Source organism: Xanthomonas sp. SS (genome assembly GCF_014236835.1).
GTDB lineage: Bacteria > Pseudomonadota > Gammaproteobacteria > Xanthomonadales > Xanthomonadaceae > Xanthomonas_A.
Window position 1 is genome coordinate 4780858 of sequence record NZ_CP051190.1, and the last position, 57671, is coordinate 4838528.

Annotated in this window: 49 protein-coding genes, 1 pseudogene and 2 riboswitches (2 of these 52 only partly in view); of the genes and pseudogenes, 28 read left to right on the forward strand and 22 right to left on the reverse strand. The window is 68.7% G+C overall.

All coding sequences use genetic code 11. The features are described 5' to 3' along the window. The 16 genes from HEP74_RS20260 to metE form a co-directional block, all read left to right on the forward strand. Window positions 1–38: the final stretch of an ATP-binding protein gene (locus tag HEP74_RS20260; protein WP_185814387.1), read on the forward strand. The gene continues 2071 nt to the left of window position 1, outside the view; the window shows 38 of its 2109 coding nt (coding positions 2072–2109); its start codon lies off the left edge, out of view; its stop codon occupies window positions 36–38. Then, window positions 35–406, forward strand: coding sequence for a hypothetical protein (locus tag HEP74_RS20265; RefSeq protein WP_185814388.1), 372 nt, complete (start codon window positions 35–37; stop codon window positions 404–406). Before HEP74_RS20260 ends, HEP74_RS20265 begins: the two co-directional genes overlap by 4 nt. Further along, on the forward strand, window positions 403–2712 hold the full coding sequence (locus HEP74_RS20270) for an eCIS core domain-containing protein (RefSeq protein WP_185814389.1): 2310 nt from the start codon (window positions 403–405) through the stop codon (window positions 2710–2712). Before HEP74_RS20265 ends, HEP74_RS20270 begins: the two co-directional genes overlap by 4 nt. Continuing rightward, window positions 2709–3167, forward strand: a complete 459-nt coding sequence (locus HEP74_RS20275; RefSeq protein WP_185814390.1) for a hypothetical protein — start codon at window positions 2709–2711, stop codon at window positions 3165–3167. The genes HEP74_RS20270 and HEP74_RS20275 overlap by 4 nt, the downstream gene beginning before the upstream one ends. Window positions 3168–3228: 61 nt before the next feature. Continuing rightward, window positions 3229–4380, forward strand: coding sequence for an eCIS core domain-containing protein (locus tag HEP74_RS20280; protein ID WP_185814391.1), 1152 nt, complete (start codon window positions 3229–3231; stop codon window positions 4378–4380). 18 nt (window positions 4381–4398) lie between these two features. Continuing rightward, a complete protein-coding gene (locus HEP74_RS20285; RefSeq protein WP_185814392.1) occupies window positions 4399–5049 on the forward strand; it encodes a hypothetical protein in 651 nt (216 codons plus the stop codon). 13 nt (window positions 5050–5062) lie between these two features. Then, window positions 5063–5386, forward strand: coding sequence for a LysM domain-containing protein (locus tag HEP74_RS20290; RefSeq protein ID WP_185814393.1), 324 nt, complete (start codon window positions 5063–5065; stop codon window positions 5384–5386). Beyond that, window positions 5383–6516, forward strand: a complete 1134-nt coding sequence (locus HEP74_RS20295) for a hypothetical protein (protein WP_221893142.1) — start codon at window positions 5383–5385, stop codon at window positions 6514–6516. Before HEP74_RS20290 ends, HEP74_RS20295 begins: the two co-directional genes overlap by 4 nt. Beyond that, window positions 6513–7049, forward strand: coding sequence for a phage baseplate assembly protein V (locus tag HEP74_RS20300; protein WP_185814394.1), 537 nt, complete (start codon window positions 6513–6515; stop codon window positions 7047–7049). Before HEP74_RS20295 ends, HEP74_RS20300 begins: the two co-directional genes overlap by 4 nt. A gap of 84 nt (window positions 7050–7133) precedes the next feature. After that, window positions 7134–7493, forward strand: a complete 360-nt coding sequence (locus tag HEP74_RS20305) for a hypothetical protein (RefSeq protein WP_185814395.1) — start codon at window positions 7134–7136, stop codon at window positions 7491–7493. A gap of 24 nt (window positions 7494–7517) precedes the next feature. Further along, entirely contained in the window at window positions 7518–7874 is a 357-nt protein-coding gene (locus HEP74_RS20310) for a GPW/gp25 family protein (protein ID WP_185814396.1), read from the forward strand. 17 nt (window positions 7875–7891) lie between these two features. Continuing rightward, window positions 7892–10393, forward strand: coding sequence for a putative baseplate assembly protein (locus HEP74_RS20315; RefSeq protein WP_185814397.1), 2502 nt, complete (start codon window positions 7892–7894; stop codon window positions 10391–10393). Between the two features lie 132 nt (window positions 10394–10525). Beyond that, window positions 10526–13627 carry a putative baseplate assembly protein gene (locus HEP74_RS20320; RefSeq protein WP_185814398.1) on the forward strand — a complete coding sequence of 1034 codons (3102 nt, stop codon included), beginning with the start codon at window positions 10526–10528 and terminating at the stop codon, window positions 13625–13627. Continuing rightward, on the forward strand, window positions 13624–15870 hold the full coding sequence (locus HEP74_RS20325) for a hypothetical protein (RefSeq protein WP_255427814.1): 2247 nt from the start codon (window positions 13624–13626) through the stop codon (window positions 15868–15870). Before HEP74_RS20320 ends, HEP74_RS20325 begins: the two co-directional genes overlap by 4 nt. Window positions 15871–15888: 18 nt before the next feature. After that, complete coding sequence (locus tag HEP74_RS20330; RefSeq protein ID WP_185814399.1) at window positions 15889–17442, forward strand: DUF6519 domain-containing protein; 1554 nt, start codon at window positions 15889–15891, stop codon at window positions 17440–17442. A 53-nt stretch (window positions 17443–17495) separates the two neighbouring features. Further along, window positions 17496–17749: riboswitch (cobalamin riboswitch) on the forward strand. A gap of 213 nt (window positions 17750–17962) precedes the next feature. After that, the gene (metE, locus tag HEP74_RS20335; protein ID WP_185814400.1) at window positions 17963–20254 is read left to right on the forward strand and encodes a 5-methyltetrahydropteroyltriglutamate--homocysteine S-methyltransferase; all 2292 of its coding nucleotides are present in this window, start codon (window positions 17963–17965) and stop codon (window positions 20252–20254) included. Between the two features lie 214 nt (window positions 20255–20468). On the opposite strand, the gene HEP74_RS20340 is transcribed toward metE, so the two are convergent. After that, on the reverse strand, window positions 20469–21626 hold the full coding sequence (locus HEP74_RS20340) for a S1C family serine protease (RefSeq protein ID WP_185814401.1): 1158 nt from the start codon (window positions 21624–21626) through the stop codon (window positions 20469–20471). Window positions 21627–21888: 262 nt separating this feature from the next. On the opposite strand from HEP74_RS20340, the gene HEP74_RS20345 reads away from it, so the two are divergent. Further along, window positions 21889–23850, forward strand: coding sequence for a choice-of-anchor X domain-containing protein (locus HEP74_RS20345; RefSeq protein ID WP_185814402.1), 1962 nt, complete (start codon window positions 21889–21891; stop codon window positions 23848–23850). 261 nt (window positions 23851–24111) lie between these two features. Here the strand turns inward: HEP74_RS20345 and purU are convergent, their stop codons facing one another. The 5 genes and pseudogenes from purU to HEP74_RS20370 form a co-directional block, all read right to left on the reverse strand. Beyond that, the gene (gene purU / locus HEP74_RS20350) at window positions 24112–24963 is read right to left on the reverse strand and encodes a formyltetrahydrofolate deformylase (protein WP_185814403.1); all 852 of its coding nucleotides are present in this window, start codon (window positions 24961–24963) and stop codon (window positions 24112–24114) included. Window positions 24964–25413: 450 nt separating this feature from the next. Then, complete coding sequence (locus HEP74_RS20355; RefSeq protein ID WP_185816739.1) at window positions 25414–25824, reverse strand: XVIPCD domain-containing protein; 411 nt, start codon at window positions 25822–25824, stop codon at window positions 25414–25416. A 171-nt stretch (window positions 25825–25995) separates the two neighbouring features. Then, the gene (locus HEP74_RS20360; protein ID WP_185814404.1) at window positions 25996–26871 is read right to left on the reverse strand and encodes an NAD(P)-dependent oxidoreductase; all 876 of its coding nucleotides are present in this window, start codon (window positions 26869–26871) and stop codon (window positions 25996–25998) included. A gap of 61 nt (window positions 26872–26932) precedes the next feature. Then, window positions 26933–28030, reverse strand: coding sequence for an NADH:flavin oxidoreductase/NADH oxidase (locus tag HEP74_RS20365; RefSeq protein ID WP_185814405.1), 1098 nt, complete (start codon window positions 28028–28030; stop codon window positions 26933–26935). A gap of 503 nt (window positions 28031–28533) precedes the next feature. Continuing rightward, window positions 28534–28677, reverse strand: a pseudogene (locus tag HEP74_RS20370) (transposase); the annotation flags it as partial. A 245-nt stretch (window positions 28678–28922) separates the two neighbouring features. Here HEP74_RS20370 and HEP74_RS20375 point away from each other — a divergent pair. Next, a complete protein-coding gene (locus tag HEP74_RS20375; protein ID WP_185814406.1) occupies window positions 28923–30134 on the forward strand; it encodes a hypothetical protein in 1212 nt (403 codons plus the stop codon). Window positions 30135–30230: 96 nt separating this feature from the next. On the opposite strand, the gene HEP74_RS20380 is transcribed toward HEP74_RS20375, so the two are convergent. Further along, window positions 30231–31100 carry an SIR2 family NAD-dependent protein deacylase gene (locus tag HEP74_RS20380; RefSeq protein ID WP_524540755.1) on the reverse strand — a complete coding sequence of 290 codons (870 nt, stop codon included), beginning with the start codon at window positions 31098–31100 and terminating at the stop codon, window positions 30231–30233. 325 nt (window positions 31101–31425) lie between these two features. Between HEP74_RS20380 and HEP74_RS20385 the strand changes: the two genes are divergently transcribed. Continuing rightward, window positions 31426–32175 (forward strand): response regulator transcription factor, encoded by a 750-nt coding sequence (locus tag HEP74_RS20385; RefSeq protein WP_185814407.1) that lies wholly within the window; start codon window positions 31426–31428, stop codon window positions 32173–32175. On the opposite strand, the gene HEP74_RS20390 is transcribed toward HEP74_RS20385, so the two are convergent. After that, a complete protein-coding gene (locus tag HEP74_RS20390; RefSeq protein WP_185814408.1) occupies window positions 32156–33535 on the reverse strand; it encodes a sensor histidine kinase in 1380 nt (459 codons plus the stop codon). The two genes, HEP74_RS20385 and HEP74_RS20390, sit on opposite strands and share 20 nt — an antisense overlap. A 146-nt stretch (window positions 33536–33681) precedes the next feature. Here HEP74_RS20390 and HEP74_RS20395 point away from each other — a divergent pair, with 146 nt between their 5' ends. Next, window positions 33682–36018: a YadA family autotransporter adhesin gene (locus tag HEP74_RS20395; RefSeq protein ID WP_255427815.1), complete on the forward strand. Its 2337-nt coding sequence runs from the start codon at window positions 33682–33684 to the stop codon at window positions 36016–36018. A gap of 57 nt (window positions 36019–36075) precedes the next feature. Next, entirely contained in the window at window positions 36076–38034 is a 1959-nt protein-coding gene (locus HEP74_RS20400) for a S8 family serine peptidase (protein WP_185814409.1), read from the forward strand. 91 nt (window positions 38035–38125) lie between these two features. On the opposite strand, the gene HEP74_RS20405 is transcribed toward HEP74_RS20400, so the two are convergent. Next, window positions 38126–39379, reverse strand: coding sequence for an MFS transporter (locus HEP74_RS20405; RefSeq protein WP_185814410.1), 1254 nt, complete (start codon window positions 39377–39379; stop codon window positions 38126–38128). A 97-nt stretch (window positions 39380–39476) separates the two neighbouring features. Here HEP74_RS20405 and HEP74_RS20410 point away from each other — a divergent pair, with 97 nt between their 5' ends. Further along, window positions 39477–40382 carry a LysR family transcriptional regulator gene (locus tag HEP74_RS20410; protein ID WP_185814411.1) on the forward strand — a complete coding sequence of 302 codons (906 nt, stop codon included), beginning with the start codon at window positions 39477–39479 and terminating at the stop codon, window positions 40380–40382. Between the two features lie 109 nt (window positions 40383–40491). Here HEP74_RS20410 and HEP74_RS20415 read toward each other — a convergent pair whose 3' ends face one another. From HEP74_RS20415 to HEP74_RS20445, 7 genes are all read right to left on the reverse strand, one after another. Then, complete coding sequence (locus tag HEP74_RS20415) at window positions 40492–41160, reverse strand: VOC family protein (protein ID WP_185814412.1); 669 nt, start codon at window positions 41158–41160, stop codon at window positions 40492–40494. A 187-nt stretch (window positions 41161–41347) separates the two neighbouring features. Then, the gene (locus tag HEP74_RS20420) at window positions 41348–41680 is read right to left on the reverse strand and encodes a thioredoxin family protein (RefSeq protein ID WP_185814413.1); all 333 of its coding nucleotides are present in this window, start codon (window positions 41678–41680) and stop codon (window positions 41348–41350) included. A 92-nt stretch (window positions 41681–41772) separates the two neighbouring features. Next, window positions 41773–42342: a flavodoxin gene (locus tag HEP74_RS20425; protein ID WP_185814414.1), complete on the reverse strand. Its 570-nt coding sequence runs from the start codon at window positions 42340–42342 to the stop codon at window positions 41773–41775. Between the two features lie 222 nt (window positions 42343–42564). Then, window positions 42565–43605 (reverse strand): ribonucleotide-diphosphate reductase subunit beta, encoded by a 1041-nt coding sequence (locus tag HEP74_RS20430; RefSeq protein WP_185814415.1) that lies wholly within the window; start codon window positions 43603–43605, stop codon window positions 42565–42567. 126 nt (window positions 43606–43731) lie between these two features. After that, window positions 43732–46149 carry a ribonucleoside-diphosphate reductase subunit alpha gene (locus tag HEP74_RS20435; protein WP_185814416.1) on the reverse strand — a complete coding sequence of 806 codons (2418 nt, stop codon included), beginning with the start codon at window positions 46147–46149 and terminating at the stop codon, window positions 43732–43734. Window positions 46150–46329: 180 nt separating this feature from the next. After that, a riboswitch (cobalamin riboswitch) is annotated at window positions 46330–46552 on the reverse strand. Between the two features lie 329 nt (window positions 46553–46881). Next, window positions 46882–47172, reverse strand: coding sequence for an EF-hand domain-containing protein (locus HEP74_RS20440; RefSeq protein ID WP_185814417.1), 291 nt, complete (start codon window positions 47170–47172; stop codon window positions 46882–46884). A 105-nt stretch (window positions 47173–47277) separates the two neighbouring features. Continuing rightward, on the reverse strand, window positions 47278–47817 hold the full coding sequence (locus tag HEP74_RS20445; RefSeq protein WP_255427816.1) for a hypothetical protein: 540 nt from the start codon (window positions 47815–47817) through the stop codon (window positions 47278–47280). Window positions 47818–47996: 179 nt separating this feature from the next. On the opposite strand from HEP74_RS20445, the gene ompR reads away from it, so the two are divergent. The 3 genes from ompR to HEP74_RS20460 all read left to right on the forward strand — a co-directional run bounded on the left by ompR (window position 47997) and on the right by HEP74_RS20460 (window position 51035). Continuing rightward, on the forward strand, window positions 47997–48719 hold the full coding sequence (gene ompR / locus HEP74_RS20450) for an osmolarity response regulator transcription factor OmpR (RefSeq protein ID WP_185814418.1): 723 nt from the start codon (window positions 47997–47999) through the stop codon (window positions 48717–48719). Next, window positions 48716–49984, forward strand: coding sequence for an ATP-binding protein (locus HEP74_RS20455; RefSeq protein WP_185814419.1), 1269 nt, complete (start codon window positions 48716–48718; stop codon window positions 49982–49984). The genes ompR and HEP74_RS20455 overlap by 4 nt, the downstream gene beginning before the upstream one ends. A gap of 142 nt (window positions 49985–50126) precedes the next feature. Then, complete coding sequence (locus tag HEP74_RS20460) at window positions 50127–51035, forward strand: alpha/beta hydrolase (protein WP_185814420.1); 909 nt, start codon at window positions 50127–50129, stop codon at window positions 51033–51035. A 33-nt stretch (window positions 51036–51068) separates the two neighbouring features. Here HEP74_RS20460 and HEP74_RS20465 read toward each other — a convergent pair whose 3' ends face one another. Beyond that, the gene (locus HEP74_RS20465; RefSeq protein ID WP_185814421.1) at window positions 51069–51839 is read right to left on the reverse strand and encodes an SIR2 family NAD-dependent protein deacylase; all 771 of its coding nucleotides are present in this window, start codon (window positions 51837–51839) and stop codon (window positions 51069–51071) included. Between the two features lie 188 nt (window positions 51840–52027). On the opposite strand from HEP74_RS20465, the gene HEP74_RS20470 reads away from it, so the two are divergent. Further along, a complete protein-coding gene (locus HEP74_RS20470; RefSeq protein ID WP_185814422.1) occupies window positions 52028–52450 on the forward strand; it encodes a hypothetical protein in 423 nt (140 codons plus the stop codon). A gap of 390 nt (window positions 52451–52840) precedes the next feature. Here the strand turns inward: HEP74_RS20470 and HEP74_RS20475 are convergent, their stop codons facing one another. From HEP74_RS20475 to HEP74_RS20485, 3 genes are all read right to left on the reverse strand, one after another. Further along, window positions 52841–53155 (reverse strand): carboxyltransferase domain-containing protein, encoded by a 315-nt coding sequence (locus tag HEP74_RS20475; RefSeq protein WP_185814423.1) that lies wholly within the window; start codon window positions 53153–53155, stop codon window positions 52841–52843. A 10-nt stretch (window positions 53156–53165) separates the two neighbouring features. Continuing rightward, window positions 53166–53597: an organic hydroperoxide resistance protein gene (locus HEP74_RS20480; RefSeq protein ID WP_145703847.1), complete on the reverse strand. Its 432-nt coding sequence runs from the start codon at window positions 53595–53597 to the stop codon at window positions 53166–53168. Window positions 53598–53708: 111 nt separating this feature from the next. Next, window positions 53709–54176 (reverse strand): MarR family winged helix-turn-helix transcriptional regulator, encoded by a 468-nt coding sequence (locus HEP74_RS20485; protein WP_185814424.1) that lies wholly within the window; start codon window positions 54174–54176, stop codon window positions 53709–53711. 212 nt (window positions 54177–54388) lie between these two features. On the opposite strand from HEP74_RS20485, the gene HEP74_RS20490 reads away from it, so the two are divergent. Next, complete coding sequence (locus tag HEP74_RS20490) at window positions 54389–55411, forward strand: IS5 family transposase (RefSeq protein ID WP_185814425.1); 1023 nt, start codon at window positions 54389–54391, stop codon at window positions 55409–55411. A 315-nt stretch (window positions 55412–55726) separates the two neighbouring features. Here HEP74_RS20490 and zapE read toward each other — a convergent pair whose 3' ends face one another. Together zapE and HEP74_RS20500 are read right to left on the reverse strand one after the other, a co-directional pair. Next, window positions 55727–56824, reverse strand: a complete 1098-nt coding sequence (gene zapE, locus HEP74_RS20495) for a cell division protein ZapE (RefSeq protein WP_185816743.1) — start codon at window positions 56822–56824, stop codon at window positions 55727–55729. Window positions 56825–56885: 61 nt separating this feature from the next. Then, window positions 56886–57551, reverse strand: a complete 666-nt coding sequence (locus HEP74_RS20500) for an alpha/beta hydrolase (RefSeq protein WP_185814426.1) — start codon at window positions 57549–57551, stop codon at window positions 56886–56888. An 84-nt stretch (window positions 57552–57635) separates the two neighbouring features. Here HEP74_RS20500 and HEP74_RS20505 point away from each other — a divergent pair, with 84 nt between their 5' ends. Beyond that, window positions 57636–57671: the beginning of an EamA family transporter gene (locus HEP74_RS20505; RefSeq protein ID WP_185814427.1), read on the forward strand. Its footprint extends 828 nt past the window's final position; 36 of the gene's 864 nt are visible here — the first part of the coding sequence; it begins with the start codon at window positions 57636–57638; the stop codon falls past the right edge of the window.

The following is a 57671-nucleotide window of genomic DNA, read 5'->3' on the forward strand; positions in this document are numbered from 1 at the left end:
AATTGGACAAGCCGGTGAACGAGGTGGAGTTCAGATGAGCGCATTCACGCCAGCGGATCGCTCCAATGCGCGCGCAGCATCGGATGTCGCAGCGACACCTGCCCCTACGACGGCCGCAGAATCGTCGCGGCTATCGATCGAACACTTATGCATCGATGGGCTCGAACTTGCGCCGCAGCAACGCCTGGCACTGCAGGATTCGTTGCAGCAGGAACTTGCCAGATTGCTCGATGCGTATCCGCTGATGCTCGGCGCTGGAACATCGCGACGTCTCGATGCGCCCCCTCTACCGACCAACGCCCTCAGCGGGGGAAGTGCTCTAGGCATCGGCATTGCGCGCAGCCTGTTCGACGCGCTGCGACGGCACGGCGGTAGTCATGCCGCCGATGGCCAGGGTCACCGATGAACGCGCGCGCCCTGCCACAGAAGCCGACGAACGCAGCCAGATCCATCGACCCGGGCAGCCCCGCGCGCGAAGCCGAGGCGGATCGCGTCGCCGATCGCATCGTCCGCGGCAACGGCGACCGCTTCGAACCCAGCATCGCGCCAGCGACCTCGTCGATGCAGGCTCAGGTTCCGCAGAGCGTGCCTGCCGTTGCCAGGTCGGTATTGGCTTCCTCGGGACAGCCGCTGCTCGCAGGCACCCGCGAACGCCTGGAATCGCGTTTCGGCAGCGACTTCAGCCACGTGCGTATCCACGCCGATGCGCATGCGGCGGCGTCTGCGCATGCTCTGAAAGCGCAGGCCTACACGGTCGGAAACCATATCGTCTTCGGGGCCGGCCGCTATACCCCCGCATTCGATGCCGGCCATCACCTGCTGGCACACGAGTTGACACATGTCCTGCAGCAAGGAGCCGCGCCCCCGCACAATCGCGGCCGACTGGGAATCAACCAGGCTTCAGTTGGCCTGTATCGCAAGGAACTTCCAGAGGCAGACGCGGAGGAGAAGAAGCAAGAAGGGGCCGATGATCCTGCTAAGGACAAGACCGTAGCCAAGCCATCCTTCACCGACGGCCTGGACTACGACGCCATCGCCAAGGAGCTTCACGACGCAATGGCAGGCCTGGGCACCGACGAGGAAGCGGTGTACTACGCGCTCAACCGACTGCATCGCGATCCGAAAGCGATCGAGACACTCGCCAGCCGCTACAAATCCACCTACAAGGCCGATCTCATCGACGATATTCGCGACGAGTTCAGCGGCAGCGAGCTCGAGTACGCGTTGCAGCTATTGAATGCCGGCAATTCCGGCAGCGAACAAGCCATCACCGGGCTACCGAGTAGCGATAAGGAATGGATTGCCGCCGTTCAGCGCCTGAACGCTGCATTCGAAGGCATAGGGACCGACGAAGAGGCGGTATTCGCGGTCCTCACTCCATTTGGCAGGATGCTCGAGAAGATCACCGTCCTCAAAGTCATCTACAAACAGGTGGTCCATCGCGAACTTCGCGACGACATCGTCGACGAGATGAGCGGTTCCGAACGCGATTACGCGCTATGGCTGACAGGCGAGCAACCGATCCACCGCGAGGAAAGCAAGGCTACAGCTGCGGCCCAGTCCATTCTCGCCTACATCAAGAGCGAAGCAGCCAAGCGCTCCAAGACACCGCCATCGATTGATCCCAACAGCGATTTCGTCAAAGTACTCAAATCCAGATATCTAGCGGACTATTTCAAGGATCCGAGCGCCAAGTCCGGACAGCAGGTCGTCGACCAGGGCATCGGGCGGCAAATGGAAGGGCAAGAGGACGGATTGGGCGGCGCCAAGGTTCGGGCGCCCGGCGGCAAATGGCGCCAAGTCCGCAATCAGTGGGAACTGATGGCCATCACATGGCTCAATCAGCAGAAACTGCCGGCGCAACTCAAGCAGATGAAGGGCATGCCCTTGCTCAAGAACCTGCAAGGCCTGCCGGACGAGCTGGGCGCCGCAACCGACATACTTCGCGACGAGAACACCGCAAAACTTCCCTACATCGACATTCCGGCCTTGATAGGCAAGGTCAACCCCGACATCACCGACATCAACGCCGACGTCCGTGGTGGCGGCAAGAACATTTCCCAACTGATGCACTGGGCAACGGGGGTCAAATACGCGGCGCAGAAGCCGGAGGCCCTGCGCGAGCTGTTCCTGGCCTACGAGACCTGGCACCTGGAGGGTTGGGACGTGTTCGGACAGGACTCGCTCAACGACCTCATTGCCGAGAATCAGGGCCGGATGTTGGGTTCGGAACTGCTGAAGGGCAAGGCCGGACAACTGCGAGGCGAATCGGATCTGGTGCCATTCCTCGATCGTACTTTCGCCGAATCCCGCGCATGGGTCGGCACGCTTCTTCGAATGCGGAAAGAAGCGCTTGATGCGTGGATCCTGGACAAGCAGCAAAAGCCAGCGTCGATGCACTGGATGGAAAAGGAACAGATCTGGCCATCGCTCACGGTGTACCAGATGTTGGCCGACGGCACGGCGCAGGACGAGGTGAAGAAGTCCTTCATTGTAGATGCCGCGATCGAAATCTATACATTGGTATTCGAAGCCGACGAATGGGAGAAGGCGCATGGCGAAATCGAACTGACGGCCCTCGAGAAAGCGCTGGTGCGAGGCGACCTCGACAAGGTCCTAGCGGTGATGGCCAAGGCGGAAGTAGGAAAGGCGTCGATCGGCGACCTGATCGAGGCGAAAAGCGCGATCGACGGCCTCAAGGGAGTGAAATGAACGCCAACCCGACCAATGGCATGGACTATCGCTGGGGCCCTGATAAGGGCGGACTTCAGCTCGGGTTGCACGCGGGCGGCGTCCGCATCCAGCTCGGCCATGCATTCGAGTGGTTCTGGGCATTGCGCGCAACGGACGGAGCACCGCACGAGGTGACGTTGCGCCACGTCGACGATCCGCGCTTCCGATGCAGATTGCAGGTTTTCAAGGGTCAGGACCAGGAGCCACTTTGGGAATTCATGCCGGCGATGGCGCCTGGCCGGCAATACAGCGGCGAGCGAGTAGTGGTCCTGGCCGATCCGATAACCGATGCAGGAGATGGTGAGGCGACGTTCGATCCTGCCTGGGGCGCCGGCACGTATCGTCTGCAACTGGTGTTCGGCGGTTCGCCATTTCGCTTTGCGTTGCGAAGCGGCGAAATCGAGATCACCGCTGGCGAAGGGTCGGCATCATGAGCCCTCCTGCCGATCACCCTGGCCGAAACCCCGGCCACTTCTTCGCTTCAGAGATCAGACCATGACCCGCAATCCCAGAACCGGCATCAATGCGGCGAGCGCGGCAGGGCGTGTACCTCCAGTACGTCCACAGGAGTTGTCGCCCGCTGGCGCACAGGCGCTGCCCCAGCGGGTACGCGGAACGATGGAACAGGCATTTGGCGCAGACTTCGCCTCGGTGCGCGTCCATACCGGCACACAGGCGAACGACTTGGCGCACTCGCTCGGCGCCAAGGCGGTCACCAGCGACGAGGACATCGCGTTCTCCGCAGGCCGCTACCAGCCGGACTCCCCGCGCGGACGCAACCTGCTTGCGCATGAACTGGCGCACGTGGTGCAACAGCGTCAGGGAGGAGCATCCGATCGCAGTGAAAGCCGCGCGCGTTCCGCCGTGCAAGCGATCTCCGCGGGGGGCAGTGTGGCACCGCGATCACTCGGGGGCGCCGAATCCGGCGCACTGCACTGCGATCCGGACGACGAACGCAAACCAGCGGAGACCTCACCCTCCGCCACCGCGTTCAAGATGCCACCGTTGCACCTGATACCACCGCTGCAACTGCGGCCGCTGTCGCCACCGGCGACAGCCGCTGGCGCAGGCAGCAGCGACGCCGCCGCATCGTTTCGCATGCCGCCGCTACAACTGACCCCGCCCTTGCAGCTGTCGCCCATGCTTCCTGCGGCTACCGGCACCGGCACCGGTACCGACACCACGGCACCGATGTACGACTGGCGGGCGATGCGATCGTTGTTGCCGCCCGAGCAGAAGGCCGAAGGTCCGCAACCGCTCCCGTCCTATCGCCTGCCCTCCCCTTTCACTCGACCGGCTGCAGACGCTGCCGGCACGAATTCGATCGACTGGCTGGCCATGCGCAAGCCATTCGACATTCGCGGGCTGACCCTCACCCAGCGCGATGGCGACACGATCACGGAGGAAGCCAAGCGCAGCGCCGCGATGCTGGATGCGATGGGCATGGACAAGCGCTTCAAGTTCGGTCCTGTGACCCAGGAGTGGCTGATCAATCTAGGCCTGGGCATGCAGTTGGACCAGGTCAATGCGCGCGACAACCCCAATGCGATGGACCGCATGCAACTCGAATGGAAGAACGCGTATCCCGACGAAAAGAAGACCCCGATCCTCCCAGTTTTCAACCTCGACTGGTTCCGCAAGAAATAGCCCGGGACGCATGCAGCCATGAGCGGATTCTCACGATCACCGAAACTGCTGCGCGGCGGCCTGGTGCTGCTGGACCCGGGCAGCGGCGCGGTGCTGCGCATCATCGGTCTGCAGTACAACCCCGACAGCCTGACCCGCAGCTTGCAGATAAAAGGTGCCGGCGCCGACAGCGGCGACCGCAGCGAGGCCTTGCGGCTGAAAGGTCCGCCGGTGGAGACGATCAAGCTCGAGGCCGAGATCGATGCCACCGATGCGCTGGAGACGGCGAGCGCACCGGCCACCACGCTCGGCCTGCATCCGCAACTGGCTGCGCTCGAAGCGCTGGTGCATCCGCGCAGTGCCGACCTGATCGGCGCCAACGCGATCGCCGCCAGCGGCGCGCTGGACATCGCGCCGGCACTGGCGCCGCTGTCGGTGTTCGTGTTCGGGCCGAACCGGATCGTGCCGGTGCGCATCACCGAACTGAGCATCACCGAGGAGGCGTTCGACGTGGCGCTCAATCCGATCCGCGCCAAGTTGAGCCTGAGCCTGCGCGTGCTCAGCGTCGACGATCTTGGCTTCGACAGCCGCGGCGGCGGGCTGTTCATGAGCTATCTGCAGGCCAAGGAGCGGCTGGCTGGGCGCGCCGCCGCCGGCAATCTGCAGATGCTCGGCATCTCCGGACTCTAGAGGACGACTTGCGATGGCCAATTACGATTTCCCACCGAGCAGCCGCTACTACGCGATCGAGATGGCCGCACTGCGCCGCGACGACGACACTGTGGTGCCGTACCTGCGACGCCGCTTCCTGCCCCAGGTGGAGAGCTTCAGCCTGCTGCACGAGCATCGCGTGGTCGAAGGCGAGCGTCCGGATCACATCGCCGCCGCCGAGCTGGGCGATGCCGAAGCGTTCTGGCGGTTGTGCGATGCCAATGGCGCGATGCATCCGCGCGAGCTGGTCGATGCGATCGGCAAGGTGGTACGGATTGCGCTGCCGCAGGGCATGCCCGGGCCGGCACGCGAATGAGCATGCTCAAGGGCATCCAACTGACGCTGATGATCGGGCCGGCGGTGCCGGCGCCGGCGCCGCGCGCGGTGGTGGATGCGCTGCAGAGCGTCAAGATCACCAGCGGCAAGGACAAAAGCGGGTTCCAGCTGAGCTTCGCGGTGAGCAAGACCTCCACGCTGCTGCACAACCTGCTGCCGGCCGGCTATTTCGATCCGATCACCACGCGGGTGATCGTCGGGGTCACCCTGGGCGGCATGCCGCATGTGCTGATGGATGGCGTGATCACCCGCCACGAATTGAGCCCGAGCAGCGAGCCAGGCCAATCCATGCTCACCGTCACCGGCGAGGACCTCAGTGCGTTGATGGACCTGATCCAGATCAAGTGTCCCTTCCCCAACATGAGCGACACCGTGCAGGCGTATGCGGTACTTGCAAAGTACCTCGCGTTCGGAGTGGCGCCCTTGGTGATTCCGGCATTCATTCCGGAACAGCCGATCATGACCAACAAGAGCGCCTCGCAGACCGGCACCGATCTGGCGCATCTGAAAAAATTGGCCAGCAGCAATGGTTTCGTGTTCTACGTCGAACCCGGTCCGCTGCCTGGCCAGAGCATCGCCTACCTGGGGCCTAACCTGCGCATTCCGGTGCCGCAGCCGGCGCTGAACATCAACATGGATGCGCACACCAATGTGGAGTCATTGAGTTTCACCCTGGACGGGCTGGCCAAGGAGACAATGGTGGTGACGATCCATGACCCGATCAGCGGCAAGGTACCGATCCCTCTGCCGATTCCTTCGATCAGCATTTTCCAGCCGCCACTCGGCGCGCGGCCAACACCTCCACTGAAATTGACATTCTCCAGCGAAGAAGGCGGCGCCTCGGTGCCACATACGCTGAAGCGTATCCTCGGCCGCCTGCTCAGGGGCTCGGCCAACGCGATCACCGCGACCGGCTCGCTCGACGTGATGCGCTACGGCCACGTGCTGCGCTCGAAGATGCTGGTCGGGGTGCGCGGCAGCGGGCGCGCCTACGACGGCCTGTACTACGTGGATACGGTCACCCACAGCATCAAGCGCGGCGAGTTCAAGCAGAATTTCCAGCTCAGCCGCGACGGCCTGATCTCCCTGACGCCGAAGGTACCGGTATGAGCGACGCTGCCGTTTCCGGAACCTACCCGGGCCTCTACCGCGGCACCGTCGCCTTCAACAACGACCCCGAGTTCCGCGGGCGCCTGCTGCTGACCATCGCCGACGTGCTCTCGTTCGTGCCCTCGACCTGGGCCGAGCCGTGCACGCCGCTGTCCGGCCCACCCGGGCCGATGGGCGTGTACATGGTGCCGCCGCCCGGCGCCGGGGTGTGGGTGATGTTCGAGCACGGCGACGTCAACAATCCGGTGTGGCTGGGCTGCCGCTTCGACACGCCGGCCGATCCGCCGATCGACGCCAAGCTGAGCAATCCGCTCGACCCCAGCATCGTGTTCCAGACGCTGCTGAAGAACACCGTGGTGATCAGCGATCTGCCGCCGACCCCGCTCACCGGCGGCATCGTCCTGCGCAGCACCACCGGCGCGATGATCGTGGTCAACGACAGCGGCATCTATCTCAACAACGGCAAGGGCGCGGTGATCTCGATGATCGGCCCGGCAATCAACTTCAACCTGGGGGCAATGACGATCACCTGAGCCGCGCAGGCACACGCCGCGCGGCGAATGCGCCGCACACGCCGACGCGAACACCTCGGCACCCATCCCTCGGAGGAACGCGCAATGCCCGGATTCCTGCTCCACGTCAACGCCGGCATGACCTGCCAGCACGGTACCGGCCAGGCCAAGATCGCGCCGACCCAGGCGCGCGTGCTGGTCAGCGGCCAGCCGGTGGCCACGCAGCCGCCCGGGCCACCGACGATCGGCGTGCTCGGCTGCCTGTTCACCCTGCCCAACGGCAAGCCGCAACCGTGCGCGACGGTGCGCTGGAGCATGCCCAGCGCACGGCTGCTGATCATGGGGCTGCCGGCATTGTTGGCGCCGGCGCCCGGGCCGGCACCGGGCATCTGCCAGAGCGCCGAACAGATTCCCCAAGGTGCGGCGCAAATCGTCGCGATGCAGGCCCGCGTGCGCGCGCTGTAGCGCGCACGCTTCCAGGAGAACGCCATGGATCTCGCCTTCCCGTTCCGTCCCGATGGCCGCGGCCGCAGCGCGCAGGCCGACTATCCGCGGCACGTGCGCGACATGATCGAACAACTGGTGTTCACCTCGCCGGGCGAGCGCGTCAACCGGCCCGAGTTCGGCAGCGGCCTGCTGCAGCTGGTGTTCGCCGCCAACAGCCCGGAGCTGGCAGCCACCGTGCAGTTCACCCTGCAGGCGGCGCTGCAGCGCTGGCTGCAGGACGTGATCGACCTGCACACGCTGCAGGTGACCGCGCAGGACGCCACGGTGACCGTGCAGGTGGGCTACCGCCTGCTGCGCGACGGCACCGAGCAGGACGCCAGCTTCACCCGCGCGCTGTGATCGACGAGGACGCCACGATGAGCATCAGCTGCTGCAACGACACCCGCCGCACCGCGGTGCGCCAGGCGCCCGGCCGGGTCGGCCTGGACTTCGTCGAGGTCTCCGCCGACCAGTGCACGTTGTTCGTCTACTTCCTCGGCAAGCTGCCGCCGGAGTTCGCCAGCGATGGCCCGGCGTTGCCGGCGCATCTGCGTATCGACGGCGGCGAACGCATCCGCGACATCGCCATCGTCGATGTCGATCCGCACATCAGCGACGATCCGGAGCGCGACGACTGGCTCAGCGTGCGCGTGGACCGCGCCGGCGACCATTCCCGCTACACACTGCAGCTGCGCGACGTGGCCGACGCGGACCCGCGCTACGCCAGCTGCACGTTCTCGTTCAAGGCCGGCTGCCCGTCGGACCTGGACTGCGCGCCGCGCCGCGATTGCACACCGCCGGCCGAGGCAGAGCCAGCGCTCAACTACCTGGCCAAGGACTACGCCAGTTTCCGGCGCCTGATCCAGGACCGCCTGGCGCTGGTGGCGCCGGACTGGAACGAAGCGCACGTGCCGGATCTGGGGGTCACCCTCACCGAACTGCTCGCCTACACCGGCGATTACCTGAGCTACTACCAGGATGCGGTGGCCAGCGAGGCCTACCTGGCCACCGCCCGCCAGCGCATCTCGGTGCGCCGCCATGCGCGCCTGGTCGATTACGCGCTGCACGAAGGCTGCAACGCGCGCGCCTGGGTGGTGGCGGAAACCAGTGCCGAACTGAGCCTGGACCCGGCCGCGCTCGGTTTCGTCGCCGGCATCGACGCCGATGCCGCAGTGCCGTCGGTGATCGGCCCGACCGCGCTGCCGGCGCTGGCCGGGCTGGACTGCGAAACGTTCGCGCCGCTGCTCGACCCGGGTATCGACCAGGTGCGGTGGTACCCGGCGCACAACCGCATCGCGTTCTACGACTGGGGCGACGACGGCTGCCAGCTGCCGCGCGGCGCGACCCACGCCACCCTGGTGGATGCCTGGCAGGACGGACAACGCGCGTTGCGGCTGCGTCCCGGCGACGTGCTGATGCTGCGCGAAGTACGCGGCGGCGCTGCCGGGCTCGATGCCGATGCCGATCCCACGCGCTGCTGGCCGGTGCGGCTGACCCGGGTCGAGCCCAGCGAAGATGCGCTGCGGCCGCTGCCCGCTACCGACGGCGCGACGCCGCAACCCACGCCGTTGCTCGAAGTGAGCTGGGACGCCAGCGACGCGCTGCCGTTTGCGCTGTGCCTGTCGCGCCTGGGCCCGGCGCCGGACTGTGCGCGCCTGCGCGGCCTGTCCGTCGCACACGGCAACGTGCTGCTGGTCGATCACGGCGACAGCGCGCTCGACGAAGTGCTGGGCACGGTCGCCGGTATCCAGACCCAGGCCGCCTGCCTGTGCGAAGGCCAGCCCGGCGAGATCGCCGCGCTGGCGCAGCGCTGCGAGTGGCGGCTGGCACGCGTACCGCTCACCCATCGCGAACCGGCGCCGCACGCGCAACCGGCCAGCGCCGCACTGCGCCAGGATCCGCGCCGCGCGCTGCCGCAGCTGTCGCTGCACGACGCTGCCGGCAGCGCCTGGACGCCGGTCTCGGACCTGCTGGACAGCGGTCCCGACGATCCGCATGTGGTGGTGGAGCTGGACAACGCCGGCGTCGCGCGACTGCGCTTCGGCGATGGCGAACTGGGCCGGGCACCCGCGGTCGGGCGCCGCTTCACCGCCCGCTACCGCATCGGCAACGGCCCCGCCGGCAACGTTGGCGCCGGCGCGATCAACCGCGTGCGCCTGCGCGATCAGGAGTTGGAAGGGATCTCGCTGCGCGTGTACAACCCATTGCCAGCCAGCGGTGGCCGCGCGCCCGAATCGCTGGACGACGCGCGCCTGTATGCGCCATCGACATTCCGCAAGACCTTGCAGCGCGCGATCACCGCCGACGACTACGCCCGCCTGGCGCAGGACGATCCGCGCGTGCAGCGCGCCGCCTGCGAACTGGTGTGGACCGGCAGCTGGTACGAAGCCGACGTGGCGCTGGACCCGTTGGGCGCTACCGGCGCCACGCCGGCCTTGCTCGACGACGTGTGCGCGCGGTTGCAGCGGGTCCGCCGCATCGGCCACGACCTGCACGTGCAAGCGGCGACCTACGTGGCGATCGACCTGGCGCTGGAGGTCTGCGCGCTGCCCGGCTACGAACGCGGCGCGGTCAAGGCGGCGCTGCTGGCGCGCTTCGGCGCCGGTGTCGGCAGCGACGGCCGCCTGGGCCTGTTCCATCCGGACCGGCTCAGCTTCGGCCAAGGCCTGCTGCTCAGCGCGATCGTCGCCGAGGCGATGGCCGAAGCGGGCGTGGAGTGCGTGCGCGTGACCCGGCTGCAACGGCTGTTCCTGCCGCCCAACCATGAGCTCGAGAACGGCCGCCTGGTCCTGGCCGCGCATGAGATCGCGCGGCTCGACGGCGACCCGGACCGCCCCGAACACGGCCGCCTGTCGATCGTGCTGCGAGGCGGCCGATGACGCGTCCATATCTGTCTGTCCCACGCCGCGACGCGGCCGCTTGCCCGTTTCCAGGAGATCGCTCCCATGACCAGCCATGACTGCGGATGCGGATGCGGCGCCACGTCCTGCCGCTGCGGCGGGGACGCGCGCGTGGCAGGCGCCGACAACCGCCCCGGCCTGCCGGCGCTGCGCTACCGCACCGGCACCCACGGCCGCTTTCTGGCGGCGATGCGCGCGCGCCTGCCGACGCTGGAGATCGAAGTCCCCGCCGTCGCTGGGCAGCCGCCGCAGCAGTTGCGCCCGTTGCAGGCGCTGACCACGCGCGACCCGGCCGATCCGGCGCTTGCGCTGCTCGATGCCTGGGCCAGCGTCGCCGACGTGCTGACCTTCTACCAGGAGCGCATCGCCAACGAAGGCTATGTGCGCACCGCGACCGAACGACGCTCGCTGGTGGAACTGTCGCGGCTGGTCGGCTATGCGCCGCGGCCGGGCGTGTCCGCCAGCGTGCACCTGTCCTACCGGGTCGACGACAACCAGGCCGACGCGGTTGAGATCGCCGCCGGCAATCGCGCGCAGAGCATCCCCGGCGCCGACGAACTGCCGCAGAGTTTCGAAACCGACGAGCCGCTGCTGGCGCGGCGCGAATGGAACGACCTGCAGGTGCGCCGCGAACGCCCGCAGGCGATCGACGCCGCGACCCTGGGCTTGCTCGACCGGCTGTACGTGCGCGGCGCCGATGCGCCGGTCGCGGCCGGCGACCTGCTGCTGTTCCGCTTCCGCGACAAGACCGACGACATCGCCTGGGTGCGCGTGGCACAGTCGGTGCGCGGCGACTTCGCCAGCGACCGCTGCGCCATCGCGCTGCAGCCGCTGCCGGCGCCGTTGCTGGCGGCACTGCCGCTGCTGATGGAGCTGGTGGCGCAGCTGGGTCCCGCCGCCGAGCACGACAGCGGAACCCAAATCGCCCGCGACAAGGCCCGCCGCCTGCTCAACAGCCTGCGCCTGGGCAGCTATGTGCGGCCGCTGCAGTGGCCGCACCTGATTGCCAGCCCGAACGGCATCGAAGACCCCGAAGCGGCGGCCCTGCTCGACCGCTTCGCCGAGCGGATCAAGCAGCAGGACGACAGCGAGGCGTCCATCGACGACAAGACCGCCACGCCCGACGGATTCGTCGGCGCGCTGCTGCAGCCCCAGCAGTTGCAGCCGCGCAACGCCTTGCAGCTGCGCCGCCAGCTCGGCAACGCCTTCGCCCGCGGCGCGGACCTGCAACCGCAGTTGCTGCTCGACTTCGCCCCCGCGCTGCGCGACGGCTACTACGCCGCGTGGCGCGGCAGCACACCGCCGGCCGCAGCCAGCCGCCTGCACAGCCTGCACGTGCTGCAGCCCGGCGAGGCGCTGTTCGGCGCCAGCGCGCCGCGCGAGCCGCGATCGGAGAAGGACCACGTACTGCCGATGTCGCAATGGCCGGAATGGCCCTATGCGGCCGACGAAGAGAGCTATAACGGCTTCCTCGCGCGTGCGGAAACGCGCCTGCTCCACGACGATCCGGTGCTGGCGCAGACTCCGAGCGACAAGGACAAAGACAAGCACGAAGCGCCGTTCCAGCGCCGCCTGCTCGGCGTGGACAACGTGTTCGTCGGCCCGCGCAGCGCTTACGGGCTCAGCGCCGAGGCGACCGGCATCGAGTTCGCGCAGGATTGGCGCGAGATCGAATACGGCAAGGAAGGGCGGCACGACATCGCCGCGCTGCGCAGGACGCAGCTGTTCCTGCCCAAGGCCGCGCTGCAGCCGGCGGACGCGCCGATCGACGAGGACGTCGCCGGCCAGGAGATCGAACTGGGTCCGCTGCACGCCTCGCTGCCGTCCGGACGCTGGGTGATCTTCGAAGGCGAGCGCGCCGACATCGACGGGGTCGACGGCGTGCGCGCCAGCGAACTGCTGATGATCGCCGGGCTCGTCCACGGCTACGACCGCTCGCTGCCCGGCGACCGCCCGCACACCACCTTGCGCCTGGCCACGCCCTGCGCCTACCGCTATCGCCGCGGCACGCTGCGCATCCACGGCAACGTGGTCGCCGCCAGCCACGGCGAGAGCCGCCGCGAAGTGCTCGGCAGCGGCGACGGCCGGGCCGCGCTGCAACACTTCGCACTGCACCAGGCACCGCTGACCTGGCGCCCGGCGCCGACCGCCGCCGGTGCCGGCAGCACGCTGAAGGTGCTGGTCAACGACGTCGAATGGCGCGAAGCCGACAGCCTGGCCGGACTCGGCGCGCAGGCGCGCGTCTTCGTCACCCGCAACGACGACGACGACCGCACCACGGTGATCTTCGGCAACGGCCGCGATGGCGCGCGCCTGCCCAGCGGCATGGAGAACGTCCGCGCCGAATACCGCAGCGGCCTGGGCCGCGGCGGCAACGTCCAGGCCGGGCAGATCGCGCTGATGGTCACACGTCCGCTCGGGGTCAAGGAGGTGGTCAATCCGCTGCGCGCCTCCGGCGGCGCCGACCGCGAGAGCCTGGCGCTGATCCGCGAGAACGCGCCGCGCTCGGTGGTCGCGCTCGACCGCCTGGTCTCGGTCGGCGACTACGCCGATTTCGTGCGCATGTTCGCAGGCATCGCCAAGGCCGACGCGGTACGCCTCAGCGACGGCGCGCGCGAATGCGTGCACGTCACCATCGCCGGCGTCGACGACATGCCGATCGATCCGGCATCGGATCTGTACCGGAATCTGCTGCAGGCGCTGCGCATGCTCGGCGATCCCGGGCTTGCCCTGCAGGTATCGCCGCGCGAACGCATCGCGCTGATGCTGCAGGCGCGTGTGCGCCTGCTCGACGGCCATCGCTGGGAGCCGGTCGCCGCAGCGTTGCGCGCGGCGCTGCTGCAGCGCTTCGGCTTCGAGGCGCGCGCGCTGGGCCAGGCGGCGCTGCTGTGCGAGGTCATCGCCACGATGCAGGCTGTGCGCGGCGTCGCCTGGGTCGATGTCGACCATTTCGGCGGTGTGCCCGAACGCAGCGAGGACCCGGCCACCGGCGCACGCACGCTGGCGACCCAGGACTTCATCACCGACACCGTGCACCGGATCGTCGGTTTGGCCGACCACGACACCAGTGTCCCCGGCAGCGCGCCGGGCGGTCCAGCCGAGCGCGTCGCAGCCGCTCGCGCCGCCTATCTGCACGGGCATTTGCGCCCGGCGCAACTGGCCATCTTCGCGCCCGCGGTGGCCGACACCCTGATCCTCAACCAGATCCCGTGAGCACTGCCATGGACCTTGCCAGCAACGATCCCAACGACCGCCGCGACCGTCTCTACGCGCTGCTGCCGTCGATCCATCGCATCCGCGACGCCGAACTCGGCTATCCGCTGCAGGCGCTGCTGCGGGTGATCGGCGAACAGGTCGAGCGGGTCGAGGACGATATCGCGCAGCTGTACCGCAACTGGTTCATCGAGACCGCCGACGATTGGGCCGTGCCGTACCTGGCCGAGCTGCTCGGCTACGCTTCGGCCAGCGTGCCCGGCACCCGCGACGATCCGGCGCTGCGGCGCGTGCTGATCCCGCGCCGCGACGTCGCCCACCTGATCCGCAGCCGCCGCCGCAAGGGCACCGTGGCGCTGCTGGAGACGCTGGCCCGCGACGTGGCCGGCTGGCCGGCGCATGCGGTGGAAGGCTTCCGCACCCTCGACCGCGCGCAGCACCTGGACCACCGCCACCTGCAGCGGCTCGGCACCGCGCCGCTCCGCGACGCCGGCGCACTGGAGCGGATCGGCACGCCGTTCGACCGTTTCGCGCACAGCGTGGACTTGCGCCGCGCCAGCTCGGCGCGCGGCGCCGGCTGCCACAACATCCCCGACGTGGCGGTGTTCGTGTGGCGCATGCGCAGCTACCCGGTGACGCGCACGCCGGCCAGCTGCATCGAACAGGTCGGCGCGCACTGCTTCACCTTCAGCGTGCTCGGCCAGGACGCGCCGCTGTACCGGCGTGCGCACGCCGCGGCGGACGCCGCCGAGCCGGCGCTGCCGACGCCGCTGGGCCGCCGCGAACTGGCCGCGCGGCTGGACCAGGAGTACGGCCCCGCCGGCAGCCTGGCGATCTGGGCCGAGCAATGGGCCGGGCACGACCCCAGCCAGCCGCTGCCGGCCTCGGTGCTGCGCGTGGCCGACCTGGGCGACTGGCGCTACACGCCGGCGCGCGGCCAAGTCGCGGTGGACCCGCAACGCGGCCGGCTGATGTTCCCACCAGGGCAGTTGCCGAAGAAGGGCGTGCGCGTCAGCTATCACTACGGCTTCGCGGCCGACCTTGGCGGCGGCGAATATGCGCGGACGCAACTGCGCGCGAGCGCCGAGGAAGTCGCCTTCGATGCGCAACCGGCGCCTAGCGCCGAGGCCACCGTGGTGTACCGCGTCGGCGAAGCCACCGCGCTGCCGCGCATCGGCGATGCGTTGCGCCGTTGGCAACAGGACGCCCCGCGGCATGCCGCGATCGAGCTGTGCCACAGCGGCGTCTGGGTCGAGCCGCTGCATATCCGTCTGCAACCGCAGCAGACGCTGAGCCTGCGCGCGGCCGACGGCACCCGTCCGGTGATCCGCCTGATCGACTGGCAGACCGACCTGCCGGACGCGCTGACCGTCGAGGTCGATGCCGGCAGCCGTTTCGTGCTGGACGGGGTGATGGTCAGCGGCCGTCCGCTGCACATCACCTCCCCGCGCGATCCCGGCCTGCACGCCGCGGCCGCGGCTCAGGTGCCGGACTGCGCCGCCGAGGTGATCATCCGCCACTGCACGCTTGTCCCCGGCTGGAGCCTGGAGTGTGATTGCGCCCCGCAGCGCCCGGCCGAGCCCAGCCTGGAACTGCACCGGCTCAAGGCGCGGGTGCGGATCGAACGCAGCATCGTTGGCGCGATCCAGGTGCAGCAGGACGAGGTCGGCAGCGATCCGCTGCCGCTGCACATCGGCGACAGCATCGTCGACGCCTGCGCGCCGCAGCGCCAGGCGATCGGCGGCAGCGGCAGCGGCATCGCCCATGCCGAGTTGACCGTGCTGCGCAGCACCGTGTTCGGCCTGGTCGAAGTGCATGCGCTGCGCCTGGCCGAGAACAGCCTGTTCAACGACTGCCTCAACGTCGCCCGCCGCCAGATCGGTTGCCTGCGCTTCTGCCGCGTACCGCGTCACTGCCGTACTCCACGCCGCTATCGCTGCCAGCCCGACCAGGCCATCGCCGCGGTCCGCGACCTGCAGCTGCCACCGGTGCAGGAAGCCGCGCGCGTCGCCGGCGAGCAGCGCCGCCTGACCCCGCACTACGACGCGCGCCGCTACGGCCATCCCGGCTATGCGCGGCTGTCGCGCGACAGCGCCGAGGAACTGCGTCGCGGCGCCGACGACGGCGCCGAACTGGGCGTGTACCACCACCTGTACGCAGCGCAGCGCGAGGCCAACCTGCGCGCGCGCCTGCACGACTCCACCCCGGCCGCGACCTCGGTCGGCCTGTTCTTCGCCGATTGACTCGAAAAGGACGCAACCATGAAAGGCGACTTCTCGCGGGTGAGCTTCGACCCCCGCCATCACTTCAGCCAGGTACTGCTGCAACAAGGCCGCGTGACCCTGGATGCCGATCCCAACGAACAGGGCGCGATCCTGCTGCATTACCTGCGCACGCTCGCCCGCGACCTGTTCGGCGCCTACGGCGGGCCAGTCGATCATCTCGGCTTCGGACTGCAGATCGACGCCAGCGGCGAAGCGCCGGTGCTGCGCATCGATGCCGGCCGCTACTACGTCGACGGCATCCTGTGCGAGAACGAGGGCTGCGACTACGGCAACCAGCCGTACTACCGGCCGCAGCCAAGCGACGAGCAGCACAGCGGCGACGCGCTGAGCGACTGGCTGCAATCGCGCGAACGCGGTGACCAGCGCTACTGGCTCTACCTGGACGTGTGGGAGCGCCACGTCACCGCGATCGAATACCCACACCTGCGCGAGACGGCGCTGGGCGGTCCCGATACCTGCAGCCGCCTGCAGGTGGTATGGCAGGTGCGTGCGCTGGACCTGGCGGCGCTGCCCAAGCGACTGGATGCACGCAGCGCGCGGCTCAAGCAGCGGCTGGAGCACACCCAGGATCCGCACGAACGCGAGCGCCTGGAGCGCGCGCTGGAACGCGCGCAGCGCGCCAGCGAGGCGCTGCAGGAAGAGGGCGGCGATGTCTGCTCCGCACCGCTGGAGGCGCTGGCACGCGACGCGTTGCCGCAGTTGGCCGCACGCGTGGACCCGGGACAGCGGCTGGACGACCCGTGCCTGGCCGCGCCCGATGCGGCCTACCGCGGCGTCGAGAACAACCTGTACCGCGTCGAGATCCACCGCGGCAGCGACAACGGCGCGCAACCGACCTTCAAATGGTCGCGCGACAACGGCAGCGTCGCCAGCGCCTGCCTGTCCGCGCAGGGCGAGCACCTGCAGTTGGCCAGCACGCGCGGTTTCGCTGCCGGGCAGTGGGTGGAATTGAGCGACGAGCGCGACGACCTGCAGGCGCGGCCGGGCGCCCTGTATCTGATCGACGCCATCGACGGCGACGCGCTGCTGCTGGACGGCGCGCTGGCATGGGACACGGACGCCGTGCACCCCAAACTGCGGCGCTGGGACCAGTCGGCCTACGGCGACGTGACACTGGTCGACGGTGCGGTGCCGATCCCCGCGGCCAAGGACGCGCAAGCGCAATGGATCGACCTGGAGGACGGCGTGCAGATCCGCTTCGCCGCCGATGCCGACTATCGCAGCGGCGACTACTGGCTGATCCCCGCGCGCGTGGCTAGCGGCGGCATCGACTGGCCGACCCTGGCCGACGGCAGCGCAACGGCGCAACCGCCGCGCGGCATCGAGCATCACTACGCACCACTGGGCGTGCTCGGCATGCAGGCCACCGGCGGCGGCATCGGCGTCACCCAATCCTGCAGCTGCAGCGTGACCCCGATGAACAGCTGCAGCCTTGGCGGCGAACGCGATGCGCTCCCCCGCGGCGGCGGCGGCAACGGCAACGCCACGCCGGGCAAGAAGACCCCGGCCAAGCCCAAACCGCATGCCTGACCCTGCATCCGCGACGGATCGCCCACCGCGCTTGACCCGTCAGCCCACACCGCCTATCTTGCGCATGCCGAAGGTATCCATCTCTTCATTCGGATGAAGGGATGGATTTAAACGGGAATCCGGTGAAGGCTGGCGCCGCAAGCGCCTGCCCATTCCGGAGCTGCCCCGCAGCGGTGAATGGAAACGACCTCCGTCAATGGCACTGGGCCGGCGCATGCCGGCCTGGGAAGCGACGGACAGTAGGCGCGCAGCCGGCACGGTGCGCTCGTCCATCAGCCCGAATACCGGCCCCGGCCGGAGGACCTGTGCGTCCTCCGATTCGACCTGGCGTCTCCGCGGGGAGGCGGCCGGAAGCCGTGCCGTGGCCCTGCGCCGCGCTGCGCTCTTCCGCCTGCCCGCGTGGCGCCGGTTCGCCCGCGGGGGCGAAGGTCGCTGGCGTGGCGGGCGTCCCGTGCGAACGGGCGCACGGCGCGCGGTTCCTTCGTTCCTCAATGCCTATGAACGCAATGAGGAAACGCAAATGACGATCGTGACCAACCTGGGCTTCCCGCGCATCGGTGCGCGGCGCGAGCTCAAGCGTGCGCTGGAAAGCTACTGGCGCCGCGAAACGGATGAGGCAAGCCTGCAAGACACCGCGCGGCAGCTACGCCAGCAGCATTGGCGGCTGCAGGTCGAGGCCGGGGTGGATCTTCCGCCCAGCAACGACTTCAGCCTGTACGACGCGATGCTCGACACCGCGTTCCTGTTCGATGCGATCCCGCAGCGCTACCGCGCGCTGGCCGATGCCGATCCGCTGGCCGGCTACTTCGCGATGGCGCGCGGCTCGCAGGAGAACGGCCTGGACCTGCACGCGCTGGAAATGACCAAGTGGTTCGACACCAACTACCACTACCTGGTGCCGGAGCTGGCGCGGCGCCAGCACTTCCGCCTGCGCGGCGACAAGCCGCTGGCCGAGTTCCTGGAAGCCAAGGCGCTGGGCATCACCACGCGGCCGGTGCTGATCGGGCCGGTGACCTTCCTGCTGCTGTCCAAGACCGTGGACGGCAGCGACCGCTGGGCGCTGCTGGACAGCCTGCTGCCGGCCTACGCCGACCTGCTGCAGCAACTCGACACGGCCGGCGCCAACTGGGTCCAGATCGACGAGCCGGCCTTGGTGCTGGACCTGGACGAAGCCGCACGCGACGCCTATCGCCGCGCCTATGCCTTCCTGGCGCAAGCGCCGCGGCCGAAGCTGCTGCTGACCACGTATTTCGGCGAGCTGGGCGACAACCTGGAACTGGCCGCGGCGCTGCCGGTGGATGGCCTGCACGTGGATCTGGTGCGCGGCGTGGCACAGTTGGACGCGGTGCTGCAGGCATTGCCGGCCGGGCGCGTGCTGTCGGCGGGGCTGGTCAACGGCCGCAACGTGTGGCGTACGCCGCTGGACACTGCGCTGATCCTGGCGCGCTACGCCGCCGGGCATGTCGGCAGCGAACGGCTGTGGTTGGCGCCGTCGTGCTCGCTGCTGCACGTGCCGGTGGATCTGGAGCAGGAAAAGGCGCTGGACCACGAACTGTCTGCATGGCTGGCCTTCGCCAAACAGAAACTGCAGGAATTGCGCACGCTGGCCGATGCATTGCACGAGCTGCCGCAGGCGCAGGCCGAACTGGCCGCGGCGCGCGAGGCGCTGGAAGCGCGACGCGCGTCCGCGCGGGTGCATCGCCCCGAAGTCGCACGCCGGGTGGCGGCGCTGAGCGAGGACGCCGGGCGCCGGCAGTCGCCGTATCCGCAGCGGCGCGAGGCGCAACAGGCGGCGCTGCGGCTGCCGGCTTACCCGACCACCACCATCGGCTCGTTCCCGCAGACCGCACAGGTGCGGCAGGCACGCGCGCAGCACAAGGCCGGCAAGCTCGGCGATGCCGAGTACGACGCGTTCCTGGCCGCCGAAACCGAACGCTGCGTGCGCGCGCAGGAGCAACTCGGGCTGGACGTGCTGGTGCACGGCGAGTTCGAGCGCAACGACATGGTCGAATACTTCGGCGAGCAGCTCGACGGGTTCGCCTTCACCAAGCATGGCTGGGTGCAGAGCTACGGCTCGCGCTGCGTGAAGCCGCCGATCATCTACGGCGACGTGCAGCGGCCAGCGCCGATGACGCTGCGCTGGACCCAGTACGCGCAGTCGCTGACCGACAAGCCGATGAAAGGCATGCTGACCGGGCCGGTGACGGTGCTGCAGTGGTCGTTCGTGCGCGACGACCAGGAGCGCGCGCAGACCTGCCGGCAGATCGCGCTGGCGCTGCGCGACGAGGTGCGCGATCTGGAAGCGGCCGGCATCGGCGTGATCCAGATCGACGAGCCGGCGATCCGCGAAGGCCTGCCGCTGCGCCGTGCCGACTGGCAGGCGTATCTGGACTGGGCGGTGCAGTGCTTCCGCATCGCCGCGGCCGGGGTGCGCGACGCCACCCAGATCCATACCCACATGTGCTACTCGGAGTTCAACGACATCATCGAGGCGGTGGCGGCGATGGATGCGGACGTGATCTCGATCGAGACCTCGCGCTCGCGGATGGAGCTGCTCGACGCGTTCGTGCGCTTCCGCTATCCGAACGCGATCGGCCCGGGCGTGTACGACATCCACTCGCCGCGCGTGCCCAGCACGCAGGAGATGGTGCAACTGTTGGACAAGGCGCGGGCGGTGCTGGATCCGCAGCAGCTGTGGGTCAATCCGGATTGCGGGTTGAAGACCCGCGGCTGGCCGGAAACGCGCAGCGCGCTGGAAGCGATGGTGGCCGCAGCGCGGCAGCTGCGCGCGCAGCAGGCGCAAGCGGCGTAAGTAGGCGATGAGCCGACGATACCCGGCGTGCTGCACGCCGGGTATCGCAACGGCTGGGTGCACGGCATGCGCGTTCGCGTGCATCGCCGCGCAGTGCCGGGTCCATGCGCCGATGCTGGAAACAGGCCGCCCTGCCCCACTGCGATGCACGTCGCGGGCGACTGCGACGAATACCCGACATGGCAAAGCACACGTAGCTACAAGCGAGCGCGATTCACTCCGTCGTTGGCGCAGCGGCCGCTGGCACTTGCGCCGCCACCGCAGCGGCAGCGCCGCTCGCGAACAACAGACTCAGCTGCTGCATGCGGCGATCGCGCCATATCTGCGCCGGCACGGGAACGCCTGCGCGCAACCCGGCCACCAGCGGTGGCACGTCCTGAGGGCCACCGACAGGCCGGCCGTCGAGCTCCAGCAGCACGTCCATCGGCTTGATCCCGGCCCGCATGGCGACGCTGCCGTCGATCACCTCCACGATCCATGCGCCGCGCGCGGAAGGAAGTCCGGTTGCCAGCGCCACTTCCGCGGTGACCGGCGCGATGCGCACGCCGAGTGTTCTGGGCGCTGCTGCCGCAGCCGCAGTGGCCGCGATCGGCGTGGCAGACGCCGAAGTCGGTGTCGCCGCAGCCACTGCAGCTGCGCGGCCGCTCGGCATCCACGCCACTTCGGCGAACTTGGTGTTGAACCCGCCGAACAGCCTGCGATAGTCGCGACTGGCCTTGCTCGCTTCGGCCTGGGTGTCGTATGCGGTGCAGGTCGTGTCTTCCTCCGGCTGGCCGTGCGCGCGCACGGTCTGCTTGAATTCCTCGGCATACGCCGCGCTCTGCGCATAGACCGCCGTCGGATCGGCGCCGCTCGGCATGGCGAAGATCTGAGTGGCGACGGTGTGCGCCAGGTCGCTGCGATCGGGAATGTCGACCTGGGTCGCGTAGCAGTAGAAATAGCGCGTGATCTGCGCCGACGGCTTGGCGGCGGCATCCCACGGCGGCGGCGTCCAGTCCACGTCGCGCCAGCTGCCCACCTTCATCAGGTACAGGCGCTTGCTCCATATCGCGCGTTGCTGCTCGCGCTGCGCCAGCGCTTCCTCGCGCCCTGGGCCGAGCATGCAGTCCTTGGTTCCCGCCCCGCCGAGGCTGCCCACATGCTGTAGGAAATCACTGGCTAGCTCGTTGCTGCGCCGCAGCCAGCCGCTGGCGTCGTCCTGATAAGCAATCTCGACGACCGGCGAGGCCCAGACCTTTGCCGGCACCCCGCCGGTGTCGGTCACGCTGCAGAACGCGAACGCCGTGCGCGTCGGCACAGGCGCTTGCGCGAGGACCGCGACGGGCGCCAGCCCGGCGAAGAAAACGGAGAAAAGCACCGCATTGCGCAGCATCTGGATATCCCCCTGGCTACTCCAGTATTGCCATCGGCATCGCCATGCCGCCCCAACGCAGACACTAGCCCATTCACGCGGCGGCTGCACTGGATCGCCGCGGCGCATGGCCACGCCGGTGCTGCAGCGCACCGTGGAACTGTCATCTGGGCGGGGTATAACGCAGTCACGTCGCGGCGAGGGGGCGCTGCATCCGCTGCGCAGGCGTGCGATCGTGATCGCCGTACTGCCTGGCTTCGCATTGTTCAAGGAGAGAGCCGCCATGCCGACGCTACCGAAGTTGTCCCTGCTGTCCACGCTGCTGCTGTCGCCATTGCTCGCGCAGGCGGCCGATCTGGTTCCCAAACAGTTGGCCGGCCCTCCCGAGGAATTCGCGCAGATGCGCGCGCCGGCGCCGGCCGAGGCCGCGATCCTGTCCAAGAGCGCGTTGCTGCCGGTGGAATTCGCTTCCGCACGCAGCGGCGAAGCGGCGCAATGGCAGGCGACGCTGCCGGTGGAAAACGGCAAGCTGCGCTTCGTGCTGCTGTCCGGCACGCACGACTGGCAACCGCAGTTGCACGCGCCCGGCGCGGCGAACGCTCGCGCCAGCGCCGCCATCGTGCCGAACGCGGTCGCCACTCGCCTGGGCAGCGGCGACACCGCACTACCGGCCCGCGAGTACCGCGTGGACAGGGCGGCCAACGGCAGCTGGACGCTGACCCTGCGCGCCGACGGCAGCGCCGCGCAACGCGGCTACCTGTTGATGGAAGGCGATGCCCGCACCCAGCTGGCGTCCTATCCCAGCGACCGCCGGCAACTGCACAGCGGCCAGCGCATCGGCCTGACCGCGCTGCTCGGCGGCAGCGACAGCCACGGCGCCACCGCGCTCGCCAGCAATGCCGGACGCATCCGCGACGCGCAATTGCGCGTCACCGCGCCCGACGGCACGGTGACCCAGTGGCCGATGGCCGACGACGGCCGCCATGGCGACGGCGCCGCCGGCGACGGCATCTATGCCGGCGATTTCCCGGCGAAGGCGCCGGGCAGCTATCTCGCGCAGGTGGTGGTGCACGGCGAGGACGCGGCCGGCCAGGCCTTCGTGCGCACCAGCGAACACGTGCTGCCGGTGCTCGATACCAGCTTGCGCATCGCCGCCGACGCGGTGAGCGCCAGCGCACAGGACGGCACCCGCCTGGCGCTGCCGATCCCGGTCAGCGCCAGCGGCCAGGCGCCGGCGCACTATCGCGTGCTCGGCGAACTGTGGGGCACCGGTCGCGATGGCAGCGCGGTGCCGGTGGCCTGGCTCGGCGGCATGCTCGCGCCGCACAACGGACGCCTGCCGCTGAGCGTGGACGAACGCTGGATCGTGCGTGCCGGCGCACGTGCGCCGTTCACGCTGCGCAATCTGCGCATCGAGGACCCGGACCATTTCGTGCCGCTGGCCACGCGCGACACGCTGGCGCTGACCCTGCCGGCACTGCGCCGCAGCAGCGTGGCGCGCGGCGGCGCGATCGACGCCAGCATGCGCATGGGCGAGCGCCCGGCGACGCTGCAGCGCGCGGCGACCGATGCGCAAGCGCAAGCGACCGGATCGCGCCTGGTACTGGTGCACGGCTATTGCTCCGGCGGGGTGTGGCCGGCGGCGCAGTTCAGCAACGCCTCGACCTTCCTGGACGCCAACCAGAACCGCAGCAACGACCAGTTCGCGCAATTGCTGGGACAGTTCGGCAGCCAATGGAATTCGTTCGGCACGGTGGCGCATAGCCAGGGCGGCATGGCCGCGCTGCACCTGTACAGCTACTACTGGAGCGGGCTGGACAATGCCAGCGGCGGGCGCGTCATGCAGTCGGTCGGCACACCCTACCAGGGCACCAACCTGTCCGGCATCCTGGCCACAGTGGGCTCGTGGTTCGGCGTTGGCTGCGGCAGCAACAGCGACATGACCTACGACGGCGCCAAGGCCTGGCTGGCCGGCATCCCGACCTCGGCGCGGGCGCAGGTCAACTACTACACCACCTCTTTCGCCAAGACCAACTGGTACACCAACGACTACTGCAACGCGGCCTCGGACCTGGTGCTGGACGATCCGGAAGACGGCGTGGTCGAGCAGGTCAACGCGCAACTGCCGGGCGGGGTCAACCGCGGCCACACCACCGGCCAGTGCCACACCACCGGCATGCGCGATCCGGCGCAATACCTGGACGCCAGCCGTAACGCGACGATGAACGCCAACGCGGCGCGTTGAGGGGCGGGGATTAGAGATTTGGGATTTGGGATTGGCAAAAGCGGCTGCACCGGGCATGCAGGCTCGGTGCAGCGCCGAGGTCTCCATGCGCCGATGCTGCGGCTGGTGCAATTTCGATTCGATGCCGCTTTTTGTAGGAGCGGCTTCAGCCGCGACAGGCATTATTCGAATTGCGAATCGTGGATTGGAACACGCGAAGCTAAAGCCGCGCTCACGCTCTTGATTTTGCCATTCCCGATTCCCGATTCTCCATTCCCGACCTCACCGAAACACCACAGTGCGATGCCCGTTGAGCAGGATGCGATGCTCGACATGGCGGCGCACCGCGCGGGCCAGGACTTGCGATTCGGTGTCGCTGCCCAGGCGCACCAGGTCGCGCGGGGTCATCGCGTGGTCCACGCGGGCCACGTCCTGTTCGATGATCGGGCCTTCGTCGAGATCGCCGGTGACGTAGTGCGCGGTGGCGCCGATGATCTTGACCCCGCGTGCGTGCGCCTGGTGGTACGGCTGCGCGCCCTTGAAGCTGGGCAGGAAGCTGTGATGGATGTTGATCGCGCGCCCGGCCAGCGCGGCGCACAGCGTCGGCGACAGGATCTGCATGTAGCGCGCCAGCACCACCAGGTCGATGCGTTCGCGCTCCACCAGCGCCAGCAGCTGCGCTTCCTGTTCGGCGCGGTTGTCGGCGCCGACCGGCAGGTGGTGGAACGGCACGTCGTAAGAGCGCGCCAGTGCGGCGAAATCGTCGTGGTTGGACGCCACCGCGGCGATGTCCACGCGCAGTTGCCGGCTGTGCGCGCGGAACAGCAGATCGTTGAGGCAATGGCCCTGCTTGCTGACCAGCACCAGCAGGCGCGCGCGGCGCCGCGCATCGTGCAGCTGCCAGTCCATCGCGTAGTCGGCGGCGAGCGGCGCCAGTTGCACCTTCACCGCCGCGACGATGCCGTCGGCGGGTACATCGAAGTGCACGCGCAGGAAGAAGCGACCGCTCTCCTCGTCGCCGAACTGCTGCGCGTCGAGGATATTGCAGCCGTGCTCGAACAGCAGGCCACTGACGCGATAGACGATGCCGGTACGATCCGGGCAGGACAGGGTCAGGATGTAGTCGGGGCGCATCCGCGCAATGATAGGAGAATTCGGGACTCGGGATGGTGGGCTGCGGATGTTGCCAGGACATTGGCTGTGGGATGCCGCAGCGGCATTGCCAGGAGTCTTACCGTCTGTAGGAGCGGCTTCAGCCGCGACAGGATCTATCGGTAAAGCCGGTCGCGGCTGAAGCCGCTCCTACAGGGAGTTGCGGCAGGCCAGCGAGGTGCACTGTGGGAGGGACTTCAGTCCCGACGCTTTGCCGCGAAGGAAAATGCATCGCTTCGCCGGTCGCGGCTGAAGCCGCTCCTACAGGGAGTTGCGGCAGGCCAACCGGGCGCACTGTGGGAGGGACTTCAGTCCCGACGCTTTACCGCCAAGGAAATGCACCGCTTCGCTCGTCGCGGCTGAAGCCGCTCCTACAAGGTGCGGCATCCGCATGCTGGCGGCAGGCGGCCTCGCCTGCGCGCCGGGCCGCACTCACTCCGGACGCAGGCGCAGCGCCAGGCGTCGGTTGACCTTCTCCAGCCGCGCCAGCGACTCTTCCACGGACATGCCCACCGCCTCGTGGGTGGTGATGTGCGCGCGCAGATGCGCCGGGTCGTCGAGGTCGCCGCGCACCAGGAACACGTTCTCGCCCTGCTCCACTTCGCCCAGTTCGCGGCTCAGCACCACGTGATCGACCTGGTCGAAGCCGTACTCCTTGGCCAGCGGCAGCAGCCGCGCCACCATGCGCTCGCTGATCGCGTCGGGCGCGCGGCCGCAGGCGGCATCCAGCGCGTGCACGCCTTCGCGGATCTGCGCGTACAGCAGGTGGTCCGGATGCTCCGGATGCTCGGGACCGAGCACGGCCTCGCGCGCGACGGCGCGCGGCGGCTGGATGGGCGTCATGGCGCCGGGGTCGGACGAATTCGGGCTCATGGCATCCTCCTATGATGCGCTTGCAGGCCGCCGCACCTTAGCGGCAAGCACGCGGCCAGCTCAAGCGCGGCGACGCAGTCTGCACCAAACCGCGACAAGGCCGCCTGAAGATGGCGGCCGCCGCGCCGCAGCAGCGAACGCTCAGGCCTGGCCGGCGCGGCGTGCGGCGACCTTGGCCAGCGCCGACCAGTCCAGTTCGCCGTCGCCGTGCGCGATCGCGTCGATGAACTGGTCGCGCAGCACCGCCGCCAGCGGCATCGGCACGTGCCGGGTCTCGCCGGCGTTCAAGGCCAGGCGCACGTCCTTCAGCCCCAGCGTGGTCTTGAAGCCGGCCGGGCTGTAGCGCTGCTCGGCGATCATGCCGCCGTAGTTCTGGTACGCCGGTGCGGCGAACAGGGTGTTGACCAGCATGCCCAGGAAATCGGCCGCGTCCACGCCATGCCCGCGCACCAGCGCCGAGGCTTCGGCCATGGTGCCGATCGCGCTGGCCAGGCACAGGTTGGCGGCCAGCTTGACCGCATTGGCCTGCTCCGGCGCTGCGCCGAAATACCAGGTCTTGCGCCCGATCACCTCCAGCAGCGGCTGCACTCGCGCCAGCGCGGCGGTGTCGCCGGCGGCGAGCAGGTTGAGCTGGCCGGCGGCGGCCACGTCGCTGCGGCCCAGCACCGGGATCGCCAGGTAGGCCACGCCGCGCTCGGCATGCAGGGCGCTCAGCTCGCGCGCCAGCGCCACCGAGATCGTGGCCATGTTGACGTGCACGCTGCCGGCCGGCAGCGCATCGAGCGCGCCGCGGTCGAGCAGGGTCTCGCGCACCGCCGCATCATCGGCCAGCATCGAGAACACCACTTGGCCACGCACCGCGTCGGCCGGCTGCGCGGCCAGCTGCGCCCCTGCCTCGAGCAGCGGCTGCGCCGCGGCCGCACTGCGGTTCCACACGGTCAACGCGTGCCCGGCGCGCAGCAGGTTGTGCGCGATGGGCTGGCCCATCGTGCCCAGGCCGAGAAATCCGATGCTCATCGCCAACTCCTTGCACAACTCGTGGTGGATGCCGCGACCTGCGCGGCGCAGCGCGCGCGCATCACGCGTCGAACAGGCCGCGCGCCGAACGCGGTTCGCAGCGCAGGTATTGCGGCGACGGCTTCAGCTTCGCGCCCAGCGCGGCGGCGGCATGCCACGGCCAGCGCGGGTCGTAGAGGATGCCGCGGGCCAGCGCGATCGCGTCGGCCTGGCCCTCGGCGAGGATCGCCTCGGCGTGCTGCGGCTCGGTGATCAGGCCGACCGCGATCACCGGCATGCGCACCGCGCGATGGATCGCCTCGGCCTGCGGCACCTGGTAGCCGGCCGCCAGCGGAATCTGCTGGCGGCGATCGAGGCCGCCGCTGGACACGTGCAGGTAATCGCAGCCCTGCGCCTGCAGCGCCTGCGCCAGGGCGACGCTCTGCGCCACGTCCCAGCCGCCCTCGACCCAGTCGGTGGCGGAAAGGCGCACGCCCACCGCGACCGACGCCGACACCGCCGCACGCACCGCGGCATGCACGCGCAGCAGCAGGCGCATGCGGTTCTCCAGGCTGCCGCCATAGGCGTCTTCGCGCTGGTTGCTCAGCGGCGACAGGAACTGGTGCAGCAGATAGCCGTGCGCGGCATGCAATTCGATCAGCTCGAACCCCAGCCGTTCGGCGCGCTGCGCCGAGGCGACGAAGGCCGCGACGACGGCGTCGATGCCGGCCAGGTCCAGCGCCTGCGGCGGCGTGCCGTGTTCGGCGAAGGCCAGCGCCGACGGCGCCACGGTCTGCCAGCCGTTCGGCTGCCCCGGCGCGATCGCGCCGCCGCCCTCCCACGGCTTGTTCGTGGACGCCTTGCGCCCGGCGTGTGCGAGCTGAATCCCCAGCGGCATCGGCGACCAGCGCCGCACCGAGGCCAGCACCCCGCGCAGCGCCGCTTCGGTGGCGTCGTCCCACAGGCCCAGGTCGGCGTAGCTGATGCGCCCGCGCGGCTCCACAGCGGTGGCTTCCAGGATCAGCAAACCGGCACCGGACTGCGCCAGCTGGCCGAGGTGGATGGTGTGCCAGTCGCTGGCCTGGCCATGCTCGGCCGAGTACTGGCACATCGGCGCGATGACGATGCGATTGGACAACGACAGCGGCCCCAGGGCGAGGGGCGAGAAGAGATGGCTCAAGGTGGCGTTCCGTGGGGACGCCCGCTGCACCGCGGGCAAGCTGCCATTGCACTCCTGCCGGCGCTGCCGATCAACCACCGCCGATGGATCAGTTCGTGCGCGGATTCGGAACGCGCGGCGCCGGAGCCGCCAGGGCGTGTCATCGATTCCCGAGCAGGTCGCGTTGGGTCTGTCAGGTCGCCAGCCGGTGCTGCGTGGCGCAGCGCCTGACTGGCGGTCAGGTCAAGCCGCGCGGTGCCGGCTGGCGGCCTGACAGGCCCAACCCGTAGGGCCACTGTTGCGCGTGCACGCTGCCGTGCCAGCGCTGACGGGAACACGTATGCGCGGGGTGGCGCGAGCTGCTCGGGGATTGATGACACGCCCTAGGCGGCCACGCGCGGCAGCAGGAACTCCAGCGCCTGCGCGCAGGGCTGCGCCAGCTTCAGGCTCAACAGGTCAGTGACAATGCAGGCCAGCCAGGTTTCCGGCAAGTGCTGGTAGTCGCGTGCAGCCAGCGCTGGTGGCTGCTGGTAGACCGCGTTCCATGGCGTGCCGTCATTGGGCAGCAGTCGTCGCGGTGCTCCAGCTCGCGCCATCCAGCGCAATGCATTGAACATCGCCCGCAACGCGTACTTGCGCTGCGCACCCCGCTCCGTCATCAAGCCCAGATAGGCTAACGCCCACTCTTAATCGGAAATTTCGGATGGATACGGGCGCTTGCATTCAACCACGACAGCAGGATCGTCAAGTTGATAACACGCTTTGGGTAATGGAAAGGCAGCGCAAATAGTGGGGCACTGGCGTCGCACCGCATGGCCATCCTCATCTGAACGCCGACAACCCGTGATGCTGTTTGCTATTTTGAAGCCGATCCAGAATACTAATTAACTTCACACAGGGGCATGTAGATGCCATGGCAAAGGCAATGTTTGGTGCGATTAAATATAGTGCGTGCGGGATAGTTCTGGGGATGCTGGTTTATGCGCAGACCGCCCACGCAGCGAGCGAATGCGAGCAAAATTACAACGCATCTCCCGGCTCCAACGGTGGCGTTATTCACCAGAGCTTCGTTGGGCTATACGGCACTGACAAGGTTGCGGCGACAGCCAATCTCGCGGCCATGGCAAAGAGCCAGAAATTTCAGCTCATCCAAGGCCCCTCCGTTTTCGAAGACGGTCTCATCACCATGGTCTTCGCGCAGAAAGCGTCCGCGACCGCGCGCGGCTTTCCTATTGTCATGATAGTGGCGCCCGACACTGATGCAGCAGTCATTTCCTTCGAATTACCCAAGGGCATGACTGCGCCCGATGCGAAAGGCAGCGTCTGTTCGTTCTTTGATGGCGCAAAATTGAATGGACAGCCCGCAAATGCCAGCCGACGCAATGCCGCTCGCAATTCCTCGCTCGCCAAGCCACTACTGGCCGCGCTGAATGGCGGCATGAGCGCAGACGAGGCCGCCAAGGTATCGGTGGCCGCTAGCCGAGAGGCTGCAGTCGTCGACGCTGATAACGACCGCGGTGCGGCGCCAAAAATCGCGGATCGCCGCAAGGTTGTCAGGCCCAAGGCGATATTCAGCCCTGCAGACGCGGATATGAGTCTGCAGTCCGAAGGCAATTCGACCATCAAGGGCTTCACTTGCGGGCGAGTGCCGGTGGTAGGCGGCGCTCAATTCCAGACGACGCCGAATCAGGGGATCATGCTGTTCCCGTACACTCCCTACCTGAAGGAAGCGATCGATCTGATTGATGCCAACCGTAATAAAGGCGGAAAAGTGCGAGTTGAAGTGGATGAGCGTGCTTTTGCATCAGGTCTTGCAGGCAAGACGAACGCCAATGGCGAATTCATGTTCACCCGAATCAAGCCCGGTCGTTACATCGTAATGACGGAATTCCATGGCGGGGCCACCAGTTACCTCACAAAGCCGCAGTCGCAGTACGACGGAAGCACGAACACGATTTACCAATGGACGGATTACGAAAGAGTCGATACTTCGTCCAACGACATCCTGCAGGCCGACGTCACGATCAAACAGGACGGCGAAGTGATTGACGGCGTAGTGGCAAAGCCGAATGGCCGGTTGATTCCTGTGTTAAGTGGCATATGCAAATTGCATCACGCCAAATAGAACCCAGTCACAATCCCCTATGTTCAGGACGCTACCGACCTCGATCGGTTGCCGTCCAGACCGCGGAAGTACAGCGAAAGGATCGGGCCGCAGCCGCTAGGCGGCCGCACGCGGCAGCAGGAACGCCAGCGCCTGCGCGCAGGGCTGCGCCAGCTTCAGGCTCAGCAGGTCGTCGCCGCGGGTGCGACCCAGGTTGACCGCGGCGATCGGCACTCCCGCCTTGGCCGCGGCCTGCACGAAGCGGAAGCCGGAATACACCATCAGCGACGACCCCAGCACCAGCATCGCATCGGCCTGCTGCAGGTGCGAGAAGGCGGCGGCCACGCGCTCGCGCGGCACGTTCTCGCCGAAGAACACCACGTCCGGCTTCAGCACGCCGCCGCATTGCGTGCAGGCCGGCACCGCGAAGGCAGCGAAGTCCACGTCCTCCAGGTCGGCGTCGCCGTCTGGCGCCTGCCCGGCCTGCAGCGTCGCCCAGTGCGGGTTGTGCTGCAGCAACTGTTGCTGGAAGTCCTCGCGCGGCAGGCGCCGCTCGCAGCCCATGCAGCGCACCACGTCCAGGCGCCCGTGCAGGTCGATCACCGCTGCGCTGCCGGCGGCCTGGTGCAGGCGGTCCACGTTCTGGGTCAGCAGCAGTTCGACCTGGCCGCGCGCTTCCAGCTGCGCCAGCGCCGCATGCGTGGCGTTGGGTCGGGCATGGCCGAAGCGCGGCCAGCCGACCAGGCTGCGCGCCCAGTAGCGCTGTCGCGTGGCCAGCTCGCCCATGAACGCCTGGTAGGTGACCGGCTGCGCGCGCTTCCAGTCGCCGGCGGCATCGCGGTAATCGGGAATGCCCGAATCGGTGCTGCAGCCGGCACCGGTCAGCACGAACAGGCGCCGGTGGCGCGCGACGAACGCCTGCAGCGCTGCGTCCGCGGCGGCCGGTGCAGGCATGGGCAGGGCGTGATCCGGCAATGTCTGGTGCATCGTGCGGTGTCCTTGGGCGGTTGCGTTGCTGCGGCGTGGACGTACGCTGCGCCAGCGACGCGATGGATTCAATCTTGGGCTCGCGGCGCGGCAACGCAAGCGCCCGCATGCCAGCGTGCCGGCTTCGCACTGCCGCATCTGCCGCGTGAAGACGGCGCACGCGGCGTGCACGGCGCCGAATCCGCGTGCAGCCCCAGCACGCCGCGCATTGAAAGCGCTGCAGAAACTGGCTACTGTCGAACACCGGCAAGATGCATCGGCTGCGCGCAGCCTCGTTGCCGCACGATGCCTCCGGCAGGAATGCCGCCCATCCCGATTCCGCGTCGTGAGCAGATTTTCCGATCCGATAGGCCAGCCGATCGTCGCCACCGCCACCGCCCCGCTGCGGGTGGCGCTGCTGGAGGACGACGACGTGCTGCGCGACCGGGTCCTGCTGCCCGGGTTGCAGCGGCACGGTTTCGAGGTCACGCCGCTGCGCACTGCGCAGGCGCTGTGGGCGGCGCTGGACGACCACCGCTTCGACCTGATCGTGCTCGATATCGGCCTTCCGGACAGCGACGGCTTCACCTTGACCGAGCAACTGCAGGCGCAGCGCCCGGGGCTGGGCATCATCATCCTGAGCGGGCGCGGCGAGCAGCCGGATCTGGTGCGCGGCCTGACCCAGGGCGCGGACTCCTACCTGATCAAACCGGTGCAGATCGAGATCCTGGCCGCCACGCTGTTCAGCGTGGCGCGGCGCATGTCGCGTCCGCCGTCCTCGGCACCCAACGCGGCCGAGGAATGGCAGTTGCAGGACGACGGCTGGTGCCTGTTCTCGCCCGAGGGACAGGCGGTGCCGTTGACCGGTTCCGAGCGCAAGGTGGTGCAGAGCCTGTGGAGCGCGCGCGGACGGCTGGTCACCCGCGACGCGTTGATCGGCATGCTCGGCGGCAACCTCGGCCTGGAGGTCGACCCGCATCGCCTGGACGCGCTGCTGCACCGGCTGCGGCTCAAGGTACAGGAGCGTACCGGCGTCGCGCTGCCGCTGAAGGCGGTGCGTGGCGAGGGTTACCTGTTCATGCCGCAGGAACGCTGAGCGCCGCCAGCGGCAGGCGCAGCACGAAGCAGGTGCCCGCGCCCGGCGCGCTGCGCACCTCCAGGCTGCCGTGCGCCTCCTGCGCCATTTCGAACGCGACCGCCAGCCCCAACCCGGTGCCTTGACCGGCCGGTTTGGTGGTGAAGAACGGCTCGAACGCCTGCCGCTGCACGTCCGCACTCATGCCCACGCCGGTATCGGCGATCTCGACGCAGGCGCAGGCGCCATCGCGGCGCAGGCAGATCGAGAAACTGCCGCCGTCGGGCATGGCATCGCGCGCATTGGCGGCGAAATTGAGCAAGGTCAGGTCGAGCCGGCTGCGGTCCAGGAACAGCGGCAGCGGTTCCGGCGCCACGTCCAGATGCAGGCGCACGGTCGGCCCGAACAGTTGCCGCAGCATCGGCTGGATGCCGTGCAGCGCCTCGCCGGCGTCGAAGCGCTCGGGCACGCTCACCTCGCGCCGGCTGAAGCTCAGCAGTTTGCGGCTGATCGCCACGCCGCGCTGCGCGGCCAGCGCCACGCCGTCCAGTGCGTCGGCCAGCGCCAGCGCATCGCGCGGCGGATCGAAATCCAGTTCGTGCACGCAGTGGCGCTGCTCGGCATAGCCGAGGATCGCGCTGAGGACGTTGTTGAAGTCGTGCGACACGCCGCTGGCCAGTTGCCCGACCAGCTCGATCTTCTGCAGATGCAGCAACCGCTGTTGCGCCTGCGCGCGCTCGCGCATCTCCACCCGCAGCCGCGCGGCGCTGCGCCGCGCGCGCCACAGGCTCTCGCGCAACGCGGCCACGGTGCGATCGAGCACCAGGGTGATCATCAGGTAGCTCAGCGCCAGCGACGGCAGGTTCTGGAACGGGCTGCGCGTGCCGCGCGGATCGCGCCCCCACGGGCTCTCCATGCCTGCCCAGAAAATCAGCGTGATGCACAGGTACACCACCCACAGCGCGCGCCGCCCGATCACCAGGGCTGCCAGGGTCAACATCATCATCGGGAAGGGATCGAAGGCCTGCACCTGGTAACCGAAGGCCAGGTTGGCGGCCACCGCCGAACACAGCACCACCGCGATGAACGCGGCGGCGGCCTGTTGCAGCAGGCCACGGCGGATCATCCACACCCCGGCCCAGGCGGCCACCGACATCGCCGCGTCGGTGCCCACGTCCACCGCCAGCTGGCCGGCGGTCATCTGGATCTGCGGCGCGGTCAGCAGGTGGTAGAGCTTGTTGAGCGGGATCTCGCAGCCGAGGAACAGGAACAGCACCTGCAGCGCAGGCGCGTTGCGGCGATCGACCGGATCGGCGATGGGGACACGCCGCAGCCATCTCCAATGCCGGCGCCACAGCCGGACCAGCAGATTTTGTGGCATGCGTCCCACCCAGACTCCCATGTCGGTGAGTCTACCGTGAGGTTGAGGTGAATTTACCGGCATTGAAGGCGGCCGGGGATTACCGCCTTAATCGGGGCTAAACCCATTGCCGGGACCATCGTCCCAGCGCTTCCATGGAACCGCTCATGCCCGTTAAGCACACGCTCGTTCGCTCGCGCCGCACACGCCCTTCGTCCACTCTGTCGCACGCTCCTTACAGCCTGCTGACGGTCGCGTTGCTGCTGGCGGCGGCGCCGTTGGCCGCCAGTGCGGCCGATGCGCCCGCGGCCGTCACGCCTGTCGCCCAGCCCGCCACGACCACGGCAGCAGCAAACAGCGGCGATGCGCAGCCCGCCGACGACGCGGATCCCTCCGCGCCGGTGCAGCCCGGCAGCCAGAACACCACGGGTTACTTCATGGCCGAGGGCCTGAACGACGGCAGCGACTTCGCCAGCGCCGCCGGCCTGCGCGCCGTGGCGATGGGCGCACGCGCCGACGCGTCCGGCGCCTTCGCCATCGCCATCGGCCACCACAGCGTGGCCTCCGACGCCGCCGCCATCGCGATGGGCGACGGTGCGGTGGCCAGCGGCACGTCGGCGATCGCGATCGGCGGCAGCTTCTTCGGCAGCACCTACGGCGATTCGGCCGGCGCGCTGAGCACCGGCTTCGGTGCGCTGGCGCTCGGCACCGCCGCTGCCGCGACCGCCTCCAGCGCCAGCGCATTGGGTTGGAACGCCAGCGCCAGCGGCGCCAGCGCCACGGCGATCGGCGCCGCGTCCGCCGCCACCGCCGACTACGCCACCGCCGCCGGCAGCTCCGCGGTCGCCGCGGCCGAACAGGCCAGCGCCTTCGGCTATGCCGCCAACGCCAGCGGCGTCGGCGCGATCGCCAACGGCGGCTACAGCGTGGCCTCGGGCTTCTTCGGGGTGGCCATGGGCTACGGCGCCATGGCCACCGGTGCCGGCAGCATCGCCCTCGGCGACAACGCCTCTTCGTCCGGCCAGCAAAGCGTGGCGATCGGCGCCAGCAACGCCGGCATCCCGGCCCAGTCCAACGGCCTGGGCGCGGTGACCATCGGCGCCGGCAGCTGGGCGCTGTCCGACTACGGCACCGCACTGGGCTTCGACAGCCATGCCGACGCGACCTACAGCCTGGCGCTGGGCGCCCAATCGGTGGCCACCAGCAACAATGCCGCCGCGATCGGCGCGCAGGCCTTCGCCGATGGCGAGGACGCCAGCGCCTTCGGCGCTATCGCCAGCGCCAACGCGGCCGGTGCGACCGCGCTCGGCAGCGGCGCCACCGCGCTGACCGCCGGCAGCGTCGCACTGGGCTACAACAGCGCCGCGACCGGCGCCAACAGCGTGGCGATCGGCGCCGGCGCGGTCGCCGACCGCGACAACACGGTGGCCTTCGGCAGCGATGGCGCGCTGCGCCAGCTGACCTATGTCGCCGCCGGCACCGCCGACACCGATGCGGTCAACGTGCTGCAGCTGCGCAGCATCGCCACCGCGCTCGGCGCCGGCAGCGTGGTCGGCAACGACGGCACGCTCAGCGGCAGCGCCTACCTGATCCAGGGCAAGACCTACGGCAGCGTCGGTTCGGCGCTGTCGGCGCTGGACGGTGCGCTATCGACGCTGGACACCCGCGTCGGCAGCCTCGCGCAGGGCGGCGGCGGTGGCGTGGCCATCGGCAGCGGCAGCAGCGGCGGACCCAGCGTCGGCGCCGGCACCAATGCCGTGGCGGTCGGCGCCGATGCCACCGCCAACGGCCACAACGGCACTGCGATGGGCGCCAATGCCCTCGCCTACGGTCCCAACGACACCGCGCTGGGCGGCAATGCCCGGGTCAATGCCGACGGCAGCACCGCGGTCGGCGCCAACGCCAGCATCAGCGCCAACGCCACCAACGCGGTGGCGGTCGGCGAAAGCGCCACCGTCACCGCCGCCTCCGGCACCGCGCTGGGCCAGGGCGCCTCGGTCTCGGCCGACAACGCCGTGGCGCTGGGCCGCGGCTCTAGCGCCACCCGCGCCAATACGGTCTCGGTGGGCAGCGCCGGCAACGAGCGCCAGATCAGCAACGTGGCGGCCGGCAGCGCCGCCACCGATGCAGCCAATGTCGGCCAGATGCAGGCCGGCGACAGCGCCACGCTGCGCAGCGCCAATGCCTACACCGATAGCCGCATGGCCGGCTGGGACGACAACCTGACCAAGCTGCGCACCGACACCGACCACCGCTTCCAGGACATGGACCGGCGCATCGACCGGATGGGCGCGGTCAGCGCGGCCTATGCCGGCATGGCGACGAACACCTCCGGCCTGGGCGGCGCCAATCGGGTCGGCGTCGGTGTCGGCTCGCAGGGCGGCGAGAACGCGTTGGCGGTGGGCTACCAGCGCGCGATCGGCAACCGCGCCAGCGTCTCGCTCGGCGGCGCCTTCTCCGGCAACGAGAAGAGCGTCTCCGCCGGTGCCGGCTTCAGCTGGTGATGCCACGCTTCGCCGCACTGCCGCCGCCTCCTTCCGACCTTCCGTAGAGATCCAGACATGACCGACATTTCCTCGTTTCCCCGCACCCTGCTGGCGCTGTCGCTGGGTCTGGCGCTGGCCTCCGGCGCGCACGCGCAGTCCGCCCCGCGCTTCTCCGTTCTGGAGACCGCCGCGCCCGGCCAGTCCAAGCTCTACGACGGCCTGATCGTCACCTATCGCGACGGCAGCAGCGAGCGCCGCGATGCGAACGCCGCCGCCGCCAAGCTGAAGCAGATCATGGCCGCGCCGAGCGCCGCCAACATGTGGTCGAGTACCTACCGGCAGAGCGCGCCGGCGCTGAGCCGGGTGCGCCGGCTCGGGATCGGCGCCGATCTGGTCCGGCCCGACCGCCGCCTGAGCCAGTCGCAGCTGGAGACGCTGATGGCCAGCCTCAAGGCCGATCCGACGGTGGCGCACGTGGAGCCGAACCTGCTGCTCAAGCCGGTGCGCAGCACCGCGCAGGCCAGCGCAACGCCCGTCGCCGCGCCCAACGATCCAGGCTACGTGGTGCAGTGGCACCTGCGCACGCCGGACGGTCACCTGGAGACGCTGGCGCCGGACACCACCGGCTACGCCAACCGCGGCGGCATCGACCTGCTGCCGGCCTGGCAGTACGGCACCGGCCAGGGCGTGGTGGTGGCGGTGATCGACACCGGCATCACCGCGCATCCGGATCTGGACACCTCGCTGGCCAGCGCCGGCTACGACTTCATCAGCGACGCGCTGGTGTCGGGCCGGGCCAGCAACGGGCGCGCGGCCGGCGGCTGGGACACCGGCGACTGGACCACCGACGACAAGTACCTGGCGGCCAACGGCGGCTGTGCGCAGCCGGGCGAGCAGAGCGACAGCAGTTGGCATGGCACCCACGTGGCGGGCACCATCGCCATGCGCACCAACAACGGCGTGGGCATGGTCGGCATCGCCCCGGACGCCAGGATCCTGCCGATCCGCGCGCTCGGCCACTGCGGCGGCACCACCGCCGACATCGCCGACGCCATCGTCTGGGCATCGGGCGGCCACATCGACGGCGTGCCGGACAATGCCAACCCGGCCGAGGTCATCAACATGAGCCTGGGCGGCGGCGGATCCTGCGAGCAGGATGCGGTCACCGCCAACGCCATCGCCAGCGCGATCGGGCGCGGCAGCGTGGTGGTGGTCGCCGCCGGCAACAGCAACGCCGACGCCGCCGGATTCAGCCCGGCCAGTTGCCCGGGCGTGATCAACGTGGCCGCCACCGGCATCACCGGCGGCCGTGCCTACTATTCCAACTACGGCAACAGCATCACCCTGTCGGCGCCGGGCGGCGGCGTCTATGCCAACGACGCGTCCAGCGGCTCCGGCTCGGTCCGCACCGGCCTGATCTGGTCCACCCTCAACAACGGCACGCACGGCCCCGATCAATCGATCTATGCCGGCTATGCCGGTACCTCGATGGCGTCGCCGCACGTCGCCGGCGTGGTCGCGCTGGCGATCAGCGCCGCGCTCAACGCCAATCGCCCGGTGCCGTCGCCGACGCAGATGCGCGACATCCTGGCCCAGACCTCCAATCAGTTCCCGGTCAAGCCGGTGCTGCCACTGGGTGTCGGCATCCTCAACGCGGCCAAGGCCGTGGCGCGTGCCGCAGGCGCCGATGGCGGCGGCGAGGAAGGCAAGGCCATCAACGTCGACCGCGGCACGCTGGGCAAGCTGTCCGCCACGGCCGGCCAGGGCCAGTTGTACCGCCTGGACGTGCCGCTCAACGCGCGCAACCTGCAGATCCGCACACTGGGCGGCAGCGGCCAGCTCAAGCTCTACGTGCGTGCCACGCGCGCGCCCAGCGCGGACGGCAGCGATGCCGACTACACCTCGGTGCGCAACGGCACCACGCAGAACGTGCAGACGGCGCTGCCGGCGACCGGCAGCTACTTCATCCGCGCGCTCGGCGGCAACGGCGGCTATGCCAACGTGACCCTGTCGGTGAGCTACTCGGTGCAGTGACACCGATGAAGCCGGGAATGGGGAAACGGGAATCGGAAAACACAGGCAATCGCCTTTGCTTTGTTCTAACCCACTCCCCATTCCCCATCCGCTATTCGCCGCGCGGCGGATGCGGACCGAAGCGGCCGTACGGACGGCTGTCGTCGGCGCCACGGCGCAATACCTGCGCGGCCACCAGGGCGATGCCCAGCAACAACAGGCAGCAGCCTGCCAGCGCGTTCCAGCCGCCGTGCTGCCAGGCCGCGCCGCTGAGCGAACCGATCAGGCTGGCGCCGCTGTAATAGGCGAGCAGGTACAGCGACGCGGCATGGCCCTTGTTGCGCCCGCCGAGGCGGCCGACCCAGGCGCTGGCCGCCGAGTGCGCGATGAAGAAGCCGATGGTCAGCAGCACGATGCCGGCGATGACCACCGCCAGCACGTGCGCGATGGTCAGCGCCACGCCGAGCGCCGCTACCGCGATGCCGGCCAGCACCACCGGGCCGCGGCCGAAGCGGTCCGACGCGGCGCCGGCCACCGACGAGGACACGATGCCGAACACGTAGGCGCTGAAGATCATGCCGAGCTGGCTCTGGCTGAGCCCGAATTCCGGCCCGCCCAGGCGGAAGCCGGCGTAGTTGTAGACGCTGACGAACACGCCCATCGCCAGGAACGGGATCGCGAACAGCCACGGCAGGTAGCGGTCGCGCAGATGCCCGCCCCAGGCCTGCAGATGGAAGCGCAGGTTGATGCCGCGGCGGCGCACGAAATGCCGCGAGGGCGGCAGCAGCAGCACGAAGCCGACCGCGGCCAGCAGGTCGATGGCCGAGACCGCCGCCAGCGCGGTACGCCAGTCGAAATGATCGGTGAACACGCTCATGCCGATGCGCCCGACCATGCCGCCGAACGCGTTGCCGGCCACGTACAGACCGGTGGCCGCGCCGAGCTTGGTCGCCGGCACTTCCTCGGCCAGATACACCATCGCCACCGCCGGCACCCCGCCCAGGGCGACGCCGGACAGCGCGCGCACCACGACCAGCGCGCCCCAGTGCGGCAGGCACGCGGCGACCAAATTCAGCAGCGCCGCCAACGCGATCGACACGAACATCAGCCCGCGCCGGCCCAGATTCTCCGACACCGCGCCGGCGCAGAAGATCGCGATCGCCAGGCCGCCGGTGGCCAGCGACAGCGGCAGCGAACTGGTCGCCGCGTCGACTCCGAATTCGCGCGCGAACGCCGGCAGCAATGGCTGCACGCTGTACAGCAGCGAGAAGGTGGCGAAGCCGGCCAGGAACAGGGCAAGGCGGATGCGCAACAGCCGCGCATTGTCCACGGCCTGCAGCGACGGGCATTGGCTGGAAATAGTCACGGCGACGCGGCAACGAACGAGGGCGGCCAGTATTTGCCTGCGCCGATCCGGTGTCCAATATATGATCCAGGCATTCTCCATATCTTCTGGATATGACATGGAACTGCGCCACCTGCGCTATTTCCTGGCCGTCGCCGAGGCCGGCCACTTCACCCGCGCCGCGGCGCAGCTGGGCATCCAGCAGCCGCCGCTGAGCCAGCAGATCCGCGCGCTGGAACAGGAACTGGGCACGCCGCTGTTCGTGCGCACCCCGCGCGGCGCGGACCTCACCGAGGCCGGCCGCGCGTTCCGGGTCGAGGCCAAACGCGTGCTCGCCGACCTGGCACGCGCCGGCGACGCCGCCCGCCGTGCCGCGCGCGGCGAGAGCGGCGTGCTGCGACTGGGCTTCACCGCCTCGGCCGCGTTCAATCCGATCGTGCCGACGCTGGTGCGCAACTTCCGCCGCGGCTGGCCGGCGGTGGCGCTGGCGCTGGAAGAAACCAACACCGCCGGCCTTCTCGCCGCGCTGGTGCAGGGACGCCTGGATGCGGCCTTCATCCGCTACAGCGTGGTCACGCCGCCCGAGCTGCAGCTGCTGAAGTTTCCCGACGAGCCGATGAAGATCGCGGTGCCGGCCGCGCACCACTTGGCCAAGCGCCGGCGCGCGCCGCTGTCGGCGCTGGCCGTCGAACCGTTCATCCTGTTCCCGCGCAGCTTCGGCACCAGCCTGTACGACGAGATCCTCGAGGCCTGCCGCCAGTCCGGCTTCGAATTGCAGATCAAGCAGGAAGCGCCGCAGATGTCGTCGATCGTGAACCTGGTCGCCGCCGAACTCGGCGTCTCGGTGGTGCCGGCCTCGACCACCCAGGTGCAGTTGCCCGGCGTGCGCTACCTGGACATCGAAGGCCGCGTGCCGATGGCGCGGCTGGCGCTGGCGGCGCTGCCGGCCACCGCGCAGGCGCTGCCGGTGGTACGCCATCTGTGGCAGCTGGCGCAGGCGCATACGGCGGGGAAGCGCGGGTAGCTGCGGATTCCGCTCCACCTGTAGGAGCGGCTTCAGCCGCGACATGACCTGCGGGCAGGAATCTGTCGCGGCTGAAGCCGCTCCTACAGGGAAGCGTAGGCGCACTGCCTCATTGCGACATCACCTGCCATCCGGCCGCATCGCGCAACACCTGCCCGCCGCGCACGCCTTCGACGACCACCCGCACGCCCTGCGCGAACGGCAGCTGGCGTTGCTCGGGAAACCAGCGCCGCTGCGCATCGACCACGATCAACAGGCCTTCGTGATCGCCGAGCGGCGCGAACGCGTCGGATACCTGCACGAACGGCGGCAGCCCCATCCGCTCCTGCGCCGCCGCGGCGACCGCTGGTACTTGCGCGCTGGGCAATCCGATCTCGCTGATGCACAGCAGCTCGGATGCGGAGAACGCGCCGTCGGCGACGGCGTGCGCCGGCAACGGCTTGCGCGCGATCAGTTCCAGTACCGCGCCGTCGGGCCCGGCGAAATACACCGACTGCGATTGCCACGCCGCGTCGAGCGCGAAGCGCGATTCGCCCAGCGGATCGCGCAGCAACGGCACGCGCCGGGACAGCCAGGCGCAGGCGGCCTCGAAGCGGGCCGCAGGGATGTTGAACGCCAGATGCACGCTGCCGACCGCGGCATTGGCGGCCACCAGATCGAGCAGGCTCCAGCCGATGCGCACCTGCGTGGCCGCGACCGGGAGTTGCAGGACGTCGCGATAGAAGGCGGCGCTGGCCGCGGGATCGCTGACGGGCAGGCTCAGTTGGGCGATGCGCATGGTGGCTCCTTGTGCGGGAGCCGCTATTGGACGACCTCAAGCGTGGTTGAGGTCAAGCACGGCGCGCAGCGTATGGGATGTTCACGCGGACGTGCTCCTGTAGGAGCGGCTTCAGCCGCGACAGGACCTCCGGGTAGAACCTGTCGCGGCTGAAGCCGCTCCTACAGAAGAGCCTTGCCGCGAGCGCTCAACCCAGGTGCGCGCGCACCGCTTCGTCGATCTTCGCCGGCGGCACGAAGCCCGGCACCCGCGCCACTTCCTCGCCCTGGCGGAACAGCATCAACGTCGGCGTCTGGCGCAGGCCCTGCGCGCGGAAGAACTCTTCGCCCACGTCTTCCATCTTCACCTTCAGCAAGGTCACGCCCTGCGCGCTGTCGCCCTCGGCGAAGCGCTCCAGCGACTTGTCGAGCATGCGGCAGCCGGGGCAGTTGTCCTTGTTGAAATCGGCCAGCACGCGCGGATGCGCGGCGATGGCGTCGGCGAACTGTTCGGCGGTGGCAACGGTGATGGTGGTGAACATGGAGCGGGACCTTGTCTGATGTCGGAAGAAGCCCGGCGTGGGAAGTTGCGACGCCGGCAATGCCGGAAAAAACGAATGGGCGAAATGCAGCGTCAACCGCTGCCGTGCAGCGGCAACGCCATCGAGGCGAACCCGGACGCGCTGGCGGACGCGGATTCGGCAGCAGCCACCTCGGCCACAGGCGCGGCGCCGGCCGGCAGCGCACGCGCGGCACGCAGCGCCAGCACCTGCGCGCACCAGGCGTCGATCGCGGCGTTGTCGCGGTCGCCGTGCGGCATCTGCTCGATCTCCAGCAACGGGTAGGCGCTGCCGAAGAAACGCGCGATGCGCCTGACCGCGCCGCAGTAGTACTCCAGTCCCCACTGCGTCTCGCCGGTGCCGAACGCGGCGACCTCCACATCCTTGCCCGCCGCCTCGACCAGCTCGGCGATGTAGCGTTTCATCTCCGCCGGGGTGCGCCCGGCGTTGTCGCTCCAGCTGCCGAGCAGGTGCAGATCGAAGTCCGCCGCGCGCGCGGCGTCGCCGAGCGCGCCGTGCAGGGTCTGCAGGTCGGTATGGATCCAGGTCACCTGGTGCCCGGCCGCCTCGCACTGCGCATGCACGCGGCGGGCGACGTCGCGGGTGTTGCCGCTGAGCGAGGCGTAGGCGAGCAGGATGCGCATGAGGCGGGGATTGGGGATTCGGGATGACCAGCCATTCGGCTGTGGGAAAGCGGGGATTCGTAAAAGCGGACTCGGCGTGACCGCGACCAAATCACGCCTCACACATTCCCGGACCGCTGCTTCTCAGAGTCAATGAGTGGAGACAGGAGATCGGTGTTTGGGAAAGAGAGGTTCGGCACGGCTTTTACCAATCCCGAATCCCCAATCACTAATCCCGGCCCCTCAAAGATCGTCGAAGCCGTTGTCCGAGTTGGTCTTCTTGTAGCTGGCGTTGCGCATCTCGAAGAAGTCGGTCTTGGTCTCGGTGAAATTGTCCGCGTAGGCCTTGATCCACGGCATCACGTTATCGCTGGCGTCGGTGTACAGCTTCTCGATGCCGAGCATGCCGGACATCTTGTTGGCGCGGTACTTCACGTACTGGATCATCTCGTCCACGTCGATGCCCTCGATGCCGTCCAGCACTTCGGCGGACCACTCGGTCTCCAGCCGGATCGCGTGCTCGAACGCCTGGTGCACGTAGTCGGTCAGCTCGTTGGTCTGCAGCTCGGCGTTCTCGCCGATGATCGCGCGGATCAGCTCGCTGATGAACTTGGTATGCGCCAGCTCGTCGCGGTTGATGAAGCTGATGATCTTGCCGGTACCGGTCATGCGGTTCTGCCGCACCAGGTTGTAGAAATACGCGAAACCGGAATAGAAGTTGATGCCTTCCAGGATCGAGGACTGGATCAGCGAACGCAGCAGGGTCTCTGCGGTCTTGTCGCGCATGAAGTCGTCGTAGGCCTGCATGATCGGCTGGTTGCGCGCGATGATGGTCGGGTGCGTGCGCGCGATCTCGAACACGCGGTTCTGGTCGGCCAGCCCGGCGATGGAGGCCAGCACGTAGGAGTAGCTCTCGTTGTGGATCACTTCCTGCTGGCCGATGATCGCCGCGTTGGCGTGCGCGGCCGGGTCGGTGATGTATTCGGCGACGTTGTAGATGAAGCGCGTCTGCGGCGAATCCAGCGTGGCCAGCAGGCCGATGATCGAGTCGTAGGCGTTCTTCTCGCGCGCCGACAGTTCGCCGTACTGCTTGGCGTCGCCCTTCATGTCCACCTCGTCGGGGATCCAGAAGTTGGTCGACAGCTCCTTGTACGCGCGATAGAACGACGGGTACGGGATGTCGTTCCAGTTGAGGATGCCGCTGGTGGTGCCGTTGATGATCCCGGTGGAACGGTTGGGATGCATCGGTTCGAGGATTTTGATGCGGTCGAGCGCGATGGCCATGGATAGGATTCGGTAGTGGGGTGAAGCGCGCCGGCAAGCGGCGCGGCGATGCGGGAGCGGCGCACCGCGCGCATGGCGTTCCCAGGGGGAAGCCATGCGCGCGCAGGCGCCGCTACGGGGTGGCGATCAGCTCGAGCACCACTCGCATTCGCTGATGTCGATGTCGTTGGAGCGCACGTAGTAGGTGGTCTTCAGGCCTTCCTTCCACGCGGTCATGTGCAGGTCGAGCAGGGTGCTGGCGCGGATGGTGCTGGGCACGTAGAAGTTGAAGCTGATCGACTGGTCGACGTGGCGCTGGCGGCGCGCGTTCTGGCGCACGCTGGCGAACTGGTCGACCCGGTAGGCGCCCTTCTCGTAGTACGGATAGGTGTCCACGGTCAGGCCCGGGGCCACCACCGGACGGCGGAAGTCCTTCTTCTCTTCGTAGTAGAACGCGCTGTAGATCGGATCGATCGAGGCGGTGGAGCCGGCGATCTGCGCGGTGCTCATGTTCGGCGCCACCGCGATCATCCACGCGTTGCGCACGCCGTTGATGCTGACCTGCGCGGCCAGTTCCTGCCATTCGGCGCTGTCGTAGCCGCGCTTGCTGAAGTACTCGCCGTTCTGCCAGTCGCTGCCCTTGAACACCTTGTACGCGCCCTTCTCCTTGGCCAGCGCCAGGCTCGCCTGGATGGTCAGGTAGTTGATGCGCTCGTACAGCTCGTCGCAGTAGTCCTCGGCCTGCCTGGAGTTCCACTCGATGCCCTTCTGCGCCAGCAGGTGGTGCCAGCCGAAGGTGCCCAGGCCGATCGCGCGGTACTTCTGGTTGGTGATCGTGGCCTGCGGTACCGGCAAGTCGTTGAGGTCGATGACGTTGTCGAGCATGCGCACCTGCACCCGGATCAGCCGCTCCAGCACGTCCGGCGACAGCAGGTCCGGCTGCGCGGTGACCGCGCGGCCCAGGTTCACCGAGGACAGGTTGCACACGACGAAGTCGCCGGCCTGCTTGGTGGTCACGATCTGGTCGCCGCTGATCATCTCCTGGATGACCCGGGTCGGGCTCATGTTCTGCAGGATCTCGGTGCACAGGTTGCTGGAATAGACCATGCCCTGGTGCTTGTTCGGGTTCATGCGATTGACTTCGTCGCGATAGAACATGAACGGGTTGCCGGTCTCCAGCTGGCTGACCATGATCCGCTTCAGCATGTCGATGGCCTTGACCACCTTGCGGCCGATGCGCTCGTCGGCGACCACTTCCTCGTACTTGGCGCGGAACGTGCCTTCGCCGCGCTTCTCGTCGAAGAAGTCCTGCAGGTACCAGCCCTTGACCTCCTTCACCTCGTGCGGGTCGAACAGGTACCACTCGCCGCGGCGCTCCACCGCTTCCATGAAGATGTCCGGCACGCACACCGCGGTGAACACGTCGTGCGCGCGCAGGCGCTGGTCGCCGTTGTTCAGGCGCAGGTCCAGGAACGCCTCGATGTCGCGGTGCCAGATGTCCAGATACACGGCGATGGCGCCCTTGCGCTGGCCGAGCTGGTCCACCGACACGGCGGTGTTGTTGAGCTGCTTGATCCACGGCACCACGCCGCCGCTGGAATTCTTGACCCCGCGGATCGCCGAGCCGGACGAACGCACGTAGCCCAGGTAGGCGCCGACGCCGCCGCCGTGCTTGGACACGCGCGCCACGTCGGTGTTGGAGTCGTAGATGCCCTGCAGGCTGTCGTCCACGGTGTCGATGAAGCAGCTCGACAGCTGCCCGCCGATCTTGCCGGCGTTGGCCAGCGTGGGCGTGGCCACGGTCATGAACAGGTTGGACAGCGCCCAGTAGGCCTCGCCGACCAGTTGCATGCGGCGTTCGCGTGGCTTTTCGTCCTGCATCAGGTACAGCGCGATGGTCAGCCAGCGCTCCTGCGGCAGTTCGTAGACCTTGCGCGAGTTGTCGGTGGCCAGGTAGCGCGTGGCCAGCAGGTACAGGCCGTTGTAGGCGAACAGCTTGTCGCGCTCCGGGTCGATCATCTTGCCGGCTTCGGCCAGCTCGTCCTTGGAGTAGTTCTTGAGGATGTCGATCGAGTACACGCCGCGGTCGGCCAGGCTTTCCTGCAGGCCGACGTAGGAGCCGTACTTCTCGCCGGCATCGTAGAAGCGGTTCTTGCTGGCGCGCTTGTACAGGCGGTGCAGGTACAGGCGCGCGGCGAAGTACTCCCACTCCGGCGTGGCGATGTCCACGCGCGACTCGGCCTCGCGGATCAGGTAGTCGACCATCTCGTCGGCCGACAGGCTTTCCTTCTTCTCGACGAAGGCGAACGCCTTGCGCTCGTAGTCGGCCACGTCCAGCTGCGGGAACTCGGCATGGATCCGGTCCAGGGTGCGCTGCAGGCGCGAACGGTCGAAGGCCATGCGGCGGTTGCCGCCGTCCTTGACGATCCAGGTCACGGCGCGCTGGTCGTTGCTCGGCTCGCTGGCGGCCGTATCGGGCTGCGCGGCAGCGGCGGCAGCAGGCGTGGGATCGACATCGGCGGTGTCGAGGGGGGCTGCGGCCGGCAGGCTGTGGGTCTGGCTCATGAAGGTCTCCAAGCGTGGTGCACCTGGCTGCCCGACCCTCGCAGGCAACGCTCCGACCGGATCAGCAGGGTGGAGACGCGGTGTCGCAGAGACCGCGACGGCGCAGGCGCGAGCCTGCGGGCGGTCAACGCTTCACCGACCATCTCCCCCCGGAGATTCAACGGTCGGCGCCGCGCTGTGTGCATCGCGCGGCTGTCGGCAGGTCTTCGGGCTTATGGGCGACGGCCGATGGCCGGTTTCCTAGCCCGTCGCTTCCCAAGGCAGGGCGCCTCAGTGCGGGTGACGGGTTCGTTCCCAATTACCGCTGCGGGGCAGCGCCGGCCTGAGCGCTCGCGCGCCGCACCGGCTTCCCTTTTGATCCCGCAGCCTGGTGGCTGCTGGAACCGACCACCACAAGATAGTGGGGTCCCCGGGCCTCGTCAACGCTAAATGTAGTCATAAATTCGAAAAGCCAAGCGGGACAACCGTTTGCCGTGGCGACGCCGCAAATCCCCGCAGCGGGGCGCCGAATCGGGCCTGGAAACGGCTGGAGCGCCCATGCCGCAAGGGCCTCGGCGAGCCCGCCGGCGGCGGCCCGTGCATGGCGGTGCGCGCCGATCTGCGCCAACTGCGCGGAGCGCGGGCAACCGCCGCGCCGGGGGCGGACGAACGGCAACCGCGCGCGGCTCGCGCCCATGGAACGCGAGCGGTGCCTGCCGCTGCTGGGACTCGGATTACAGCCCCCGCGCCGGCTCAGCGTTCGCGCTGTCCGGCCTGTTGCTTGGCCTGCTGCACGGCCGCGCGCAGTTCATCCACCGACAGTTGGCCGTCGTGGTTGCGGTCCAGCGCGTCGAAACGCTTGGCGAGGCGCGGCAGCGACGCGTCGGCTTCGCTGCGGCTGATCAGGCCATCGCCGTTGGCGTCGGCGGTCTCGAGCTTTTGCTGCAGTTTCTGCTTCTGTGCGGCGCTCGGCGCGGTCTGTGCGGCGGCGGTGCCGGCCAACAACAGGCTGCACAGCAGCCCATGGGCAATGGCGGTCTTCATGGCGGTTCTCGAATAAAGGATGGACGGAAAGTGGCGACATGGGCGATCGCGCCCGCGGTGGACTGTCCACCGCGGGCGCGTGATCGCCACGCCGGTGGCGGACGGCTACGGGCGGCAGGCCACGACCTCGCCGGCGGCGTTGGTGCAGGTGCCGGTGTGGCTGACGCTTCCATCGGCCAGCGTGGTCGAGCCCTGGTAGCTGCCGCCATTGGCGCCGGTAGCGCTGGTCTGGCGGCTGCCGGCGACGCTGCCATCGGCGTTCTTGGCCATGCTGCCGCTGCTGCTGGCGCTGCCGCCATTGGCCGTGGTGACGCTGGCGCTGCCCTGGCGGCCGGCGCTGCCGTCGGCGTTGCGGTAGAAGCTGCCCTGGCGCGTGGCGGAGCCGCCGTTGGCGCCGCTGGCGGTCGCGCCGCTGCTGCCCGCCGCGTTGCCCTGGCCATCGGCCTGCCATTGCCGCGCACGCGTGCGGCTGCCGTGGGCGCCGCTGGCGCTGGCGTTCACCGCGGCACTGCGGGCACCGTCCACGTGGCTGGCGGTGCGGGTACGGGTGCGTTCGCGCGCCTGCGCCTCGGGCGCCGCCAGGGTGGTCAGGCCACCCATGGCCAGGACGAGCAGCAGCAGCGAATTGCGTAGCGAGAAGGTCATCGTCGTTCTCCGTGGAGCAGCGCGGGCGCTGCGGTGGAGACACGGTAGGCCGCGCGCAGGCGCAAGGTGTTGCGTTCTGGCCAGCGGATGTTTCCGCCGGCGGCGCCGGAAACATCCGCTTACACAATCCGGGCGGCGGGCGTTGCCCGGCGACCGTGGCGCAGCCGATAGTGGCGGCCATGAACGACGCCCCTGCCCGCCTGCTCCTGGTCGACGACGACGAACGTCTGCGCGAACTGCTGCGCCGCTATCTGGAAAGCCAGGACTTTTCGGTGAAGGCGGTGGCCGACGGCGCCCAGTTGCAGCAGGCGCTGGCGCGCGGCCACTACGACCTGGTGGTGCTGGACCTGATGCTGCCCGGCGAGAACGGCCTGGAAATCTGCCGGCGCCTGCGCGGCCAGGGCGACACCACGCCGATCGTGATGCTCACCGCCAAGGGCGACGAGATCGACCGCATCGTCGGCCTGGAGATCGGCGCCGACGACTACCTGCCCAAGCCGGTCAACCCGCGCGAGCTGCTGGCGCGGATCCGCGCGGTGCTGCGCCGTACCGGACAGGCCGGCGCCGGCGCGCCGCAGCCGGACGGCGGCGAAATCGGCTTCGGCCGCTTCCGCCTGCACCTGGGCCGGCGCGAACTCAGCCGCGACGGACAGCCGTTGAAGCTGACCACCGCCGAATTCGCGGTGCTGTCGGTACTGCTGCGGCATCCGCAGCAGCCGCTCAGCCGCGACCGCCTGATGAGCCTGGCGCACGGCCGCGAACACGACGCCTTCGCGCGCAGCATCGACGTCACCGTGGCGCGATTGCGCAAGTTGCTCGAAGACGATGCGCGCACGCCGCGGCTGATCCAGACCGTGTGGGGCATCGGCTACGTCTACGTGCCGCCGCAGGCCGCGCCATGAGCCGCATCCGCCGCACCGGCGATGGCTGGCCGCGTAGCCTGTTCGGGCAACTGGCGCTGGTGATCGCGCTGGTACTGGCTGGTGCCGGCCTGATGGCGCTGCTGCTCGGCCGCGAACTGGCGCTGCGTCCGGCCGCGCAACAGCTGCTGCGCACGCTGGACGGGTTCGCCAATGTCGCCGAGGCGCTGCAGCGCTCGCCATCGGCCGCGGTGTTGGAGCCGGCCCTGCACGAGGCTGGGCTGCAGGTCCGGCACGATCCGCCGCCGGCCGCCAAGCGCGCCGGCGTGCTGGCCGACGAAGTACAACGGCGCGCCGCCGGTCAGCTCGGCTCGGGGCGCCAACTGCGCCGCGGCGAAGACGGTGCGATGTGGCTCAAGCTGGCCACGCCCGATCCGTTGTGGGTGGCGTTCTCCGGCGAACGCCGCGGCCATGGCGTGCGCCGCTTCTCGGTGGCATTGCTGGCCGCCTGCGCGCTGCTGGTCTGGCTGGCCGCGGCGTATTTCGCACGGCGCCTGGTGCTGCCACTGCGGCAGCTGGCCCTGGCGGCGCCGCATATCGTGCGTGGCGACTGCGCCGTGCCGATCGCTGGCGGCGGCCCGCGCGAGGTGAACGACCTGGCGCGCGCCCTGGCCGATGCCAGCGCCGACGTCCGCAGCGCCGCGGCCGAGCGCAGCTTGCTGCTGGCCGGCATCTCGCACGACGTACGCACGCCGCTGACCCGCCTGCAATACGCGCTCGCGTTGCTGCCGCAGGTGGAACCGGAGCTGCGCGACGGCATGGAGCGCGACATCGGCGAGATCGACGCGATCCTGGCGCAGTTCATCGCCTATGCCCGCGACGGCCGCGACGAAGCCAGCGCGCCGCTGGACCTGTCCGAACTGTGCCGGCATGCGCTGGGCGCGACGCGCGCGACCTGGGAGGCCGAATTGCCGGAGCGGGCGCCGCTGTACGCCAAGCCGATGGCGCTGCAGCGCGCGCTCGGCAACCTGATCGGCAATGCCGAGCGCCACGGCGCCGCACCGTTCCAGTTGCGCCTGGCGCGGGACGGCGACGGCTGGCGCATCGAGGTGCGCGACCACGGGCCCGGGCTGGATCCGGCACTGGCCGCAAGCGCGCAGCAACCCTTCGTGCACGGCGGCCAAGGCGGCAGCGGATTGGGCCTGGCGATCGTAGAGCGCGTCGCCCGCCAGCACCACGGCGAACTGCGCCTGGACAATGTCGCCCCGCACGGGCTGCGCGCGACGCTGCGGGTGCGCGAGGCATGAGCGCCGGCGTAGTGGCGACGCCGGCCGCCATGCGTGCCGCATCAGCCGCTGCCGCGGCGTGCGCCGCGCGCGTCGCAATCGCATCGGTAACGTATCGCGCCACCCTCCCCGCCCACGCCTGCGCCCTCCAAGGACTCCGCTCATGACCTCGCTCGCCCGCATCTTGCTCGGTGTAACCCTGCTGCTGACCGCGCTGCACGCCGCAGCGCTGCATGCGCAGGATGGCCGCCTGCGCGAACGGCTGCGCGAGCGTCTGGCGCAGTCGGCCGCCGCGCCGCGCGCGCCGTTGCCCGAGGGAGCGCGCGTGCTGCGCGATGTCGCCTACGGCGCCGATCCAGCGCAACGTTTCGATGTCTACCTGCCCGCCAATGCGCGCAACGCGCCGCTGATCGTGATGGTGCACGGCGGCGGCTGGGCGAATGGCGACAAGGACAACCCCGGCGTCGCCGCCAACAAGGTCGCGCACTGGTTGCCGCAGGGCTACGCGCTGGTCTCGGTGAACTACCGCCTGCTGCCGCAGGCCACGCCGCTGCAGCAGGCCGGCGATGTCGCCCTCGCGGTGGCCAAGGTGCAGGCGCTGGCCGCAGGCTGGGGCGCCGATGGCGCGAGGATGGTGTTGATGGGACACTCGGCCGGCGCGCACCTGGTGGCGCTGCTGGACCTGTCGCCGACGCTGCTGGCGCAGGCCGGCGCGCACGCGCCGCTGGCCACCGTGGCGCTGGACAGCGCCGCGATGGACGTTGAACAGGTGATGCAGGCGCGGCACCTGCCGCTATACGACCGCGCCTTCGGCAGCCAGCGCAGTGACTGGATCGCCGCCTCGCCGTATCACCAGATGGGCAATGCTGCGCCGCCGCTGCTGGCGGTGTGCTCGAGCCGCCGCGCCGATGCCTGCGCGCAGGCCCGGCACCTGGCCGACAAGGCGACGGCGCGGCGGATTCGCGTCGAGGTGCTGCCGCAGGACCGCAGCCACGCCGAGATCAACCACGACCTGGGCCTGCCCTCGGCCTATACCGACGCGGTGGACGCGTTCCTGCGTTCGTTGCGCTGACCGCTTGCCGGCGCGGATCGCCTGCGCCTGGCCTCAGCCCGCCGGCCAGCGCTGCAACAACAGCGGCAAGGCCACCGCTGCGCTGTCGCGCCAGTGCAGGTCGGCGCGCGAGGACAGGCCGCTGGGCTCGGGATTGATTTCGACCACGTAGGCGCCGCGCTCCTTGGCGCGCAACGGCAGCCCGGCCGCCGGATAGACCAGGCCGGAGCTGCCGATTACCAGCACCAGGTCGGCCGCATCGGCGGCGCTCTCGGCACGCGCCCAGTCGGCGGCCGGCAGCGCCTCGCCGAACCACACCACACCTGGGCGCACCGCGCCGCCGCAGGCCGCACACACCGGCGGCGCCAGGCGCTGGGTCGGCGCCTGTACGTCGATCGGCGGCAGCAGGCCGTGCCAGGCCTGGCCGCAGTCGCCGCAGCGCAACGCCGACAGGCGCCCATGCACATGCGCGGCGACCTCGCTGCCGGCGCGCTGGTGCAGGTCGTCCACGTTCTGCGTCGCCAGGGTGGTGCTCTTCAGTCCGGCCAGGCGCACCAGCGCGTGGTGTCCGGCGTGCGGCTGCGCCTGGGCGACGATCGCCATGCGCCAGCGGTACCAGCCCCAGACCAGCGCGGGGTCCGCCCGCCACGCCTCTTCGGTGGCCAGCTGCTGCGGATCGAAGCGCGCCCACAGGCTGTCGTCCTGTCCACGGAAGGTCGGCACGCCGCTCTCGGCGGACATGCCGGCACCGGTGAGGACCAGCAGGCGGCGCGCGCCCTGAATGAAGGCGGCAACGGTATCGGCGTTGTAGGCGGAGCTGAGCATGGCGCACGCAAAAGTGATGGTATTCGCACTATTACATTGACCCAGTTCCATCTCAATCTGCAGCACAGCAATGCCGCCATGGCTGTGGGTGCGGCAAAAGTCTCGTACGAAGGCGATGCGATCGCTGTCGCCAGACTGCCGGGCCACTGCCGTCGGCGCTGTCATCGTCATCGCGTGAGGCGTTGCTGTTGCTCTGGCTGTTGCTCTGGCTGTTGCTCTGGCTGTTGCTCTGGCTGGTGCTCTGGCTGTTGCTCTGGCTGGTGCTCTGGCTGGTGCTTTGGCTGGTGCTTTGGCTGGTGCTGGTGCTGGGGCTTTGGCTTTGGCTTTGGCTTTGGCTTTGGCTTTTGACCTACCGGTTCCCTTCCGAAGCGGCGGCCATGGCGGGGAAAAACCCGAAGGGCGGCGGACAAGGATGTGCGCCGTTCGCGGCAGGGGCAGGATGCCCCTTCCGCGAATCCCCGTTATGGACGCGGACCCGGAGCGCGCAGCGCGGAGGGCGCAAGGCAGGGCGCGCTTTCTTTTGGTTACTTTTCTTTGCGCGAGCAAAGAAAAGTGACTCGCCGCAAGGCGAAAGCTTTGCCCTTGCCTTGGTTCTGGCATTGAGATTTTGAAGCTTTGGAGCTTGAAGCTTGAATCTTTGAAGCAAGAGCAACAGCTTCCGCTGGCGCGGGTCACTTTTCTTTGCTTGTGCAAAGAAAAGTAACCAAAAGAAAGCACACCCCGCAGCGCGCCCTCCGCGCTACGCGCTCCGGGTCCGCAGCCCCAACGGGCATTTTTCGATGGCACATCCATGTGCCAACGAAAAACGTCGCGCATCCTGCGCGCCGCCCTTCGGGTTTTCGCCCGCCGGGTCTGCCGCGCTGAGGGGACCCGGTAGATCAAAAGCAAAGCAAAGGCGGCAGCAACGGCAACAGCAGAAGCAGCAGCAGCGGAGCTGGCAGCCACGGTCGGTGGAATGGTCAATGACCACCGCGCGTTTAAAGCAGAGCGATCGCACTCGCTCACCTCCGGAATACCCGGAACCGGATCGTCGCCGGACTGTTCAGCTCTGCCGACAACCCAATTCCCAGCAACCTCCACGTCTGCACCGGATCGATGGTGACGTCATCGCAAAACCGCGCGCTCGCGTAGTACGGATGGCCTCGTTGTTCGAATTGTTCGCGGATCGGCGTCTTGAAGGTCGTCTGTTCTCGGCCAAGCAACTGCCGCTCTTGCTCTCGATGGCGTCGCAGCGCATGCCATGATGGCTCGGCCACCGCCGTATCGCAGACAGCAAAAAACCCCGTCGCGCAGCGCGCGACGGGGTCTTCGGACAAGCGACATCGATCAGTCGAGGACGACCAGATTCACGTCGATGTTGCCGCGGGTCGCGTTGGAGTACGGGCAGACCTGATGCGCCTTGTCGACCAGCGCCTGCAGCTCCTCGCGCGGCATGCCCGGCACCGCGATGCGCAGTTCCACCGCGATACCGAAGCCGCCCGGGATCTGGCCGATGCCGACGCTGCCTTCGATGCTGACCTCGCCCGGCAGCTTCTGCTTGTCCTGCGCCGCGACCGCCTTCATCGCGCCGATGAAGCAGGCCGAATAGCCGGCCGCGAACAGCTGCTCCGGATTGGTGCCGTCGCCGCCGGCGCCGCCCAGCTCGCGCGGGGTGGACAGCTTCACGTCCAGCGCCTTGTCGGAGGACACGGCGCGGCCTTCGCGGCCGCCGGTCGCGGTGGCGTGAGCGGTGTAGAGGATCTTTTCGGGTGAGGCCATGGTGGTTGCTCCTGGTGAGGCGCGTCGCGCCGGTTGATTGACAGCTATTTAATAGCACACTACTTAATTAACGAAACGTCATGCTCCGATGTCGGCTGCGTGGCGACGGCATCAGCCGCCGCCCAGGTTGCCGCGCAAGGTTTCCAGTTGTTGCTTGAGCTGGCGCAGGTCCTGCAACGAGCACGCCGCCGCGCAGAACACCTGCTCGGGCACCGCGCCAGCCTTGTTGCGCAACGCGCGGCCGGCTACGGTCAGGCGCACCACGACCTGGCGTTCGTCGTCGGCCGAGCGTTCGCGCGTGACCAGGCCGCTGGCCTGCAGGCGCTTCAGCAGCGGCGTCAGCGTGGCCGAATCCAGGAACAGGCGCTCGCCGATCGCCCCGACCGTGCGCGCATCCCCTTCCCACAGCACCAGCATCACCAGGTACTGCGGATAGGTCAGGTCCAACGTCTTCAGCAGGCCGCGGTAGAGCTTGTGCATCGCCAGGTTGGCCGAGTACAGCGCGAAGCACAGCTGCTGATCCAACTGCAGCGCCGCGTCGCGGCTGGGGATCTCGGCAGAGGTGCGCTTCTTCGGCATGGATGCAATTTACATAGCGCGCTATTTAATTGCAAGCACTTTTCCAGATCGAACCGGTCGCCGTGCGCCGTTTCGTCCACTGCGAGCTTCGGCCCAGACCGGAATGCGGCGCCTGCCGGCCGCATTGCTCCGTTCGTCGCGGCTGAAGGGCACCTCTAAAAACCTGCCTGCTTTGGCATCATAGGGTCTTAGCCAACAGCCGAGGTCGCGCGATGATCAGCTTGTTTGCCGGACACGAACGCGAGTCCAAGCGTCAGCAGATAGGCGACCCGCTGGCGGTGTTGTCTCGCCATATCGATTTCGCAACGATTGCCCAAGCCGTCGATGCGAAGCTGTCCTTGGGCACCGGCACGCGCGGGGGCCGTCCGGCCTGGCCGACGGTGGTGATGGTCAAACTGCTGCTGTTGCAGCAGCTATACAACCTCTCTGACGATGCGCTGGAGTACCAGGTGTTGGATCGGCGCAGTTTCCAGCAGTTCCTTGGACTGGAACACAGCGGCAAGGTGCCTGACGCCAAGACGATCTGGGTGTGGCGCGAGCGGCTTAAGGCGCAGGATGTGATGGGCGACATCAGCGCAGCGGTCGGCGTGCAATTGCAGCGGGCGGGATTCATTGCGCGTGGCGGCCAGATCATCGATGCGAGCATCGTCAGCGCCCCGATCCAACGCAACACGCGCGAGGAGAACGCACAGATCAAGCAGGGTGGCGAGGTAGGCCAAGACTGGAGCGACGCCAAGCGGGCGCAGAAGGATGTGCAAGCCCGCTGGACCCGCAAGCACGGCAAGGCGCATTACGGCTACAAGCTGCACGCCAGCACCGATCGGCGTTGGGGCTTCATCCGCCGACATGCGGTGAGCGCAGCCAACGTGCATGACAGCCGACACTTCGAGGAGGTGCTGGATCCCCGCAATCGCGGACGCACGGTGTGGGCCGACAGTGGCTATGCCGACGCATCGCGGGAGGCCGATCTGACGCAACGTGGCTATCGGGCGGCCATTCAGCACCAGGGCCAGGCGCGCAAGCCGCTAAGCGCGGCCGAACAGCGCCGCAACCGGCGGCTTGCCAAGGACCGGGTGTTCGGCGAACACCCGTTCGCGCGGCTGGCGCAGCAGGGCGGTAAATGCCTGCGCACCATCGGGTTGGCACGGGCCACGGTGGTGATCGGGTTGAAGGTCGCCAGTCACAACCTGATGCGGCTGGCGCGGCTGCAGCATCGCGGCATCGTGCCGGCGTGATCAGGTAAGGCGGCCGACGGCCGCCTTACCTGGCACATCAATGCCATCCAGCAAGCCGGCAATACACCGCAGTCGTCCTCAAGACGCGCTGACGCTGCCCATTCGCGGCTCATAGTGATGAAACTATGGTTGTTCGAGGTGCCCTGAAGCCGCTCCTACAGTGCACCCAGTCAGCCAACCGCAGTTTCTGTAGGAGCGGCTTCAGCCGCGACGAACGAAGCGACATGCGTTCCGTGTACACGACACTTCCGGGCCGATACTCCGCGGCAAAGCGCAATCCGACCTCGCCAGAGCATCTCGGCCCACACATCACGCTCAGGCGCGGTGCGCGGTGGCCAGGTACTCGGCGCTCTGCATCTCGATCAGGCGCGAGGCGGTGCGCTCGAAGGCGCCGGCCAGGCGCTCGCCGCTGTACAGCTGCGGCGGCGGGTCCTGCGCGGTGCAGACCAGGTTGACCTGGCGGTCGTACAGTTCGTCGATCAGGTTGACGAAACGCCGCGCCGCGTCTTCGTTCATGCGGTCGAAGTGCGGAATGCCGCCGAGCAGCACGGTGTTGAACTCGCGTGCGATCTCGATGTAGTCGGCCGGTCCGCGCGGGCCTTCGCACAGCGCGGCGAAATCGAACCAGGCGATGCTCTTGCCGCGGCCGCGCACCGGGATCTTGCGCGCCTCGATGACGATGTTGCCGCTGCGCGCGGCTTCATTCCCGCTGAGTTCGCCCCAGCGCCCGTCCAGCCACGCGTCGGACTGCGCGTCCAGCGGCGCGCGGTACACCGGCGAGCGGGTCAGCGCACGCATGCGGTAGTCCTCGGTGCCTTCGGCGTACAGCTCCACGCAGTACTTCTGCAGCAGCGCGATCGCCGGCAGGAAGCTCTCGCGCTGCAGGCCGTTGAGGTACAGGTTCTGCGGCGCGGTGTTGGAGGTGGTGACCAGGGTCACGCCCTCGGCGAACAGGCGCTCCAGCAACCGTGCCAGCAGCATCGCATCGCCGATGTCGGTGACGAAGAATTCGTCCAGCACCAGCACGCGCAATTGCGTGCGCCATTCCTGCGCGATCTTGGCCAGCGGATCGCTCTGCCCGGCGTGTTCGCGCAGGCGCTCGTGCACGCCGCGCATGAAACGGTGGAAATGGGTACGGTACTTCTGCTCGATGGGCAGGCCGTCGTAGAACAGGTCAACCAGGAAGGTCTTGCCGCGGCCTACGCCGCCCCAGAAATACAGGCCGCGCACCGGCTCGGGCTTCTTCCAGAACGCAGCCAGGCGATCCAGCCAGCCGTCCTGGTCGCTGTCCACGATCGCGGCGTGGATGCGGTCCAGTTCGGCCAGCGCGGCGTGCTGCGCCGGGTCGTCGCTCCAGTCGCCGCGCGCCACGCCGGCGGCGTAGCGTTGCGAAGGCGTGGCGGCGGCGCTCATCGGCGCGCGCCCGCGCAGCGCCCTGCCTGCGGCCATGCGGCCGCCTGACCACGCTCCGCGCTCACGCCTGCTTCGCCGGCAGCCATGCCTTGACCCCGTGCTGCAAGGCGCCGCGCAGGTCGATCAGCTTGCGGTGGAAGAAATGGCTGGTGTCGGGCATGCGCACCAGCTCGGGCTGCTGCTGCAGCGTCTCCAGCCAGTCGTACACGGCCTGCGGATCGACGATCTCGTCGGCATCGCCCTGGATCAGCAGCCACTGCGGCGGCGGTTCCACGCCGGCGAAGTCCCAGCGCCCGGCCGGCGGCGCAATCGACACCAGCGCCTGCGGCTGCAGCGCGGCGCTGGCGCGCAACGACACGTAGGCGCCGAAGCTGAAACCGGCCAGCCACAGCGCATCGTGCGGGCGTTGCGCGCGTACCCACTCCGCCACCGCGGCCAGGTCCTGTTGTTCGCCGTCGCCATGGTCGAAACTGCCGGCGGAGGCGCCGACGCTGCGGAAGTTGAAGCGCACCACGTGCACGCCGAGTTCGCGCAGCGCGCGCGCGACCATCGTCACCACCTTGTTGTGCATGGTGCCGCCCTCGGTGGACAGCGGGTGGCAGACGATCGCGGTGACCGGCAAGGCGGCCGTCTCGGCATCGGGCAAATCGACCGCGGCCTCGATCGGGCCGGCGGGGCCGTCCAGCGTCAATGCGCCGGATTCGGTAGGGAAAGCGGGAGAGGTCATGCGCTCATAATAGCGGGGCTGGGTACAGGCCACATGCAGGCCAGGCGCACGCAGCGTTCTCTTCCCCGACCGGATCCCTTGCGCGTGGCGTTCGTTCTTCTGAGTGTGATGTGCAGCGTG

Coding starts and splice junctions, on each gene's coding strand:
- HEP74_RS20375 (WP_185814406.1), top strand. CDS start 28,923: ATGGCAAAGGCAATGTTTGGTGCGATTAAATATAGTGCGTGCGGGATA.
- HEP74_RS20355 (WP_185816739.1), bottom strand. CDS start 25,824: ATGACGCCCATCCAGCCGCCGCGCGCCGTCGCGCGCGAGGCCGTGCTC.
- metE (WP_185814400.1), top strand. CDS start 17,963: ATGACGATCGTGACCAACCTGGGCTTCCCGCGCATCGGTGCGCGGCGC.
- HEP74_RS20390 (WP_185814408.1), bottom strand. CDS start 33,535: ATGCCACAAAATCTGCTGGTCCGGCTGTGGCGCCGGCATTGGAGATGG.
- HEP74_RS20455 (WP_185814419.1), top strand. CDS start 48,716: ATGAGCCGCATCCGCCGCACCGGCGATGGCTGGCCGCGTAGCCTGTTC.
- HEP74_RS20480 (WP_145703847.1), bottom strand. CDS start 53,597: ATGGCCTCACCCGAAAAGATCCTCTACACCGCTCACGCCACCGCGACC.
- HEP74_RS20380 (WP_524540755.1), bottom strand. CDS start 31,100: ATGCACCAGACATTGCCGGATCACGCCCTGCCCATGCCTGCACCGGCC.
- ompR (WP_185814418.1), top strand. CDS start 47,997: ATGAACGACGCCCCTGCCCGCCTGCTCCTGGTCGACGACGACGAACGT.
- HEP74_RS20360 (WP_185814404.1), bottom strand. CDS start 26,871: ATGAGCATCGGATTTCTCGGCCTGGGCACGATGGGCCAGCCCATCGCG.
- HEP74_RS20310 (WP_185814396.1), top strand. CDS start 7,518: ATGGATCTCGCCTTCCCGTTCCGTCCCGATGGCCGCGGCCGCAGCGCG.
- HEP74_RS20420 (WP_185814413.1), bottom strand. CDS start 41,680: ATGTTCACCACCATCACCGTTGCCACCGCCGAACAGTTCGCCGACGCC.
- HEP74_RS20445 (WP_255427816.1), bottom strand. CDS start 47,817: ATGACCTTCTCGCTACGCAATTCGCTGCTGCTGCTCGTCCTGGCCATG.
- HEP74_RS20300 (WP_185814394.1), top strand. CDS start 6,513: ATGAGCGACGCTGCCGTTTCCGGAACCTACCCGGGCCTCTACCGCGGC.
- HEP74_RS20340 (WP_185814401.1), bottom strand. CDS start 21,626: ATGCTGCGCAATGCGGTGCTTTTCTCCGTTTTCTTCGCCGGGCTGGCG.
- HEP74_RS20435 (WP_185814416.1), bottom strand. CDS start 46,149: ATGAGCCAGACCCACAGCCTGCCGGCCGCAGCCCCCCTCGACACCGCC.
- purU (WP_185814403.1), bottom strand. CDS start 24,963: ATGCGCCCCGACTACATCCTGACCCTGTCCTGCCCGGATCGTACCGGC.
- HEP74_RS20265 (WP_185814388.1), top strand. CDS start 35: ATGAGCGCATTCACGCCAGCGGATCGCTCCAATGCGCGCGCAGCATCG.
- HEP74_RS20410 (WP_185814411.1), top strand. CDS start 39,477: ATGGAACTGCGCCACCTGCGCTATTTCCTGGCCGTCGCCGAGGCCGGC.
- HEP74_RS20485 (WP_185814424.1), bottom strand. CDS start 54,176: ATGCCGAAGAAGCGCACCTCTGCCGAGATCCCCAGCCGCGACGCGGCG.
- HEP74_RS20275 (WP_185814390.1), top strand. CDS start 2,709: ATGAACGCCAACCCGACCAATGGCATGGACTATCGCTGGGGCCCTGAT.
- HEP74_RS20395 (WP_255427815.1), top strand. CDS start 33,682: ATGCCCGTTAAGCACACGCTCGTTCGCTCGCGCCGCACACGCCCTTCG.
- HEP74_RS20290 (WP_185814393.1), top strand. CDS start 5,063: ATGGCCAATTACGATTTCCCACCGAGCAGCCGCTACTACGCGATCGAG.
- HEP74_RS20415 (WP_185814412.1), bottom strand. CDS start 41,160: ATGCGCATCGCCCAACTGAGCCTGCCCGTCAGCGATCCCGCGGCCAGC.
- HEP74_RS20295 (WP_221893142.1), top strand. CDS start 5,383: ATGAGCATGCTCAAGGGCATCCAACTGACGCTGATGATCGGGCCGGCG.
- HEP74_RS20425 (WP_185814414.1), bottom strand. CDS start 42,342: ATGCGCATCCTGCTCGCCTACGCCTCGCTCAGCGGCAACACCCGCGAC.
- HEP74_RS20430 (WP_185814415.1), bottom strand. CDS start 43,605: ATGGCCATCGCGCTCGACCGCATCAAAATCCTCGAACCGATGCATCCC.
- HEP74_RS20305 (WP_185814395.1), top strand. CDS start 7,134: ATGCCCGGATTCCTGCTCCACGTCAACGCCGGCATGACCTGCCAGCAC.
- HEP74_RS20330 (WP_185814399.1), top strand. CDS start 15,889: ATGAAAGGCGACTTCTCGCGGGTGAGCTTCGACCCCCGCCATCACTTC.
- HEP74_RS20345 (WP_185814402.1), top strand. CDS start 21,889: ATGCCGACGCTACCGAAGTTGTCCCTGCTGTCCACGCTGCTGCTGTCG.
- HEP74_RS20285 (WP_185814392.1), top strand. CDS start 4,399: ATGAGCGGATTCTCACGATCACCGAAACTGCTGCGCGGCGGCCTGGTG.
- HEP74_RS20465 (WP_185814421.1), bottom strand. CDS start 51,839: ATGCTCAGCTCCGCCTACAACGCCGATACCGTTGCCGCCTTCATTCAG.
- HEP74_RS20280 (WP_185814391.1), top strand. CDS start 3,229: ATGACCCGCAATCCCAGAACCGGCATCAATGCGGCGAGCGCGGCAGGG.
- HEP74_RS20440 (WP_185814417.1), bottom strand. CDS start 47,172: ATGAAGACCGCCATTGCCCATGGGCTGCTGTGCAGCCTGTTGTTGGCC.
- HEP74_RS20500 (WP_185814426.1), bottom strand. CDS start 57,551: ATGACCTCTCCCGCTTTCCCTACCGAATCCGGCGCATTGACGCTGGAC.
- HEP74_RS20490 (WP_185814425.1), top strand. CDS start 54,389: ATGATCAGCTTGTTTGCCGGACACGAACGCGAGTCCAAGCGTCAGCAG.
- HEP74_RS20270 (WP_185814389.1), top strand. CDS start 403: ATGAACGCGCGCGCCCTGCCACAGAAGCCGACGAACGCAGCCAGATCC.
- HEP74_RS20400 (WP_185814409.1), top strand. CDS start 36,076: ATGACCGACATTTCCTCGTTTCCCCGCACCCTGCTGGCGCTGTCGCTG.
- HEP74_RS20460 (WP_185814420.1), top strand. CDS start 50,127: ATGACCTCGCTCGCCCGCATCTTGCTCGGTGTAACCCTGCTGCTGACC.
- zapE (WP_185816743.1), bottom strand. CDS start 56,824: ATGAGCGCCGCCGCCACGCCTTCGCAACGCTACGCCGCCGGCGTGGCG.
- HEP74_RS20315 (WP_185814397.1), top strand. CDS start 7,892: ATGAGCATCAGCTGCTGCAACGACACCCGCCGCACCGCGGTGCGCCAG.